The sequence below is a fragment of the Clostridium sp. CTA-6 genome, assembly GCF_054768115.1.
Genome location: NZ_BAAAAU010000014.1, coordinates 57,672 through 101,738, shown reverse-complemented (window position 1 = coordinate 101,738; position 44,067 = coordinate 57,672). Strand labels below are relative to the sequence as shown.

Sequence of the window (44,067 nt, the reverse complement as noted above, 5' to 3'; positions counted from 1 at the left end):
TACTGGCTGTTACAAGAATGTTTCTTGTTAATTCTCTGTTTAATTTTCAAAGACCACATCGCCTCAGCGACTTTTATATCTTATCAAATTTGTTGTTCTTTGTCAAGAACTTTTTTCAAATTTGTTTTTGAAAGTTTTTGTTACTTTCGTGTCCTTCAAACCGTTGTCTTAAGGACGAGATTTATTCTATCACATTTCTTACTGTCTTCTTCTTGTAAAAATGTAATTTTCATAAATTAAATTTGTTATTCTACATTTTTTTATAATTTTTAGCTTTTTTCGTGTATTGATACACCAGGACAGGTTAATACCTAATATTTGTTTTATTGCTTATCAAACCATAAACAAAGATCCTATTAACCTTAAAATTTAAAAGTTAATAGGATTTTCATTACATATATTTATAGACTATTTACCATATTTTTAAATTCATTTCCTCTTATTTCAAAGTTGGGATACATATCAAAGCTAGCACAAGCTGGTGATAAAGTTATTATATCTCCTTTTTCTGATATATCATCAGCTACTTTTACAGCTTCCTCCATACTATTTACCATAACTATTTCTATCTTACACTTTTTATCTAAAATTACTTTTTCAAAAGCTGATTTTATTTTGCTTTTAGTATCTCCCATTAATATCAAAGTTTTAATTTTATCATATCCTTCCTCTGCTAGAGGTTCAAAAGGTATTTTTTTATCATATCCACCAGCTATTAATATTACAGGCTTTTCAAAAGCATTCAACCCTGCTAAAGTTCTACTAGGACTTGATGCTATTGAATCATTATAATATTTAACACCATTAACTTCTCTTATAAATTCACATCTATGTTCTACACCTGAAAAATTTGTAGCTACATATTTCATACTATCTATTGATACATACTTATTTACCATACAAAAGGCAGCTAGTAAGTTAGCTATATTGTGCCTACCTTTAAGTTTTATATCTTTAGAATCACAAACTTCTTTTCCTAGTATAGTAAGCTTATTATTTGATAAACAAGCTCCATCATATACTTTTTCTACAAGACTAAACTTTAAAATATTTCCTAAAGCTTCTTTCTCCATTCTATTAGTTAATTCATCATCTTTGTTCAATACTAGTAAATCATTATTTTCTTGATATTTAAATATATTTTTTTTAGCCTCTACATACTCCTCAAAATCTTTATGCACATCTAAATGATTAGGACTTAAATTAGTTATTAAAGAAATCTCTGGTGATACATCCATTGTCATAAGCTGAAAACTTGATAGTTCTAATACAACCATATGATCTTCCTTCATTTCTTCAATATTGGCAAATAAAGGTGTCCCTATATTTCCTCCTACCCAAGTTTTATAGCCTTCTTTTTTTAACATTTCATAAACTAATGTTGTAGTGGTTGTTTTACCATCACTTCCTGTTACACCAAAAATCTTAGCTGGACAATATTTTATAAATTCTTCCATCTCTGATGTGATATAAGCTCCAGCTTCTTTTGCCTTAACAAATTCTGATCTATCTATTCTCATAGATGGAGTTTTAAAAATAACATCATATCCATCTAATTTATCTAAATAATTTTCACCTAATACTAAATCTACACCCATCTCTTCTAATTCAGCACTTATACTGCCTAATTTTTCTCTATATTTTTTGTCAAAAGCAGTTACTTTTGCTCCTAACTTAACTAAAAATTTTATTAAAGGTCTATTGCTTACCCCTATACCTACCACTGCTACTTTTTTATATTTAATAAAATCCTTAAACTCAGAAAAATTGCTTTTCATTTATAAACCTCCAAACAAAGTATTAATCCACCTAATATTATATCACTTTAATTTATTTATAAAACATTTTAAATACTTTTATATTGTAATTATTATAAATAAAAAACATATTATTTTATAGAAAGAATTTTATTAGGAGTTATTATGTCATTGCTAATATCTATTTTAACAATACCATTAATATATATTTCAATATCAGAAATAAAAGACAAAGAAAAATTTTATAAATTCAAACTTATACTTTTATGGTTTTTATGTCACATTTATATAACTATAAATAAATTTTTTATCCTTCCTATTGGAATTTTTATCTCTTTTTATATAGTAATGAGGACAAAAAAAAATTTAAAGTCTAAATTTATATCTTTTCTTATAGGTATATTTAGTTTTTTATTAAGTATGTTATGCTATCAAATAAAATCATAGAGATTATTTTTAATATTCGACAGTAAATTTTTCCATATAAATTTTTTAATATTTTTTATCATATTATGTTGAAAAACATCGTTATACCTGTTATAATATTCTACGTGCCGTAAGAATCTAATATAATTCCCCAAGTTTTATTTAAACATATAACATATCCCCATGATTAAACCCTATTTCATTCTATCAGGTGATTCGGATTCACCTGATTTTTTTGCTTGTATATGAAAACGTTTATATATTATTTATTAAAAGTATAAAAAAATTTATATATATTTTTAATGAATAATTATAATTAAATTAAAGCTATGAATTATATAATATTATTCTATAATTCATAGCTTTTTAATTTAAATAGAAAATTTATATATTATTAAATTTTATAAAATTATATTATTACTAAGATTTATTTTAAAATTGTAATTTATCTTCTATAAATTTTTCTAGTTCATTTATATTAACTCTTATTTGATCCATAGTATCCCTGTCTCTTATGGTAACTGTATTATCTTCTAATGTATCAAAATCTACTGTTATGCAGTAAGGAGTTCCTATTTCATCTTCTCTTCTATATCTTTTTCCTATACTACCTGCTTCATCGTAATCTATATTAAACTTTTTACTTAACATACTATAAACTTCTTGTGATTCATCAGAAAGTTTTTTACTAAGTGGTAATACCGCAGCCTTAAATGGAGCTAAAGCTGGATGTAAATGCAATACATTTCTTACATCTCCACCTTCTAGTTCTTCTTCATCATAGGCGTCTACTAAAAATGCTAAAACAACCCTATCTGCTCCTAAAGATGGTTCTATGCAATATGGCACATATCTTTCTTTAGTTGTTGGATCTAAATAGTTTAGATCTTCTCCTGAATGTTCCATATGTTTTTTCAAGTCAAAATCTGTTCTGTCTGCAACGCCCCATAGCTCGCCCCAACCAAATGGGAATAAAAATTCTATATCTGATGTAGCATTACTATAGTGAGATAGTTCTTCTTGACTATGATCTCTAAATCTTATACTTTCTTTATTTATACCTAAATTTATTAAGAAATTCCAACAATAATCTTTCCAATAATTAAACCATTCTAAATCTGTTCCTGGTTTACAGAAAAACTCCAACTCCATTTGTTCAAATTCTCTAGTTCTAAAAGTAAAATTTCCTGGAGTTATTTCATTTCTAAAAGATTTTCCTATTTGTGCAATACCAAATGGCACTTTTTTTCTAGAGGTTCTTTGAACATTTTTAAAATTGACAAATATACCTTGAGCTGTTTCTGGTCTTAAATATATTTCTGACTTAGCATCTTCTGTAACTCCTTGGAATGTTTTAAACATTAAATTAAATTTTCTTATATCCGTAAAGCTTTTAGCTTTACATTTTGGACATTCTATACCATTATCATCTATATATTGTTTTAATTTTTCATTTGACCAACCATCTGCACTAGCTTTTTCAACACCTTGTTCTGTCATATGCTCTTCTACTAATTTATCAGCTCTAAATCTTGCTTTACATTCTTTACAGTCCATTAAAGGATCAGAAAATCCGCCTACATGTCCAGATGCTACCCAAACTTGGCTATTCATTAAAATAGCCGCATCTATTCCAACATTATATGGACTTTCTTGAACAAATTTTTTCCACCAAGCTTTCTTCACATTATTTTTTAACTCTACTCCTAGCGGACCATAATCCCATGAATTTGCTAATCCCCCATATATATCAGATCCTGGGAATACAAATCCCCTGTTTTTACTTAAAGCAACCACTTTATCCATAGTTTTTTTTAAAGCCATAAAAAGTACCTCCCTAATATTTTTTTTATAAAATTTTTAATATAAAAAAGGCTATAGCAACAAAGGGACGACTTAATCGCGGTTCCACCCTTTTTGGCTATAGCCCTACTTTCTAATTAAATACTCAAAAGCTCCCTTCATAATAAACATTGACTGTTTTCACCTACCACAGACTCTCTTCATAATATTTATTATTACTCTTCTTTATCATCGTATATTATTTACTTTTAATTTATTTTTATTATTATTTATAATGATTTACTATTTATCTATAAAATATTCATTTTTAAATGTAATCAATGTATTTATAAATTTTAAATTTATTGATTATTAGGTTGTGGTTTCATAGTTGGGAACAATATAACATCTCTTATAGAATGTGTATCTGTTAAGAACATTATTAATCTATCAATACCTATTCCTAATCCTCCTGTTGGTGGCATGCCCACTTCTAATGAAGTTATAAAATCATCATCCATCATATAAGCTTCATCATCACCTAATTCTCTTTCCTTTAATTGTTGCATGAATCTTTCTTTTTGAACTATAGAATCATTTAATTCAGAATATGCGTTACATACTTCTCTTCCAAATACAAATCCTTCAAATCTTTCAGTAAATGCTTCATTTCCTCTTTTCTTCTTTGTAAGAGGTGAGTTTTCTACTGGATAATCACAAATAAAAGTAGGTTGCATTAACTTATCTTCGCAGAATTCTTCAAATAATCCTATAAGTACATCACCTTTTGTACAATCCTTTAATTCTTTTTTAAACTCTACATGTTTTTCTTTTGCAATTGTTCTTGCCTCGATGTCATCTTTTATACTGTTAAAATCTACTCCTGCATATTCCTTTACAGCATCTACCATAGTTAATCTTCTCCATGGTGGTGTAAAATCTATTTCTGTTCCTTCATATTGAACTTTAGTTGTACCTAGAACTTTTTCACATATATACGCTACCATATTTTCTGTTATTTCCATCATATCATTATAATCTGCATAAGCTTCATATAATTCTATAGCTGTAAATTCTGGATTATGTCTTATATCTATTCCTTCATTTCTAAAGTTTTTACCAATTTCATATACTTTTTCAAAACCACCTACTATTAATCTTTTTAAATATAATTCAGTAGCTATTCTAAGATACATATCAATATCTAGAGCATTATGATGAGTAATAAATGGTTTAGCTGCCGCTCCTCCTGCTATTGGTGATAATATTGGTGTTTCTACTTCTAAAAATCCTCTATTATCCAAGAATTCTCTCATTGCTTTAATTATAGCTGTTCTTTTTATAAAAGTATCTCTAACATCTTGGTTTATTATTAAATCTACATATCTTTGTCTATATCTTAAATCTGGATCTTTTAATCCGTGCCATTTTTCTGGTAGTGGTCTTAAAGATTTACAAACTAACTGAAAATCTGTTATGTGTATTGATGTTTCTCCTGTTTTTGTTTTAAAAACTGTTCCTGTTACACTTATTATATCACCTATATCAAAAGTCTTATATTCTTTAAGTTTTTCTTCTCCTACATCATTTATCTTTATGTATAATTGAATTTTTCCATATCTATCATGTATATCTGAAAATCCAGCTTTTCCATGAACCCTTTTTGACATAAGTCTTCCTGCTACTGTAACTGTTTTTCCTTCTAGATCTTCATAGTTTTCCTTTACTTCTTTTGAAGTATGAGTTCTTTCAACCTTATAAACATCGAATGGATCTTTGCCATTAGCTTGAAGTTCCTTTAACTTTTGAAATCTTTCCTTCATTAATTCATTTGCCTGTTCTTCAAAACTGTTCATCACATTATCTTCCTTTGACACTATAAATTCCCTCCAATACTATGCTCTATTAACTTCTAATATTTCATATTTACTAACACCATCTGGAACTGTTACTTCTATTATATCTCCAACTTTTTTACCTATTAATCCATTCCCTACTGGTGATTCATTAGATATTTTATTATTCATAGGGTCAGCTTCAGCAGAGCCTACGATTATATATTCAACCTCTTCATCAAATTCATAATCTTTAACCTTTACTATAGAACCTACACTTACTACATCTTTAGGAACTTCATTTTCATCAACTATACTAGCATTTTTTAGCATGTTTTCTAATTGTATTATTCTTCCTTCTGCAAAAGCTTGTTCATTTTTAGCTTCATCATATTCTGAATTTTCGCTTAAATCGCCAAATGAAAGGGCTACCTTTATTTTTTCTGTTATTTCTTTTCTTTTTACCGTTTTTAGATATTCTAATTCTTCTTCTAATTTCTTTACCCCTTCATAAGTCATAACATATTTTTTTGCTTCGCTCATGCTATTCTCCCCTTTATTTTGTTACTATTTATATATTATGATACATTCTTAACATTATAACATAAAAGAAACATTTAAGTAATTATAAAACAGGTACTTTATCCTGTCAACATTTCAGTATTCCTTACTTTTATCTAGTTATTTTTACTATATCTTCATTAAACATTATTTTATCTAATACAATACCATTATATCTTATTGCTTCTTCCACATTCTTTTTATCCATTTGACAAAGTATTGCACCTAATAACTCTGGATTAAAATTTAAATTAGTTTTCCATGGAACTTTATAGGTTATATTATTTATATTACAATTGCCTTTATTTTTATAAATTTTACTATTATTAATATACCATACTGGTATTTCTTTTATAATTTCTAAATCTTTACTTGTTATTATAAAATCTGCTTTACTGAAAGAAGTTTTTATATCTTTAGTTATAATAGGCGTTATTCCATAATTAGCTATTATATAATCATTTAGTTTTGCTAATTTATTTAAATCCTCAGAAACTAATATTATATACTTTGCTTCTTTAGAAATATAATTTATAATATTAAAAACATATTCTTCTTTTGCATCAAATACTACTATGCAACTATTTCTTATGGATTTGCCTTTTAACCTTAATATAGTTTTTATACTTTCACATACGGATAAAGCAAATAATTCCTTTTGAAAACTATTTAACAAATAATAATCTAAGAATCTAAAGGTATTTGGTGCTAATACAAAATCTTTATGTCTTGAATATTTTATACTTCGTTTTATATTTTTATGATAAGCTTTTTCATTAAAATTTGGAGATATTTTCACTTTGGATATTACTAAGTTTAGTTCCTCTATGAAATAATTTCCTCTAAAGTGTGTTAAGAACTCATCTTTTATTTTAAATATAAAATTATTTTTATTATAGTCTTTTATTATATTAGAGTTTATATCTATTATAGGTATCATTATTTCACCATAAAAATTGATTACAATATATTTTTATGTAAATATTTATTTAAAATTCCCTTAATGTTCCCCTATATTTAATTAATTCTTCTAACACTTTATGAGAATCTTTTTCCATATTTACTTTATCCTTTATATCAGTACAATTTTTAAGACCTTTTACATATACTGCTACGTGTTTTCTCATCTCTCTTACTGCCTTATGTTCTTCAAAATATTCTAATGCTCTTTTATAATGATTGATACATATGTCTATTCTTTCTTGTGAAGTAGGATAATATACATGTTCTCCCTTAATTTTTTCATTTATTTGTTTAAATATCCACGGATTACCTTGAGCACCCCTGCCTACCATTACACCATCACAGTTCGTTTTATTTATCATTTCTATAGCATCTTCTGCCGAAAATACATCTCCATTACCTATTACAGGTATGCTTACAGCATTCTTTACTTTTGATATTATTGTCCAATCTGCCTTTCCTTCATACATTTGCTCTCTTGTTCTACCATGAATAGTTATAGCATCAGCTCCAGATTGTTCCATTATTTTGGCAAACTCTACTGCATTAATATTATTTTTATCAAAACCTTTTCTAAATTTAACTGTAATAGGTTTTTTAGCTACTTTTTTCATAGCTTTTATTATTTGCGATGCTAATTTAGGGTCTTTCATAAGGGCTGAACCATCACCATTTTTAACTATTTTAGGGGCTGGACATCCCATATTTACATCCAATATGCATACATCATTATTGTCATTGAAAATTTCTACTGCATTTGCCATTATATCTGGCTCGTGGCCAAATAATTGTAAGGCTACCGGTTTTTCTTTATTTGATATTACGCATAATTCCGTTGTATTATTACTTCCATAATATAATGCTTTAGCACTTACCATTTCAGTGTAAACCAAACCACATCCTAATTCTTTACATATTTCTCTAAAAGCTATATCTGTAAAGCCTGCCATAGGTGCTAAAAATACATTATTATGAAATATAAGATTTCCTATATTCATATAATCACCTTATTTATTTTTTTCATATATTACTCTTAATCCTTCTAATGTTAAAATAGCATTTATTTCATCAATACTTTTTGCTTCTTCACTAATCAGTTTAGCAAATCCTCCTGTAGCAACTACAAAAGGTTCCTCTTCCCCTAAAGCCATCATTTCCTTTTTCATTTTTGACACTATATAATCTACTTGCCCAGCATAACCATAAATTATTCCAGCTTGTATACTAGCTACAGTATTTTTACATATAACCCCAGGAGTTTTTACAAGTTCTACCCTTGGTAATTTAGCTGCTTTATCAAATAAAGCATCTGAAGAAATTTTTATTCCTGGACATATAGTTCCTCCTAAATAATTAGCTTCTTTTGTTACAGAACAAAATGTAGTAGCTGTTCCAAAATCAATAATTATTAATGGTTTTTCATAAATTTCATGCGCTGCTACTGCATTAACAATTCTATCTGCTCCAACTTCCTTTGGATTATCATATTTTATGTTTATACCTGTTTTTACTCCAGGACCTACTATTATAGGTTTTATATTAAAATATTTTGATATCATATGTTCTAAAGAATACATTATATTAGGAACTACAGAGGATATAATTACCCCTTCTATATCAGAAAAACTTAAATTATTATGTGAAAATAATTCTATTACTTGTATTCCATATTCATCTGCTGTTCTTTTATTATCTGTAGCCAATCTCCAGTTTGCTATTAATTCTTTATTTTTATATATACCTAAAACTATATTAGTATTTCCTACATCTAAAACTAAAATCATATAAAGCACCACCTTAATAAGCAAAATAGGGTCTTAAATACAATGAAAGAGCAGCCTTGCCGCTGCCCTTTATGCTTGATTTAATGTCAATTTAATAATTTTATTTTATCAGTTCCAATTATTTTGTCAAGTTAATACTTCTGTTATATTAATGTTAGAATAGTCCAACTATATTGCCATCTGATAATACATCCATATTGTTAGCTGCAGGTTTCTTAGGTAAACCTGGCATAGTCATAACATTTCCTGTTAACACAACTATAAATCCAGCCCCATTGGATATTCTAACTTCTTTAACATTAATTCTAAATCCACAAGGTCTCCCTAATAGTTTAGCATCATCTGATAAAGAATACTGAGTTTTTGCCATACATACAGGCTTTTTATCTAAATCTAATTTTTCTATTTCTGTTATTTGCTTTTCTGCCTCTTTAGAATAATCTACCCCTTCTGCTCCATATATTTCCTGGGCAATTGTTTCTATTTTTTCTTTTATATTAAGAGTTTCCTCATATATAGGATTAAATTTACTCTCTTTCTTTTCTATAGTATCTAAAACTTTATCAGCTAATTCTAAGCCACCATTTCCTCCTTTTTCCCATACCTCTGCTATGGATACTTCTGCACCTAGTTCTTTACAATATTTTTTTATGAACTCTATTTCCTCTTCTGTATCTGATATAAATTTATTTATAGCAACTACTGCTGGTACGCCAAACTTATTAACATTCTCTATATGTTTTCCTAGATTTTCTATTCCCATAGATAATGCTTCTATATTTTGTTCCTTTAGATTTTCCTTAGGAATTCCACCATTATATTTTAAAGCTCTTACTGTAGCTACTATAACTACACAATTTGGTTTTAAATTAGCTTTTCTACACTTAATATCAAAAAACTTTTCTGCTCCCAAATCCGCTCCAAAGCCTGCTTCTGTTATTACATAATCTCCTAATTTCAAGGCCATTTTTGTTCCTAATATGCTATTACATCCATGAGCTATATTAGCGAAAGGTCCACCATGTATAATAGCAGGAGTGTTTTCTAAAGTTTGAACTAAATTAGGTTTTATAGCATCTTTCATTAATAATGCCATAGCTCCTTGAACCTCTAAATCCTTACAGTATATAGGATTACCCTCCGTACTATAAGCTACTAATATTTCTCCCATTTTATTTTTAAGATCCATAAGATTTTCTGCTAAACATAATATAGCCATAATCTCTGAAGCTACGGTTATCATAAATCCATCTTCTCTTGGAAATCCATTTATTTTTCCACCTAAGGCTACAATTACATTTCTTAAAGCTCTATCGTTCATATCCATAACTCTTTTAAAAAGAATTCTTCTTTGGTCAATCTTCAAAATATTCCCTTGATGAATATGATTATCTATAGCAGCTGCTAGTAAATTATTGGCTGAAGTAATAGCATGCATATCCCCTGTAAAATGAAGGTTTATATCTTCCATAGGTACAACCTGAGAGTATCCACCTCCAGCTGCACCTCCTTTTATACCAAATACAGGTCCTAAAGAAGGTTCTCTTAATGCTATAACTGCTTTTTTATTTTTCTTCCATAAAGCTTGCCCTAATCCCACTGTAACTGTAGATTTTCCTTCTCCTGCTGGAGTAGGATTTATAGCTGTAACTAAGATTAGTTTACCATCTTTTTTATCTTTATTACGCTTTAAAACATCTAAAGAAATTTTACATTTATATTTTCCATATAAATCTATATCTTCTTCTGTTAACCCTATCTTTTCAGCTATATTTTTTATATTTTCCATTTTAGATTCTTGTGCTATTTCTATATCGGATTTAACCATTTATATATTCCCCCTTACTTATAATGTGTACCCTATTAATTATTCCTGTGTAATTGAATAATTATTTATTCACTGTTTAATAATTTTTTTAACTTTACTATATCACCCATTTCATAGAAATTATTTTTATTATTAATTATATCATCTTATATTTATTTTGATATATAAAAAAGAGCAGATGATAAAACATCTACCCTTTTATTCTAACTATTTTTGAATATTTCTTCAAATTCATTTGCCTCTAATTTTTCTTTTTTAAGCAATTCTTGGGCTACAGCATGTAATTTAGATATATTTTCATTTAAAAGTCTTTCTGCTTCATTATATCCAGTATCTATTAATTTTTTTATTTCTTGATCTATCTTATAGGCTACATCTTCGCTGAAGTTTCTTCCCTTTCCAAGATCTCTTCCTAAGAAAACTTCATCATGCCCTGATCCAAAAGCTATTGGGCCTAATGTATTACTCATACCATAATCCATGACCATTTTTCTAGCTATTGTTGTAGCTCTATCTATATCATTTTTAGCTCCTGTACTTATGTCTCCTATAATTAACTTTTCTGCTACTCTTCCGCCTAATAAACCTACAATTTCATCTTCTAATTTAGATTTGGACATATATGAGCTATCCTTTTCTGGTAAATGCATAGTATATCCACCTGCCATACCTCTTGGAACTATACTTATTTGATGAACTGGGTCTGCATGGGGAAGAAGTTTCATAACAACAGCATGACCGGCTTCATGGTAAGCAGTTAATTTTCTATCTTCTTCATCTATTACTCTGCTCTTCTTTTCTGGTCCAGCTATTACTCTTGTAACTGCTTCTTCTAGATCTTCCATATCTATTAATTCTTTTCTCTTTCTTACTGCTAAAAGTGCAGATTCATTCATTAAATTTTCTAAGTCTGCCCCTGTAAATCCTGGTGTCCTTTTGGCCAGTATTTCTAACTTTATTTCTTCTGCTAAATGTTTATTTTTTGAGTGAACCTTTAATATAGCCTCTCTACCTTTTACATCTGGTGCTCCAACAACTATTTGTCTATCAAATCTTCCTGGTCTTAATAAGGCTGGATCTAATATATCTGGTCTATTTGTTGCTGCAATCATTATTATACCTTCATTAGCACCAAAACCATCCATTTCAACTAATAATTGATTCAAAGTTTGTTCTCTTTCATCATGACCACCGCCTAAACCAGCGCCTCTTTGTCTTCCTACAGCATCAATTTCATCTATAAAAACTATGCAAGGTGAATTCTTCTTAGCTTGCTCAAATAAGTCTCTAACTCTAGATGCTCCAACACCTACAAACATTTCAACAAAGTCTGAACCTGATATACTAAAAAAAGGTACTCCTGCTTCTCCTGCAATAGCCTTAGCTAAAAGAGTTTTACCTGTTCCTGGAGGTCCTACTAATAATACTCCTTTAGGTATTCTAGCTCCCATATCTATATATCTTTTAGGAGACTTAAGAAAATCTACTATTTCTGCTAACTCTTCCTTTTCCTCATCAGCTCCTGCAACATCATCAAAAGTTACTTTTTTCTTATCTGGTGTGGCCATTTTGGCTTTACTCTTTCCAAAGTTCATAACATTTCTATTTCCGCCACCACCCTGTGCTTGTTGCATAAACATAAACCAAAATCCTAAAAGCATTAAAACTATTAGTATCATAGGTAAATATTGTACCCATATAGGTACTGATGCTGGTTTAACATAAACTTCTTTCACTTCTCCATTTTTAGGATGCTCATTTATAAATTGAAACAATCTTTCTGAAGGAACTACTGTTTCATATTGTGTGCCATTTTTTAATGTTCCAACTACTGTCATTTTATCATCTTTAACTTGAAAACTTTTAATGTCGTTTTGTATCCAACTTTTTTGGAATTCACTAAAATTAATAGCTGTAGAGTTAGTTCCAGTTCTAACAAGCATTAAAGATGAGAATATAACTAATATAAGAACAACAATCCAGGCCGTTGCACTTGAAAATTTTTTCATATTTGGCCACCCTCACTTTCTAGTTTTATACTGTAAAATTGTATCATAACAAAAATTTGTTTACAATAAATTGAATATTAATTATTTATAAACTTCCTCTTTTAATATTCCAATATAAGGTAGATTTCTATATTTTTCTGCAAAATCTAATCCATATCCTACAAGAAAATAATCAGGAACATTAAAACCTAAATAATGAACATCAATTTCTGCTTTTCTTCTTTCTTCCTTATTAAGCAAACAAGCTATGTTTATACTAGCAGGTTTTCTAGCACGTAAATTTTCTAATAAATATTTTAATGTTATACCAGAGTCTATTATATCTTCTACTATAAGAATATCTTTACCTTCTATTTCAAAATCTAAATCCTTTAATATTCTAACTACTCCTGAGGATGTAGTGGAGTTTCCATAGCTAGACACTGCCATAAAATCCATAGTACAAGGTATAGTTATTCTTTTTAGTAAATCTGCCATAAAAGGTACAGACCCCTTTAATATACCTATTAGCATTAAATCTTTACCATCATAATCCTTACTAATTTGCTCTCCTAATTCATTTATTTTGTTTTGTATTTTTTCTTCAGATATAAGTATTTTTTCTATATCCCTACTTATTAGATCCATTTGGTTCCCCTCTTTCAACAGTTATTTCTAATACATTTTTTGTATTCTTATCTACTTTAAAATTATTACTTGTTCTGTAGGCTATAATCCAAGCTATTTCATCCCCAAAACATAGAAGTTCTAGCCTATCTCTTTCTTCCCTTGGAATTTTTAGGTCTATAAAGAAATCTTTTAATTTCTTGCTACCTTTCATTCCTAATGGAGTAAATTTATCTCCATGTTTTCTATTTCTTAAATAAATTTTTTCATTACTTATTTTATCATAATCAAAATATTGTACATATTTATTATCATTTATATTGTGATTATGATCTTTTATAGAATATATTTTTAAATTAATATTTAAATCTTCTATTTTATTACGTCCTATTTTAAGTTCACAATGAATATCATTTATCTCATTTATATCATTGCATTCTTTATATAAATGTATATCTCCATAAATGTTTTCGGCTCTTATATTGTTAGGTAAGTTTATAAATTTACCCGTTGTATTTAAACTTAATTCTAAGATATCATATATATTCTTCATTTCAAGATTATATAAGTTTTTATTTATATAAAGTATAGCCTCTCTTAATATTCGAGTTGAAATACTTTCATGCTCTAAAAAAGCTCTCTTATCTATTATTACCCTTTGTGTTTTTTTAGTACAGTATATTTGAAATTTATCTTTCGATACTTCCTCTAAATAGCTATTGTCTTTAGAAACTATATTAGAAAATCTACATAAAGTATTTACTATATCTTCATTAAAATTATCTTTTATATAAGGTATTAATTCTAATCTAATTTTATTTCTTGTATATATACTTTGTAAATTAGTTTTATCTATCCTAGGATTTAGTTTATATTTTTCACAATAATATTCTATGTTTTCTCTTAATACATTTATTAAAGGCCTTATATATACACCATCTCTTATCGGATTTATACCTATTAATCCCTGTAATCCTGTTCCCCTCATTATTCTCATAAGCACAGTTTCTGCTTGGTCATTTGCATTATGAGCTGTTGCTATTTTTTGAGCTCCCAGCTCTTTTCTTAAATAATTAAAAAAATCATACCTTGCTTCTCTTCCTGCGCTTTCACTAGATATTCCCTTTTCTTTAGCCATTTTGTTCATATCTATTGTTTTAGAAAAAAAGCCTAAATTATTCATATAACAAAAATTCTCTACATATTTTTCATCAGCATCTGATTCTGCTCCCCTAACACCATGATTTATATGAGCCACATATATATCCTTTATTCTTAGTTCATCTTTTAATAAACATAACATATGTAAAAGACACATAGAATCTGGTCCACCAGATACACCTACTATTATTTTGTCATTGTCTTCAATCATATTATATTTCTTTATAGTATTTATAACCACATCTTTCATAAAAACACACCTTATACCTTTATATTAAAACATTATACCATAAAAATACTCTAATCATTATACTTTTAGCGGGGTTTTATATAAAAAAAAGAGAATATTTAAACAAATTAAGTATTTACTACCTAACTTTATATTCTCTTTCTATATTTTAATATAAACTATACACTTTTTGTACTATTGCGGTCATATCATCCTTTACCTTACCTTTACTTAATTTTTTAGCATTTTCTATTAACTCTTCACTTATTTCTTTAGGATTATTTAATGTGGTGTTTTTTAAAAATTCTACTACCCATTCTACCTTACCTGCAGAGCTACTTTCATAATCTAGAACCCCATCACTTACCATTACTATTATATCTCCATTTTTTAAATCCCTTGTTTCAATATCAATATCTACTTTGTCCAAAACCCCTATTGGCAATGTTTTAGACTTAATAGTATATACATCTGTTCCTCGTTTTATAAAACTAGCTACTGCCCCTACTTTCATAAAATCTACTTTTCCTTCATATAAATCTATATTTGATAAATCTACTGTTGAAAACTTTTCATCCTGAGAAAATTTTATGCTCATTATAGAATTTATTGTATTTATAGCTATAAGTTTACTAAATCCTGATTGAGCAAACCTTTCAATAAGTTCAACTACTGCACTGCTTTCTTGAACTGCTTGAGGTCCGGATCCCATGCCATCACTTATTATAGTCATATAACTACCACTTTTTAATTTTCCAAAAGAATAACTATCCCCATTACATTGTTCCCCATCTTTTGCTGTCTTATTAACATAAGAAGCTACATGATATTTAGGTGTTTCCTCAAAAATTATATTACAGTCATTATTTTTTAAATCTAAGTTACAGCTTTCATTAGCCACGCACATTAATTTACCTGTAACCTTATTTATTAGGGGCAATATTTCTTTTACACATTTCTGCTTTCCTGTACAAGCATCTATTTTTAAATTTATTATAAGTCTCCCATTTTCATTATTATAACAAAATATATCTTTATATTTTATATTATTCTTATTCAACATTCTTCTAATATCTTTTTCTGTTAAATTACTAAATCTAATACTTTGTCCAAATTCTTTTGTAATCTCCTCAACAGAATAAGCCATTGTATTTATTTGATTCGCTAACACTTCCCTACATTCACTAAGTCTTTTTTTCCACATTTCGTTTATTATATAATTATTTACTATATCTTCTGTATTATTAATAAGTTGAGTTCTCTTTACACATTTTCTTTCTATTTCATAAGGAAGTTCTTTCCTATTCTCTTGATAATTTTGTATTAACTCCCCTAGGGCATTATAAGTATAATATCCTTCTCTCTTCCAGCATATATGATTCATGTTACAGTTGCTACAAACTCTATCTGCTAAATTTTCTATTAATGCACCACTTTTATTTTTCATAGCTAATTTTTCATTATCTACTAATTTTTCCAACACATTTCCCATATTATATAATACATCGGAAAAATTGCCCAATTTATCCGTAAGAATACCTTTGATCTTGTCCATATAGTTTTCTTGCAAATTTTCTTGTTTCTTTTGATAATCTAATTCATACTCCATTTTCATATATAATTTATTAGGTATTATATAAAATAGAGTTAAAGATATTAACACTTCTATTATCTTAAAATCATAGTTAATATTAGAATAAAATTTTAATATTAAAAAACTAACCAAATAAGATATGCCAGTCATCAACTTACCTGTTTCTTTGAAAACTCCAGATATAAGCCCACATAATCCATATATAGAAATATAAATCATCATGTTGTTAGAACTTAATCCTACTATAGCCCCCATAGCCACACCAATAGCTGAAGCACTAGTACTTCCCTTTACATATCCTATAATTAATATCATAGTAATAGATATTAAATTCATTAAATTTATTCCTGCTATATTAGCTCCCCAAGTTCCTGAAACCACAAGAGATAATGTAATAGCCATACTTACTATTTCTTCATTGGAATATAAATGACTAGTATTTATATTCTTAAAACATAAAATTGAATAATTAATAATATAGTATATTGGGAAAATACAACCTATTTCAAAAGTAGCTCCCAACATAGCCATAGTTGTTGAAATTTTAGTAACAAAAATTTTATATGCGAATATCTCTAAGTATATGATCATATATATAATTATGGTATTTTTTTTATCCTCTACATTTTTAAATATATAAGATGAAAGTGTTATGGTTGCTACTTCTAATATATTTAAAGATATATACCCTATATTATTTTTTAAAGATATATATCCTATAACAGAACCAACAGCTGATATAAATAAATATTTGTTATATTCTTTTTGTCTAGATATAGATAATAAAAAAGCTATCCCAAAAGGAGCCATGTTATTAATAAAAATTACTCTACTTACTAAAAAAGAGCTCATAAAGAAAATTATCATATTTACAATAGACTTGAAATTAATAGATTTTTTATACTTTTGCTTTTCTATTTTTTTTAATCTTTGGTATGGTAAAAGTTCTGCGCCATATTGCATAATAATTAATCACCCCCATTAAGTTACTTCTCAATTATATCAAGGGCTTCTGGAAATAATTGTCATAAGTTGAAGTCGCATCTAATTTTTTTTAGGACATTTCTTTCTAATATTTTTTATAATTATTTTTTTTAGACATTTATAGGAAAAATAATACAGTAAACAAAATAATTTAATATTTAATAAGAAATATAAATAGAAAAAATTCATATTTTTATGCTTATAGTATTAATATGTATTTAATAAAAAGTTTAGTGTATTTTTTATAGGAAATATAACACATTATAAAAAAAGAGAGATTCTATCTAAATAGAATCTCTCTTTTTATGTGGTAGCGGAAATAGGACTTGAACCTACGACACTTCGGGTATGAACCGAATGCTCTAGCCAGCTGAGCTATTCCGCCAAAAAATAATTGGTTGCGGAGGCAGGACTCGAACCTACGACCTTCGGGTTATGAGCCCGACGAGCTGCCAACTGCTCCACTCCGCGACATTAGTACTAAATACAAAAATCAAAGCTAATTTATTTTGCCAAAAAATAATTGGTTGCGGGGACAGGACTTGAACCTGCGACCTTCGGGTTATGAGCCCGACGAGCTACCAACTGCTCCACCCCGCGATATTTGGTGCTGAAGACCGGAATCGAACCGGTACGGGCTGTTAGGCCCGCAGGATTTTAAGTCCTGTGCGTCTGCCAGTTCCGCCACTCCAGCACATTGTGTGTTATATAATATTTTAAGTAAATGGTAGCGGAAATAGGACTTGAACCTACGACACTTCGGGTATGAACCGAATGCTCTAGCCAGCTGAGCTATTCCGCCACAATGGTTGCGGGGGCAGGACTTGAACCTACGACCTTCGGGTTATGAGCCCGACGAGCTACCAACTGCTCCACCCCGCGATATTGGTGCTGAAGACCGGAATCGAACCGGTACGGGCTGTTAGGCCCGCAGGATTTTAAGTCCTGTGCGTCTGCCAGTTCCGCCACTCCAGCACGTTATTTTATTTTGTGTTTTTGTCTCATCGCTGACGACATAAATAATTATATCCCACAAACTATACTATGTCAACACTTTATTTTATTTTTTTTAAAATAAATAAAAAGGCCCTTAAGGCCTTTTGTTTTAATAGCTTTTCTTACTTCCTCTACCTCTAGAATCTTGATGCTTTTTCAAATCTTGGAATCTTTCTTCACTGTCTTTTAAGAATTTAGATAATCTATCTTCAAAATTTACTTCATTCTTTTTAGACTTTTCTCTTGACCAATCAATTTCCGCTGGCTTACAAGATTTTTTCTGTTGCATAGCTTGCTTAATAGATAAACTTATTTTTCCTTTATCATCTATTGAAATAACTTTAACCTTTACTTTATCCTGTTCTTTTAAATATTCTCTAATGTCTTTTACATAACTATCTGATACTTCAGATATGTGCACTAAACCTGTTTTACCTTCAATTTCAACAAAGGCTCCAAAATTTGTAATGTTAACTACTGTACCTTCAAGTATACTACCTGCATTCAAAGTCATATTAATAAGACTCCTCCTTAATAAATAATGTATATATAATTTAAATTTAAAAACAATTTTATTGTGTGTTGTTTATTACAGGAGTCTCCCCTTTCTTTATAAGTCTTAATCTTTCTCTAGCTAACTTTTCTATGTAATCTTTTGATTTAGATAATTTGACTTCATCCTGTAATTTTTGATTTTTTTCTTTAACTTCTTTTAACTCAATTTTCTTTTCACTTATTTGGTCCTTGATTTTATGCATAGTTATTTGCTGATTTATAAAAATAACTGCAATATAAACTATAGCTAAGAAAAGTATTAACTTCTTTACATTAATTTTTTTCATAATATAACTTCCCTTTATAAAATATAAACCTTATAGTTATATTTTATTATATTTAAAATTTTCTTCAAGTTATTTTTGAAAATTATATTAAAAATTAATGCATTTTATTAGATTTTATTTTATATATGAGTATTTTAAAGGGATACACTATTATATTAATTGCTATCCTAAAAAATTTATTTATATTTTCAACCATACAAATAAATATAGGATTTAAATATTTGCTTATAAAAAATATATATATGTATAAACCTATAGCAATCCATAGGTATACATATATCCCTATAAAGGCACAATTATTATATAACAAAAATATGAATATTGCTATAGCAGCTAAACACCAAAATAATATATCTTCAATAATTTTTATAATAGGGCTTAAATTTTTATCCATCCTTATACTTCTATAAATGTCAAAAAAAACACCCGTTATTAAACCAGATAAAAAACTAAAAATTAATAATCCCAATTGTTTACTTATAGATATAACCATACTATACAAATCTCCTACTTAAATAGTTTTGAAAATATATTGCTCCTGTTAGCTTTAGATTGATCATTAAGATAAGCACAAGAATTTATAGTACCTACTATTACAACATCTCCATTTTGTACATCTAATTTATTCATTTTTAAATTTGATCCTTTTATATCCAAATCTCCTAGGGTTGTCTTTAACATAATTTCTTCTTCATTAAAGCTTATAACTTCATTAATGCCGCTTAAAATTAACTTTTTTCTGCTCTCTAAATTTAAATTACTTATTTTATCATCATTCTTAAACTCTTTCTTTTCCATAAATATCCCCCTCTACTTATAAATAATATATGCTCATTCATTATTGTATATTACAATAAAATAAAAGGTTCTAAAAAATCATATTTTGAAAACTTTTAGAACCTTTTATTTTGAAACTTATATAATTTTATACATATTTTCAGCATCTTCTTTTTTTACATGCTCTAAAACAGATATTATTTCATACTTCATAGTTTTATTAGCATATTGTATTTCTAAGAGATCTCCCTCTTTAACTTCAGTACCAGGTTTAGCTATCTTAGAATTAACAAGAACCCTTTCGTTTTCACAAGCCTCTTTAGCTACAGTTCTTCTTTTTATTATTCTTGAAACTTTAAGAAATTTATCTAAACGCAAATCCTTTCCCCCTTAACTTTATATAAATAAACAAAAAACCCAGATTAAAACCTAGGTTTTTTATATTTATTATTTATTTTTTGTTTACTTTTTCTTTTAGTTCTTTTCCTGCTTTGAAAACAGGTGCTATTGATGCAGGTATAGTTATTTCTTCTTTAGTTCTTGGATTTCTACCTACTCTTTCAGCTCTTTCCCTAGTTTCAAAAGTACCAAAGCCAACTAATTGAACTTTTTCGCCACCTTCTAATGCTTCTTCAACACTTTCTATAAATGATTTTAAAGCTGCTTCTGCGTCCTTTTTAGTTAATTTTGATTTTTCTGCCATGCTTGTAATTAATTCTGATTTATTCACTTTTGTTACCTCCTTAAAATTAAGTAGTTTACTACTTAAAGTTTTATACATTATTCGCATATTAGCTTATTCTTCACTTATTATAAAAATCCTTCTTTAAATATGGTTTTTATTTAAATAAGTGAGTTTATTTATTTTTCGCTTCCTTCCATAATTCATCCATTTCTTCTAAAGACATATTATCTAAATTTCTGCCCATAGAGATTGCTTCATCTTCTATGTATTGAAAGCGATTTATAAATTTATCTATACTATAATTTAAAGCATTTTCAGGGTCAATGTCAAGAAATCTTGCTACATTTACCACTGAAAATAATAAATCACCTATTTCTTCTAATATTTTTACCTTATTTTTGCTTTTATATACATCTTCTATCTCTTTATATTCCTCTGTAATTTTTTTCATGGCATCTTCTATATTATCCCAATCAAATCCCACTTTTGCTGCTTTCTTTTGAACCTTATCTGCTCTCATTAAAGCTGGTAGTGTTTTAGCAATGTGTCTTATACTATCTGTGTAAGTTTTATTTCCCTGTTCCATACTTTTTATCTTATCCCAATTTTCCAAAACTTCATTTGAATTATTTATCTCTAAGTCACTAAAAACATGAGGATGTCTATTAATCATTTTATCACATATAGACTGTATTACATCTTTTATTTCAAAAAAGCCATCTTCTTTTCCAATTTGAGAATGAAAAACTACTTGTAGGAGCACATCTCCTAATTCTTCGATTAACATATCCACATCTTTATTATCTATAGCCTCTATAACTTCATAACTTTCTTCTATTAAGTATTTTTTTAATGAAGTATGAGTTTGTTCCTTATCCCAAGGACATCCATCCTCTCCTCTTAGCTTATCCATTATATCTAATAAATCCATAAAATCATAGTTATTATTTGAAACCTTTGGTATATATACTGATGTTAAATGATCTATGTTATGTTGTCTATCTAATTCATATAAAGGTATCTTTCTTATCTCCTCAAGTCCCTCTATTCCCGCTGCTCTTACAAAAAATATTTCTGTATCATCTTTATAATAGTTCATAAGATTTAATTTAACCTCTGAAGCTATAAATTTATCATATACTTGTGTAATTATAGTACCTATTCTCTTATCCATTACTTGATTTTTTATATCAAAAGCGTCTATTATTTTTAATCCTTCCACTGGATCTAAAAGTAAACTTTCCATTAAGGCGTCTACAAAACTTACTGCTGGTAATATTTTAAATTTTATATTGTTTTGCCTGCAAAGCTTTATAAGTATATCCACAGACTTTTCTGCAACTAATGGATGCCCCGGTACTGCATATATTATATCTGAATAATTTTTACTAGCTTCTATTAGTGATTTTGCTATAGAGTTATATACATCATCAAAACTTTCTCCTACTTCATATTCTCCATCAAAAGTTTCGTAAGTTATTCCTAATTTATTTATATATTCTACTGTAGGATGTTTTTCTGTCCTTAAAAAAACTTTATCAACAGTTTTTAAACTATCTATAGTTCCTAAAGTAATTGATTCTTTGGATCCTGGACCTAATCCTATAATGTTTATCATGTAATAATTCACCCTTATCTTTTTATGATTTTTCTCTTTATATAAGTATAATCAAGTATACCAATTAATCCTATTATAATAAAATAGATTATCATTCCTAAAAATACAGCTATTAAACAAGCTATTTTACTACTTATGGTATAATTATAGGCATAGAAGTAAATAAATACAACTGCAATTATCATTATTGTAGATGCAATAAGAGGTTTTATCATAATTTCATAATAATTGATACTTATATTTAAGCTCTTTTTTAGAGCCATCATATTTAATACAGCTGATATTACATAACCAGCTATTGTACCTATAACTGCACCATATATATTTATATTGCTCATAGGAACTAAAATCAATGTAATTACTATTTTAAATATACATCCTATACATAAGTTAACTATAGGTCTTATATACCTTCCTACGCCCTGTAATATAGCTGTACTAGTTTGACACAAAACTATAAATGGTATACTTAGTGCTAAATACTTTAATATTTCATATCCTGCTTCTTGCCCAGGAAATATTAAGTTTAATATAGGTTTAGCCATAAAGTTAAGTCCTAAACAGGAAGGTATGGCTATAACCATAGAAATTTTAATAGCTAATTCTACTTTTTTTAAAACTTCCATTTTTCTATTTAATATATAATCTTCTGCAATTATAGGTACCAACGCTGCACACAAAGATACAGATAATGTTAAAGGCACGTTAACTAAAGTAAATGCTTTCCCTGTTAATTGGCCATATAATATAGTCGATTGTTTGTATGTAAATCCCGCTTCTAATAGTTTCTGTGGCACTAATGCAGAATCTATTAAACTCATGATAGTCCCTACTGCAGATCCTATAGATATAGGAATTGCCATATAAAGTATAGTATTCATTATTTTAAAATTTCTTTTTACCTTTTTTACCCTAAATTCTTTTTTCACACTTAAGTATCTAAAAAAAAGATAAATTCCGCCTAAAAAACCTCCTGCAGCTGCGCCTATAGCTGCTCCTCCCGCTGAATATTCTATCCCCATTGGTAATAGTATATAGGCAAGTCCAACTCCAAATATTACTCTCCCTAACTGCTCTATAACTTGTGATATAGCAGTATAATTCATATTTTGCATTCCTTGAAAAAATCCTCTAAACACACTCATTATAGAAATAAAAAAAGGTGCTAAGGATATTCCTATCAAAGAGTAATAGGATCTTGTATCCCATTTTAAAAATCTTATTATATCTTTTGAAAATAATAAAAGTATAATTGTAAATCCCATCCCCATTATAAGCATAAATATCATAGCCTCTTTTAAAACTGATATTATCCCACCTTCATCTCTTACTGCATTTCTTTCTGATACTAACTTAGAAACTGCTACAGGTATTCCAGATGCAGCTGCTATAAAAAACATATATAGTGGATAGGACATTTGATAGTATCCAATACCTTCATCTCCTATGAGCATTTGTAAGGGCCATCTAAAAAATAATCCTAAAAATTTAGCAATTATTCCTGCACTTCCTAATATAAAAGTTCCCTTTATTAAAGATTGTTTTTTCATAATAATACCTCCGTAATACTACTATCCTATTAGTATTTTAAAAACTGAGTTATTATTACTTTTATTTTTATAATTTTATAGTTTATTAATAAAACCTGTGCCTAAGCACAGGTTCATATTAAGTATATTAAATTATTCTTCCATTTGTTTTCCTAAAAATGATGAAGCAGTTTCTGCAAGTTTCATCTCTAATTCATTAAATTTCTTTCCACCTTCTTTTGATACTATTATTACAGCTCCAACAGTATCTCCTTCAGCTATTATAGGTGATATAACTTGTGCTGAATACTTTTCATCTATATCTTCATCATCATATATAGAAACTGCTTTATTATCATCACCAAAATAAACAGTTTTTCTTTCTTCTATTATTTTTTCTAGATCATAACTTATTTTTTTCTCTAAATATTCTTTTTTAGGGGCTCCACTAATTGATATTATAGTATCTTTATCACAAATCATAACTATATTACCTATGGTTTGCTGAAGGGAATCAGTATACCCTTTTGAAAATTCGCTTAAATCACCTATTGGTGAATATTTTTTTAATATTACTCCACCTTCCCTATCAGTAAATATTTCAAGAGGATCCCCTTCTCTTATTCTCAAAGTTCTTCTTATTTCTTTCGGTATAACAACTCTGCCCAAATCGTCTATTCGTCTAACAATTCCTGTTGCCTTCATTATTTTATTCCTCCTCTAACTAAAAATTAAATATATTAGTATTATTATGTAGTAATATTATCTTTCTATTTATGAAATTTTATGCATAATTGTTATTTACATTTTATATTTTTTCATTTAACTGTAAAATAAACTAGCTTTTTAGAATTTTATTCCAAATAAAAATCATGTGTAATTTATACACATGATTTTTATTTATTATAATAGATTTTTTTCGTAAGTTTTTATCTTAGAAGCTTTTTTCCATTCTTCTATTTTTTTAGTATAAGCTTCCTTTTGCTTTTCCATTTTTAATTCTTTTTTAATATCTTCTTTTACAGCATCATATTTTTTAACTGGATATTCTTTTTTACTATTAATTTTTATAATATGATATCCAAATTGAGTATGAACTGCATTAGAAACCGCGCCTTGTTTAAGTGCTATGGCTGCTTTCATAAATGTAGGATCAAAATTAGCATCATTATAATTTATATCTCCTAATAATCCACCCTTATCTTTAGAACCTGGATCCTGTGATACTTCCTTTGCTACCTTTGCAAAATCTTCTTTTGAATCTAATCTCTTTTTAACTTTTTTAGCTTCATCTTCTGTTTTAACTAATATATGTGATACATTCATAGTATTTGGCTTTTCTGTGAACATACTTTGATTTTCATTATAATACTTCTTGGCATCTTTATCTTCAACTTTTACATCCTTTGTAGCTTCATTTATAACTTTTTCTATTATTATTTGGCTTTTTAAGTATTCTTTTAAAGTTTCTTTAGTAAATCCTGTAGATTTTAAAGTTTCTTCAAATTTCTTTTCATCATTATTATATACTGCCTTTATTTCATTAAATTTTTTATCTACTTCTTTGTTTAATTCCTCATCCTTTGGAATAACTTTTAATTCTTTACCTTTTTGTAATAAAACTTTTTCTGTTATAAGCTCATCCAAGATTTGTGACTTTTGTTCCTTTAGAACCTCTTTTCCTTGTTCACTTTTTTCAAATTCTTCACCATACTGCATTTTCATTTGATTAACTACTTGTTTAAGTCTAGGATTTTCCTCTAAATCTTTTCTCTGAATCTTTTCTCCATTTACTTTAGCTATAGTACTTTTAGCTTTTGCTTCTGGTGTTTTTTCTACCATATCACAAGCTGTGAATGTTAAAATAAATATTCCTAAACACAATACGCTTAATAATTTTTTTGCATTTTTCACCCTATATTCCTCCACTCTTAACATTTTATTTTGCACAATTAAAGTAATTTTACCACATAAATAACAATACTACAAAATCTTCATTTATTCATTGTTCTCCACTATATATTCTAAAAAATCTTTTATAACTGAAAGGACCTGTTCTTTCTTTATATTCTTTATACTATAACCTATAGCAGGCTTTTCACTTAATTTAAATGCTACTTGCTTTGAATACTTATCCATTATAATCTTCACAATTTTTTCTTTTAAGCTACTCTTGTCTTCAAATTGAAAAACAACTTCATTTGAAATTTCTTTTATTTCTTCTACATCAAGTTTTTTACCTAAGCTTCTTATATAAGATATATTCATTAAATTATAAACAGATATTGGAATATCTGAAAATCTATCCTCTAATTCCTCTTCTATATCCATAAACTCTTCTTTAGAATCTATAGATGCAATCTTTTTATACACTTCTATCTTTTGTGTTTCATCTTTTATATAAGTATTTGGGATATAAGCATCTATTTTTAACTCTACTGAAGTTTCTACTGGCTCTTTATCTATATCACCTCTAACTAACTTTATAGTATCCTCAAGCATTCTGCAATAAAGATCATAGCCTATAGAAGCCATATGTCCATGTTGAGCAGAGCCCATCATATTACCTGCTCCTCTTATTTCTAAATCCTTTAAGGCTATCTTAAAGCCTGAACCTAATTCTGTGAAATCCTTTATGGCTTTTAATCGTTTTTCTGCTACTTCTGTAAGTATCTTATCTCTTTTATAAGTTAAGTAGCAATATGCCATTCTATTTGTTCTACCTACTCTTCCTCTTAATTGATATAGCTGAGATAGTCCCATTTTATCTGCATCATATATAATCATAGTGTTAACATTTTTTATATCCATGCCTGTTTCTATTATTGTTGTAGCTACTAATATATCAAATTTATTTTCTGTGAAGTCTAATACTACGTTCTCTAACTCTTTTTCTTTCATTTGTCCATGGGCTATCTGAACTCTTCCTTCTGGTACTAGTTTTGATATATATGACGCCATCTCATGGATACTCTCAACTCTATTATATACAAAATAAATTTGTCCACCTCTACTAATTTCCCTTAATATGGAATCTCTTATCAATTGATCATTATACTCTACTACATAAGTTTGAACAGGATATCTTTCCTCTGGAGGAGTTTCTATAACACTTATATCTCTAACACCTACTAATGACATATGTAAAGTCCTAGGTATAGGGGTAGCACTTAGAGTCAAGACATCCACATTTTTCTTTAAATTCTTCATTTTTTCTTTATGCTTTACTCCAAATCTTTGTTCCTCATCTATTATTAATAATCCTAAATCCTTAAATTTTATATCCTTTTGAAGAATTCTATGAGTTCCTATTAATATATCTACATTTCCTTCTTTAATGGACTTTATAGTAGCCTTTTGCTCGGATAAAGTTCTAAATCTACTTATAACATCAACTGTTACAGGGAAATCCGAAAATCTTTGTTTGAAATTATTATAATGTTGTTGAGCTAATATGGTAGTAGGAACTAAAAATGCTACCTGTTTCCCATCCATAACTGCCTTAAAGGCCGCCCTTATAGCAACTTCAGTTTTACCATAACCTACGTCTCCGCATAAGAGTCTATCCATAGGTTTTGGTGATTCCATATCCCTTTTTATATCCTCTATAGCCAACACTTGATCCGGTGTTTCTTCATAAGGAAATTCTTCTTCAAATTGCTTTTGCCATACTGTATCATCAGAATATTTATAACCTTTTAGGGTAGCTCTTATAGCATATAATTTTACTAAATCCTCTGCAATTTCTTCTATGGACTTTTTAACCTTATTTTTAGTTTTAGTCCATTCTGAACTTCCTAGCTTATTTACTTTAGGTTTTTTACCCTCACTGCCTATATATCTTTGCACCATATCCAACTGTTCTACTGGTACATAAAGCTTATCATCTGAATGATATATTAACTCTAAATAATCCTTTTTGTTCCCTTGTAATTCTAATTGCTTTATACCTTTAAATACCCCAATACCATGGTTAGCATGAACTACAAAATCTCCCGGTTTAAGCTCAGTAAAACTTTTAATTTTCCCTGTTCCTTTTTTATTCTGTTTCTTTTTCCCCTTCTTTTTAAATTGTCCGAATATATCCTTGTCAGATATAACACTTAATTTTATATCATAATACTGAAATCCGTTTGTTTGATTTCCAAAAGTTATAACCACTTCTCCGGGTTTAATTTCTCTTACTATATCCTTATATGAACTCTCTACTCCCATGTCTCTAAGATGATTTACTAATCTTTCTCCTCTACTCCTAGTTCCCGATAAAATTAGTATTTTATATTTCTCTTTTTTCTTTTCTTTTATATCCTCTATCAAAAATTCAATTTTACCATTATAACCTTGTAGAGTTGTTTGATTAAATGTTACAACAGACTTAGGCTTTAATTTATCTATAGTTTTTTTTATGTTTTCTATAGTAATTATTTTTTTGTATTCTAACTGTTCGATTATTCTTTCCTTATCATAAACAATTTCAGCCTGTTTAGGTAATATATATCCTTTTTCTAAAAATTTATCATAATCTTCATTAAACTCTAAATAAGTACTATCTAACTTACCTAAGCATCGTTTAACATCATCTATAACAATAAAAGAATCTTCTATATAATCTAATAAGCTGTTAGTTTTTGTGTAGAAATAAGGAAGAAAAGTATCTATATTTTCAAAAGACCAGCTTTCATTTAACTGCTCTAAATTACTGTTTATTATACTTTGTATCTTCTCTTTGTCCTCCTTTTTACTTAAATTACCAACCAATTTATCTAAATCAGCTTTTATATTTTTTAGTCCTAAGTTTATATTTTCTTCTTCAAGTATAATTTCTTTAGCTGGGAATATACTTATACTATTAACTTTTTCAATACTTCTTTGAGAGTTTACATTAAAGTTTCTTATAGAATCTACCTCATCACCAAAAAATTCCAATCTATAGGGTTCTGATGAAATAGGAGGATATATATCTATTATCCCTCCTCTTACAGAGAACTCTCCTTTATTCTCTACTATATCTACTCTTTCATATCCGCTTTTTACTAATTTTTCTTCCAATGACTTGGTTTCTATAATATCTCCAACAGACATTTTGAATGTATACTTTATATATAACTCTTTAGGTATATATGTAGCACCTAAAGATTCTATACACGTAACTATTATTTTCTTTTTAGTACTTAGAACCTCATTTATAACTTTAAGTCTTTCCCATCTTAAATCTCCTGATATGGCATAAATATTATAAAATACAACTTCTTTAGTAGGTAAATAATATACCTCCGTTGTATATAAACTTAAATCTTCATATATTCTCCTAGCTTCCACATCACTATGAGTAAAAATTACTAAAGATTTATCTACATTAGCAAATATACTACTAATAAAATAATTTTTGCCAGAATCCGCTAATCCATATGTGCCTATAGGAAATTTATTTAAATTTATATTGTTTAATAAATTTTTAAAATCTTCATTTGAACTCAAAGGTGATACTAAACCTTCTAGCCTCATATTAACAACCACCCTATAATTATTGTTTTATACTTCTATTTTTACTCCATTGTACTTATTCATAGCCTCTGTCACTCCATCTTCTACTATACTTATACATGCTTTGACTGACATAGCTAGTGTTTTTTCTATAATTTCTCTTTGTTCTTTTGAAAATTTTCCCAAAACATAGTTTACTACATTTCCATCAGGCTGTCCAATGCCTACTCTAACCCTTGGAAAAATATCTGAATTTAAATGTTGTATAATATTTTTTATACCATTATGTCCACCTGCACTTCCCTTGCCTCTAATTCTTAATTTTCCTATATCTATACTCATATCATCATATATTACTATTATATTTTCTTTATTTATTTTATAAAAATTAGCTGCTTCTATAACGCTTTCTCCACTTAAATTCATATATGTACTAGGTTTTAATAATATTACCTTTTCATTGCCTATTCTTCCTTCCCCATAACTCCCTTTAAATTTTTGCCTATTTATTTCAATATTATACTCCTCAGCTATAATGTCAATTGCATCAAAACCTATATTATGCCTAGTCTTTTTATATTCTTCTCCTATATTTCCTAATCCAACTACTAAATACATACCTTCACTCCTAATTATAATATTAATATCACCAAAGAATATTATACTACAATAAATAATAAAGAGACTTATCAGGTCTCTTTATTATTTATTGTATATTACATTTTACCTATTACTTTCTTTCATTTCAGATAATATTATATTAATTTCTTTATATTTACTATTTCTTAATATTTTAGCCTTTACCGTATCTCCAACTTTATGAGTATCTAGTATGTCTGCTAAATCTTCAAATTTAGTAACTTTTTTACCATCTAACTCTACTATTATGTCTGTAGGCTTAATCCCTGCTGCAGCTGCTCCAGAACCTTGAACTACCTCTGCCACATATGCCCCAGATACTCCAGTTTGTTCTGAAGATATGGTTTTACCAGCTACGCCTAAATAAGGCCTTGATACTTTACCATAATCCATTAGAGATTTTATTATATCTTTAGCTTCATTTATAGAAATAGCAAATCCTATTCCCTCTGCTTTTTCTTTTAAACTATTAATTCCTATAATCTCCCCTGCATCATTACACAAAGCACCACCACTATTCCCTGGATTTATAGCTGCATCGGTTTGTATCAATTTATACACAGCTCCTGCATATTGAATTTTTCTATTTGTAGCGCTAACTATACCTGCTGTAACTGTTCCTGCAAATTCTTCTCCTAGCGGATTCCCAATTGCTATAGCCACATCTCCTACTTTAACTTTTGATGAATCACCAAATTTGGCTACTGGTAAATTTTTAGCATCAACTTTTATAACAGCTAAATCAGATCTACGATCTGTTCCTACTAAAGAAGCATTTAAAACTTTTCCTGTAGATAATTTTATTGTTATCTTTTGTGCTCCATCTATTACATGATTATTGGTTACAATGTATCCATTAGGATCAAATATTATCCCTGAACCTGACCCCTGATCTTCTTGACCAAAATATCCCTCTGTTTTATTACTAATACCTACTACTGCTGGACCTACACTTTCAGCAACTTTGGTTATAGAATTCTTAGGCAATTGTTCATTTTTATTTTCTTTTTCATTTTTTTCACTTTTTTGTTCGAATAAGGACTGATTAGTGGGATTGTATGGATTCTTTTCTAATTTTTTATCTATAATATAGGAAGCTGTTACTCCACCACATAAAGCTGATACTATAATTATAAGCATAATAAATAGTATGTTTTTCATCCTTCTTCTTTTTCTACTTTTTTTAAAATTTATTTCACCATATGGTTCAGCATTTAAACCATTCTCTCCAACATTATTTAAATTATCTCTATCCATATTTAACCTCCGCTCTTTAGTTTAAATTTAACAATTATGCTCTCTTTATGGTAAAATTAAAAGTTACCCCTCCTTCTGGACTATTATTAACCCAAATATCTTCCCCGTGTTGTGTTAAAATACTTCTTACAATAGATAACCCTAGTCCAGTACTAACTTTAGATGATCGAGCTTTATCTGCTTTATAAAATCTGTCCCATATATGTTTTATATCTTCATCAGATATAACCGGGCCATCATTAAATATAGAAACTATAACTTTGCTTCCCTTGATTTTTGTATTTAATTTTACATTTCCACCCTCATTAGCATATTTGATTGCATTATCTAATACATTTATTACAACCTGTGTTAACCTGTCTTTATCAGCAATAACATATACTTTGTCATCTTCTAAACTTACATTGACTTTTAATTTTTTATCTCTTATTTTTGTCTCAAATTTTATTACACTAGTTCTTATAATCTCATTTAAGTCTATTTCTTCTAAATTTAATTTTAAATGCCCTTCTTCAATGGCAGATAGATCTAATAAATCATTTATAAGTCTTGTAAGCCTTTGAGTTTCTTCATAGGTTAATTTCAGATAATAATCTTGCTTTTCCGCTGGAACTATTCCGTCTAATATTCCACCAATAAATCCTTTTATTGATGTAATGGGTGATCTTATTTCATGAGAAACATTTGAAATAAACAATCTTCTATTGATTTCCACCTGTTCTATAGCCTCTGCCATAGAGTTAAAGGAAGAGGCTAGATCCCCTATTTCATCATCTGACTCTATATATACCCTTTTTCCTACTTCTCCTTTAGATATTTTATCAGCTACATAATTAATCTGTGCAAGTGGTCTTATAATTATCCTTTGAGAAAAATAATATATTACTATGCAGGATATTATTATGGCAAAAATAGCTGATATCCAGATTATATTATAAACTTTTTTTAATGGATCTTTTATTTCATCTATAGATGTATGCATTATTATAGCTCCACTAAATACTCCTTTATAAAAGATAGGCACTTCAAAAGTGTGTACAGGGGTTGAAAAAGCTGATTTATACTGGCCTTTATTTTCTAAATTATTTCCTCTCCTTAACTCTTCTAATTCATCAGTTAAAACCTGTACGCCTACTAAATTTTTATGCTTGGGGTTAGATACAGCATAAACATATCCATACTTATCAGTAATCCATATGTTTACAGATAAATAATTACTAATATAATTTATTACTTCATTAATTTTTTCAGATGGTATACTTCCTTCTACATACCTAACTGCTGCATTTCCTATAAACTGAGATTCTGTAATAAGCTGATTCTTCCTTTGATCAAAATAGTAACTCTCAAACCAATAGGATAAAAACGCTGCTATAATTATAAAACTTACAGATATTATTATGGTAAATGTAGCTACAAGTTTAGCAAATAAGCCTTTTTTCATTTATTTCACCTCAAATTTGTAACCTACACCCCAAACAGTTTCTATTTCCCAATTAGGTCCTCCCTCTAGTTTTTCTCTTAGCCTTTTTATGTGAACATCTACTGTTCTTGAATCTCCTGGATAATCATATCCCCATACTTCACACAATAATTGCTCCCTAGTAAATACCCTGTTTTTATTTTTTGCTAAATAATATAAAAGTTCAAATTCTTTTGGTGGCATTTTTATTTCCTTATTTTTATAAACCACTGTATAAGAATTAACATCTACTGTTAACTGTTCAAAATTTAATGCTTCCTTATTTTCATTATCCACATTATATCTTCTCAGTACAGCTTTAACTCTTGCTAATAATTCTTTAGGCTCAAAAGGTTTTACTATATAATCATCTGCCCCTAGTTCTAAAGCTAATACCTTGTCAAAAGTGTCTCCCTTTGCTGTTAACATTATTATAGGTATTGTACTGTCTTTTCTTATCCATTTAAGTACATCAACTCCATCTATATGTGGAAGCATTATATCTAATAAAACTAAATCTGGTTTATACTCTAAAAATCCTTCTTGAGCTTCTTTCCCATCATAACAAACTCTTGTATCATATCCTGAATTCTCCAAATACATCTTTATTACTTCGGCTATATTTTCATCATCATCTACAACAAGAACTTTTCCTATTTTCCCTTCCATTGGTATATCCTCCTTTTAACTTTATATATTATATATTATCTCTATATAATACATATTTAATTTATCATATTATTTAAAATAAAAATAAATAATTCTTCAAAATTTACAAATAGTTAACTATATAAATAAAGTACCCATAGAAAATAAATTCTATGGGTACTTTATTTATATGTATTGATTAATCTTCAAATATTTTACTTACAGATGTATCTTCATATATTCTCTTAATTGCTTCTGCAAATACAGGCGCAACTGATAAAACTTTAAATTTATCTAAAGTTTTTTCTTCTGGTAAATCTATAGTGTTTAACATAACTAATTCTTTTATTACTGAATTTTCTATTCTTTCTATAGCTGGTCCAGATAAAACAGCATGAGTGCAACAAGCATAAACTTCTTTAGCTCCCATTTCTATTAAAGCATTAGCTCCATTAGTTATAGTTCCCGCTGTATCTATCATATCATCAACTAATATAACAGTCTTATCTTTTATATCTCCTATTATATTCATTACTTCTGATACATTTGCTTTAGGTCTTCTCTTATCTATAATAGCTATTGGACAATGTAGCTTATCAGCAAATTTTCTAGCTCTAGTTACACTTCCTAAATCTGGAGATACTACAACTATATCATCCCTATCTTCAAATCCTTTTTGTACAAAATACTTTGCAAGTATTGGTGAGCCTAGTAAATGATCTAATGGAATGTTAAAATATCCTTGAATTTGAGAAGCATGTAAATCCATTGTTAGTACTCTATCTGCTCCTGCTGCTGTTAAAAGATCTGCAACTAATTTAGCTGTTATTGGATCTCTAGCCTTAGCTTTTCTGTCTTGTCTTGCATATCCATAGTAAGGAACAACTGCTGTTATTCTTCCTGCTGAAGCCCTCTTAAATGCATCAATCATTATTAAAAGTTCCATTAAGTTATCATTAACTGGTTCATTAGTTGATTGTACAATAAATAGATCTGTTCCTCTAACTGTTTCATTAATATTAACAGATATTTCCCCATCACTAAATGTTCCTACTTGTGACTCACCTACAGTAGTTCCTAAAATATTAGCGATATCTTGAGCTAATTTTGGGTGAGAATTACCTGAAAAAATTTTAATACCTTTTCCATGGGTTATCATTATATAGTCCTCCTTAAATTTTATTTCTTTAATAATCCTTTTTTATCTAACCAGCCTTCTTTATTGATCTGCTTTGATCTAGCAATTGCTAAAGCTCCTTCTGGTACTTCCCTAGTAATTGTAGATCCTGCTGCAATATATGTATTGTCATTAACTTTAACTGGAGAAATCAAATTTGTGTTACATCCTATAAAAGAATTGTTGCCAATAATAGTTTTTTGTTTCTTTTGTCCATCATAATTTACTACTACAGTTCCACATCCAAAATTGCACTTACTTCCTACTTCTGCATCTCCTATATAAGTAAGGTGTGATACCTTTGTGTTGTCTCCAATAGTTGATTTTTTTATTTCTACAAAATCCCCTATTCTTGCAGATTTACCTATTTTAGTTTCTGGCCTTATATAAGCAAACGGTCCTACAGTAGTACCTTCTCCTACATGACTTTCTAATATAACAGAGTTTTCAACTGTAACTCCTGATTCTATTACACTATTACATATTCTTGAATTAGAATATAACGTGCATTCTTCTTTTATTGTTGTGTTTCCCTGAATAACACATCCTGGATATATTATAGTATCATGTCCTATTTCTACATCAACATCTATATATGTACTTCCACAGTCTATAAATGTTACTCCATTTACCATATGTTTATAATTTATTCTTTTTCTCATAACTGTTTCTGCTTCTGAAAGTTGTACTCTTGAATTTACACCCATGATTTCTTCATAAGGTACAACTATAGCGCCAACTTTCTCTTCAGATTTTTTTATTATTTCTATAACATCTGTTAAATAATATTCTCCTTGAGAATTATCATTGTTAAGACTTTTTAAACTAGTTAATAAGACTTCTATATCAAAACAATACATTCCACTATTAATTTCATTTACATTAAGTTCCTCTTCATTACAATCTTTGTGTTCAACTATCTTCTTTACTTCTCCAGATGCTTCTCTTATAATTCGTCCATATCCTGTTGGATCTTGTACAGTAGAAGAAATTAAAGTAGCTGCAAATTCCCCATTATTATGAAATTTAAACAACTCCTGTATAGTCTCATTAGTAATTAAAGGGGCATCTCCTGTAAATATAGCCACTGTACCTTTTTTATCTGTTAAAAATTCTTCTGCACAAATAACAGCATGACCAGTTCCTAGTTGTTCTTCTTGCATAGAATAAGTAACATTTCTATCCTTTGTATGTTCTTTAACTGTTTCTGATCCTTTTCCTATTACCAAATTTACATCTTTTATATTAGCTTTTCTAACGTTATCAATGACGTGATTTACCATTTCTTTTCCACAAACCTTGTGTACGACTTTGGGCATAGAAGATTTCATTCTTTTTCCTTTGCCTGCAGCCAATATTATAGCACAATTATACATTATAGCACCTCTTTATGGTTTAATTATGATATATTTTTATTTTATTTAATAAAACATCTTATAATATTATATTTTATATAAAAATTATTTTCAACCTATTACCATATTTTTAGAATAATTCAAAAATAAAAAAGGAGCTTATAAGCTCCTTTTTTGGATATTTTATTCTTGAACTTTTTCAGAAGATTCTTCTTCCATTTTTGCTCTCTCGTATTCTTCGATTATAGACTTTTGAATTTTCTCTCTAGTTTCAGTATTAATTGGGTGTGCTATATCCTTATATTCACCATCTGGTGTTTTTCTACTAGGCATAGCAATAAAAAGTCCATTTTGACCCTCTATAACCTTTATATCATGAACTACAAACTCATTATCAAAGGTTACTGAAACTATAGCTTTCATTTTTCCTTCTGCTGCAATTTTTCTAACACGTACATCTGTAATTTGCATAATTCCACCTCCAAGATGCTATGTATATACATACATATTCTCTAAATTTTATGTTTTTCCTTCTGTATTTTCAAAAAAATATTAAATTTTTTGAAAATTACATTATCTGAATAATTTAGATGGCTTAACTACTATATTCCCATTATCATCAAACCCATTAAAATCTATTATAGAAAAATAATCATTTACTAATTTTTTAGTTATATCTGTATTATCTATCAATACGCCAATTCCTAATAATTCACTTTCAAACTCTTTAAGTAAATTAATTATTCCAAGTGCTGTTCCTCCAGCTTTCATAAAATCATCAATAAAAATGCATTTACTATTCCTTTTTATTGCATCTTTTGATACATACATATTTTGTACCCTTCCACTAGATCCTGATACATAATTTATACTTAATGTTGAACCTTCTGTAAGTTTATTTTCACGACGAACAACCACAAGTTGAACGCCTAATAAATTAGCTACTTCATAAGCTAATGGTATCCCCTTTGTTTCAACGGTAACAACATAGTCTATATGTTTTCCTGAAAAAAAAGAAGAAAGTATATTAGCTGCTTGTTTTATTATTTGAGGATTGCACATTATATCTGTAACATATAAAAAGTTTCCTGGTATTATTCTGTCCTTTTTGCTCAAATTTATACATAGTTTCTCAGCAAAGTCTTTACTTTTATCTTCTGATATGCCATTTATAAATTTTACTCCTCCAGCTGCCCCTGATATGGTTTCTACTTTTCCCATATTCATTTTGTTTAATATATCCTTTACTACAAATAAATCTTCACTTATGGTAGATTTTGCAGCATTAAAGAGTTCCGTAAAATTATTTAAATTTATAATTTTATTTGGATTCTCCGTTAATATTTTCATAATAATAGCTATTCGTTGATTTCTTGTAAATTTATCCATATTATCACCTATCTAAAATGTTATTTCACGAATTATTTTTAATTTATTATTCTTATTATTCTCATTTTAAGATAAATATGTAACAATATCAACAACTTAAATTAAAATTTAAAATAAAACATTCTACTTTAATGTGTTTTTTTGTTTTGTTTTTGTATATAATTATCTAATATAACTAATATTTGAGGAGTTGATCTGGGTGTCATTTGATTTTATAAAAGATAAAAATAAACATATACATTTTATAGGTATAGGTGGAATAAGTATGAGTGGGTTAGCAGAAATACTACTTTATCATAATTTTACTATATCTGGTTCAGATATGAATTCATCACCTATAACTGAAAAATTAAAAGAAAAAGGTGCAAATATATATATTGGTCATAAAAAAGAAAATATAAAGAATGCTGATTTAATAGTATATACTGCTGCTATTGCTTCTGATAACCCTGAAATAATAGAAGCCAAAGAAAAAAATATTAAATTAATGGATAGAGCAGACTTTTTAGGTGACTTAATGAAAGGCTACAAATATAATGTTGCCATATCTGGAACTCATGGTAAAACAACTACAACTTCTATGTTATCTCATGTAGCATTAAAAGCTAATGTTGACCCAACTATTTTAGTAGGTGGTAATTTAGATATAATAAATGGTAATGTAAGAGTAGGTAAAAGTGACTTCTTTATAACAGAAGCTTGTGAGTACAAATCCTCATTCCTTAAATTCTTCCCATATATTGGGGTCATTTTAAACATAGATGCAGATCATTTAGATTACTATAAAGATTTAGATGACATAAAAAATGCTTTTTCAAAATTTATTAAATTAATTCCTAAGGATGGTTATCTTATAGCTTATGGAGAAGATAAAAATATACAAAGCATTATAAAAGAAGCTAACTGTAACGTTATAACCTATGGTATAAACTCAGGAGATATACAAGCTCATAATATAGAATATGATGAAAAAGCTTGTGGAAGTTTTGATGTAGTTAAAAATAAACAAAAATTATTTTCAGTAAAGCTAAATGTTCCTGGAAAACATAATATACTAAATTCTCTAGCTAGTATATGTATTGGATTAGCTTCAAATATGAAAAATGAGGATATAATTGAAGGTATTGAAAGTTTTTTTGGGACTCATAGAAGATTTGAACTAAAAGGCTGTAAAAATAATATTACTGTAATAGATGATTATGCTCATCATCCTACAGAAATATCTGCTACATTAGATGCAGCTAAAAAATATCCTCACAATAAAATGTTCTGTGTTTTTCAGCCACATACTTATTCAAGAACATTAACCTTATTTGATGACTTTACTAAATGCTTTGACAATGCAGATGAAATTATTTTAGCTGATATATATGCTGCTAGAGAAAAGGACACTGGTATTATAAATTCAGATATGTTGGGAGATAAACTAAGAGAGCGCGGATTAAAATGTACTAACTTTCATAAATTTGATGATATAAAAAATTATCTTATAGAAAATGCTAAAACTGGTGACTTAATATTAACTGTTGGAGCTGGAGATATATATAAAGTAGGAGAAATGTATATTAATTTATAAAACTATGCTTAAAACATCTTCCTTTGGGAAATACTATTTTTAAAATCCATCGGGAGGTGTTTTTATGAAAAATTTTTTAATATCTTCTATAGTAAATTTAATATTAATCTTAGTCTCTTACTTCTTATTTAGAAGTATTATAAGTGGTCCCACTCGTCATAAAATATATGAAAAAATTTTCAGTTCTTTTGCTAAATTTATAATATACACTTTTATTTTTACTATAGCAATAACTGGAATAACTGCGTTAATAGTTTATAAAACACGTTTTGTAATATACCTAAATATAATAGCCCCTGCTTTAGTTTCAATTTTAATAGGATTTTTAATTTCAACTGTACCAACTAAAGGTGTAGAGGAAAATATATATTAATATATAAAATATTTTACGTGCCCTCCCTTGATTTATTTCGGTTTATATTATATAATTTGTTTGTTGGAAAATTTTTCGGGGTGTGGCGCAGATGGGAGCGCGCGTGGTTTGGGACCATGAGGTCGCAGGTTCGAGCCCTGTCACCCCGACCAAGAACTACTTTAAAAGTAGTTCTTTTTTTTATATTTTTTTATAAATAAGGATATCCTAAAGAAATAAAAGTATATTTTAGGAGCGTGATTATATGAAAAAAGAACATAGTGAATTATTTAAAACTATAGTAAATTCCTATGTTAATGGGACATTAGAATCGGATGTAGAAAATATCCTTTCAAAATATAATTACAATAAGGAAAATTTATGTAGAATAATTTCTTCTTTATGTGGTGTAGAAGTAATTTGTGATTCTAACAATTTTATAGAAAACCTAACTAATGCAATAAAATCTTATTCTTCTCAGCATAAAATAGTAAATAAAATTAAAGATTGTTCTATAGATTGTAAAAAAGAAAGGGGAAAAACCTTTTGTCAAAATTCTTGTCCCTTTGATGCTATATTGATAAATAAAGAAACTAACTCCACCTACATAGATACTGAAAAATGCACAGATTGTGGTTTCTGTGTAGAGGCTTGTCCTACTGGTAGTATACTGGATCGAATAGAATTTATACCTTTAGTTGATATTTTAAAAAGTAATGTTCCTGTAATAGCCACTGTAGCCCCTGCTATAACTGGTCAGTTTGGTGAGAATGTCTCAATACATCAATTAAGAAGCGCCTTAAAAAAAATAGGCTTTTCTGATATGATAGAAGTGGCATTTTTTGCAGATATGCTAACTTTAAAAGAAGCCATAGAGTTTGATCATCTTGTTAAAAATAAAGATGATCTAATGATAACCTCTTGTTGTTGTCCTATGTGGGTAGCTATGGTAAGAAGGGTTTATGAAGATCTCGTCAAGTATGTTTCTCCCTCTGTCTCTCCAATGATTGCATCCGGTAGAGTATTAAAAACTCTTAATCCCAATTGTAAAGTTGTGTTTATAGGTCCTTGTATAGCTAAAAAAGCTGAAGCTAAAGAAAAAGATTTACAAGGTGATATAGACTTTGTTCTTACCTTTGCAGAACTTAAGGATATATTTGATTCTTTAAACATAGATATATCAAAAATGCCAGAAGATTTCTCATCTGAATATGCTTCACGAGGTGGAAGATTATACGCAAGAACTGGTGGTGTTTCTATAGCTGTTGAAGATGTAGTAAAAAGACTCTTTCCTGAAAAAGAAAAGTTTTTAAAAGCTATACAGGGTAATGGTGTTGTAGAATGTAAAAAATTGCTTTCTAAAGCACAAGAGGGTAAGCTAGAGGCAAATTTTATTGAAGGAATGGGATGCATCGGTGGATGTGTTGGTGGCCCAAAATCAATAATTCCTAAAGAATTAGGGAAAGAAAGGGTGGACCAATTTGCAAATAACTCTCCCATAAAGGTTTCCATAGATAGTCCTTGCATGGACAATATATTAAAAAAACTAAATATAGATTCTGCAGAAGACTTTAAAACTCCTGAAAAAATAAAAATATTTGAAAGAAAATTTTAAAATAAAATATATAAATTTTGTTTTTTATAAACACCCTGTTATAATTTTATTAGCAATATTATGATGGGGTGATTTCTTTGAAAAGTATACAGGGCGCAATTTTTGATTTAGATGGAACATTAATAGATTCTATGACAATATGGGAAAAAATAGACTACGACTTTTTAAGTAAAAGAAACTTAAAGGTTCCTTCAGATTTAAAAAATAAAATAGAAACTCTTACCTTTGAAGAAGGGGCTAATTTTTTCAAAAAAAACTTTAAACTAAAAGAATCTCCAGAGGAAATTTTAAAAGAGTGGCATAACATGGTAGTTGAGGAATATTCTCATAACATAAAATTAAAAAATAATGTAAAAGATTTTCTTATAAAATTAAAAAATAAAGGAATAAAGTTAGCTGTTGCTACAAGTAATACTCCTGAACTAACTAAATTAGTACTAGAAAAAAATAGAATATTGGATTTATTTGATTCCATAACAACTATTAGTGAAGTTAATAGAAATAAGACCTTTCCTGACATATATATTCTATGTGCAAAAAAACTAAACTTATCTCCTGAAAAATGTGCTGTTTTTGAAGATATACTTCCTGCCATAAAAAGTGCTAAAGCGGCTAAAATGAAAACCATTGGAATTTATGATGATTCATCTAAAGATCAGGAAAATAAAATAAAGGAAATAGCAGATTATTATATTTATGACTATAAAGAATTAATAATATAAATTTATAACATTAATAACTATTGCTCATAATTAATATATTTACATATTATTAAAATTTTATAACTGCCTCTTAATAAAAATCCTTTAACAATCTTTATGCTATATTGAATATACTATAGTATAAAAATTAATAGGAGGATAATTTTGATAGTTTTTTTATTATTCATACTAATGTTAGGTGTCTGTTCATACTTTATCTATACTTTTTCTAATAAAATTAATCTTCAGCAAAAACAAATAGTTTTATTTAAAAAGCAAATAGATAAGCTTAAAAGCAAAGATAAAAATGACTTTAAAAATATTGATATAAAATTTATAAATTCTAGTATAGGAAATGGAACCATAATTAAAAATTCTTATATTTACTTATATCCTGACAACAGTTCTCCTTATATTTACAAGCTATATAAGGAGGATATTGTAGAGATACATTGCTCTGCAGAAAACTATGGTAATACTTGGTATGAAGTATCTTGCTTTTCTAAAGGTATGGTAAATACAAGAGGCTGGGTAAAAAAAGATTCTATAAATCTAAATTTATCCGATGACTACCCGCTCTAATACTCCCATCTTCTTCAAAGTGGTAGTAAAGAGCGGTTACGTCCCTGGATAACGATTTCTAAGCTTTAGAGGGAGTAAAAATTCCCTGTGAAGCCAAGAACTCTGTTTATAAAATTTCTCCTAGATTTCATCATATTTTTATGAAATCTAGGAGATTTAATTAATTTTAACTTAATTCTTATATATTTGACTTTATAATATATCCATCTTTATATTCTGGAACAACATCTATTATATCCTTTTGAAAGCAATATTCTAGATCCTTTTCTAAATTTAAAGATTTTAATCTATTATAATGAGTTGCTTTTTGTACAAAACTTTCTATGTCTTTATTATTAGTATAAATATAATAAGCTGTCTTAGCTATATCTGATAACTCTAAATCTTTTCTTATATTATATAAACAATCTATTAAATAACCACTACATATGAAATCATCTATGGAAAATTGTCCATTAGTGCCAGAATTAATTATAACTAAATCCTCGTTTAACTTATCTATTCCTTTAGCTGTAGCTTTAGAATTTATTAATGCAGAGATCAATATAGTTTTTGCATTAAAACTATTATTAATGGCCCTAGTTCCATTAGTAGTACTCAGTACAACAGTTTTTCCCTCTACATATTTTTTTGTGTATTCTAAAGGAGAATTAGAAAAATTAAATCCATCTATCTTTAAAGCATTCCTTTCTCCCCCTAAAATAATGTTATCTTTACTATTTTGGGCTATATCTTTAGCTTCTTCTATAGTTAAAACAGGTATTACTTTTTTACATCCATTATTTATTGCCGTAGTAATCACAGATGTAGCTCTTAATATATCTATAACTACTATAGTCTTATTAATCAATCTCTTCTCATCTATATGATCAGCTGAAATTACTATATCAATATTCATAAAAATCCCCCATCTTTTAATATTTTACATATATATGTAAATCTTATTCATTATTAAAATTTAAACCTTGATATAAATTATCTTCTTTCATTTTTTTATCTATAGCATTTAAAACTTCCCACTTCTTAAGGCTCCACATAGGTCCTATTAAAAGGTTTCTAGGTGCATCCCCTGTAAGCCTATGGACAACCATATTAGGTGGTAATAAAGTTATAGCTTTGCATATTAATTCTACATACTCCTCCATATCCAAGAATTTCAAATTACCACTTTCATATAATTTTACTAAAGGAGTATCCTTTAAAAGATGCAATAAATGAAATTTAACTCCTTGAATATCTAATTTAGATATATACTTAACTGTTCTTATCATATCCTCTTTTGTTTCTCCTGGTAATCCAAATATGGTATGTACAACTATATCTATATTTCTTTCCTTTAAATTTTTTACTGCCTTTTCAAAAACATTTAATTTATATCCTCTATTTATAATTTTAGCCGTTTCGTCATTTACAGTTTGAAGTCCTAATTCTACCCATATATATATTTTTTTACTTAATTCTTCTATTAAGTTTAAAACTTCTTCGTCTAGACAATCTGGCCTTGTTGCTATAGCTAAAGCAACTACACCTTTCTCATTCATAGCTTCCTCATACTTTTCTCTTAATATGTCTACAGGAGCATATGTATTAGTATAAGCTTGAAAGTAAGCAATATATTTACCGCTACTCCATTTTTCTTTCATTATTTTTTTTATATCTTCAAATTGTTTATATATCTTAAAATTCCTATCACCTGCAAAGTCTCCTGATCCTCTTTCACTACAATATATACACCCCCCTTTACTTACTTTCCCATCTCTGTTAGGACAGGAAAATCCAGCATCTAATGATATTTTAAAAACTTTACAGCCAAATTTATTTCTTAAAAAATAATTTAAACTATGATATGACTTATCGTACCATT

General features: G+C 28.1%; 38 protein-coding genes, 8 tRNA genes and 1 other annotated feature (1 of these 47 cut by a window edge). Of the genes, 6 read left to right on the top strand and 40 right to left on the bottom strand.

Annotated elements, in window-relative coordinates:
- Positions 1-401: 401 nt before the first annotated feature.
- The 38 genes from murD to purR all read right to left on the bottom strand — a co-directional run bounded on the left by murD (position 402) and on the right by purR (position 37,377).
- Complete coding sequence (murD, locus tag ACYUDJ_RS19625; protein ID WP_043032615.1) at positions 402-1,778, bottom strand: UDP-N-acetylmuramoyl-L-alanine--D-glutamate ligase; 1,377 nt, start codon at positions 1,776-1,778, stop codon at positions 402-404.
- Between the two features lie 837 nt (positions 1,779-2,615).
- On the bottom strand, positions 2,616-4,007 hold the full coding sequence (locus ACYUDJ_RS19620) for a glycine--tRNA ligase (RefSeq protein WP_003488259.1): 1,392 nt from the start codon (positions 4,005-4,007) through the stop codon (positions 2,616-2,618).
- Positions 4,008-4,067: 60 nt separating this feature from the next.
- Positions 4,068-4,227 (bottom strand) — a binding site (T-box leader).
- Between the two features lie 100 nt (positions 4,228-4,327).
- Positions 4,328-5,821 carry a lysine--tRNA ligase gene (gene lysS, locus ACYUDJ_RS19615; RefSeq protein ID WP_205604054.1) on the bottom strand — a complete coding sequence of 498 codons (1,494 nt, stop codon included), beginning with the start codon at positions 5,819-5,821 and terminating at the stop codon, positions 4,328-4,330.
- A gap of 39 nt (positions 5,822-5,860) precedes the next feature.
- Complete coding sequence (gene greA, locus ACYUDJ_RS19610) at positions 5,861-6,343, bottom strand: transcription elongation factor GreA (protein ID WP_003488254.1); 483 nt, start codon at positions 6,341-6,343, stop codon at positions 5,861-5,863.
- A 130-nt stretch (positions 6,344-6,473) separates the two neighbouring features.
- Positions 6,474-7,301 carry a hypothetical protein gene (locus ACYUDJ_RS19605; RefSeq protein WP_003488252.1) on the bottom strand — a complete coding sequence of 276 codons (828 nt, stop codon included), beginning with the start codon at positions 7,299-7,301 and terminating at the stop codon, positions 6,474-6,476.
- A 49-nt stretch (positions 7,302-7,350) separates the two neighbouring features.
- Positions 7,351-8,322 carry a tRNA dihydrouridine synthase DusB gene (gene dusB, locus ACYUDJ_RS19600; RefSeq protein WP_003488250.1) on the bottom strand — a complete coding sequence of 324 codons (972 nt, stop codon included), beginning with the start codon at positions 8,320-8,322 and terminating at the stop codon, positions 7,351-7,353.
- 9 nt (positions 8,323-8,331) lie between these two features.
- Positions 8,332-9,108, bottom strand: a complete 777-nt coding sequence (locus ACYUDJ_RS19595; RefSeq protein ID WP_003488247.1) for a type III pantothenate kinase — start codon at positions 9,106-9,108, stop codon at positions 8,332-8,334.
- A 154-nt stretch (positions 9,109-9,262) separates the two neighbouring features.
- Positions 9,263-10,936, bottom strand: coding sequence for a formate--tetrahydrofolate ligase (locus ACYUDJ_RS19590; RefSeq protein ID WP_003488245.1), 1,674 nt, complete (start codon positions 10,934-10,936; stop codon positions 9,263-9,265).
- 203 nt (positions 10,937-11,139) lie between these two features.
- On the bottom strand, positions 11,140-12,945 hold the full coding sequence (gene ftsH, locus ACYUDJ_RS19585; RefSeq protein WP_003488243.1) for an ATP-dependent zinc metalloprotease FtsH: 1,806 nt from the start codon (positions 12,943-12,945) through the stop codon (positions 11,140-11,142).
- An 81-nt stretch (positions 12,946-13,026) separates the two neighbouring features.
- Positions 13,027-13,572, bottom strand: coding sequence for a hypoxanthine phosphoribosyltransferase (hpt, locus tag ACYUDJ_RS19580; RefSeq protein ID WP_003488241.1), 546 nt, complete (start codon positions 13,570-13,572; stop codon positions 13,027-13,029).
- A complete protein-coding gene (tilS, locus tag ACYUDJ_RS19575) occupies positions 13,556-14,962 on the bottom strand; it encodes a tRNA lysidine(34) synthetase TilS (protein WP_043032616.1) in 1,407 nt (468 codons plus the stop codon). The genes hpt and tilS overlap by 17 nt, the downstream gene beginning before the upstream one ends.
- Positions 14,963-15,110: 148 nt before the next feature.
- Positions 15,111-17,498, bottom strand: coding sequence for a stage II sporulation protein E (gene spoIIE, locus ACYUDJ_RS19570; protein WP_003488237.1), 2,388 nt, complete (start codon positions 17,496-17,498; stop codon positions 15,111-15,113).
- Between the two features lie 329 nt (positions 17,499-17,827).
- Positions 17,828-17,904, bottom strand: a tRNA-Met gene (locus ACYUDJ_RS19565).
- Positions 17,905-17,914: 10 nt separating this feature from the next.
- Positions 17,915-17,990, bottom strand: a tRNA-Met gene (locus ACYUDJ_RS19560).
- A 53-nt stretch (positions 17,991-18,043) separates the two neighbouring features.
- Positions 18,044-18,119: transfer RNA gene (locus ACYUDJ_RS19555), tRNA-Met, on the bottom strand.
- A gap of 5 nt (positions 18,120-18,124) precedes the next feature.
- Positions 18,125-18,213: transfer RNA gene (locus ACYUDJ_RS19550), tRNA-Leu, on the bottom strand.
- Between the two features lie 31 nt (positions 18,214-18,244).
- A tRNA-Met gene (locus tag ACYUDJ_RS19545) sits at positions 18,245-18,321 on the bottom strand.
- Between the two features lie 4 nt (positions 18,322-18,325).
- A tRNA-Met gene (locus ACYUDJ_RS19540) sits at positions 18,326-18,401 on the bottom strand.
- 4 nt (positions 18,402-18,405) lie between these two features.
- A tRNA-Leu gene (locus ACYUDJ_RS19535) sits at positions 18,406-18,494 on the bottom strand.
- A 130-nt stretch (positions 18,495-18,624) separates the two neighbouring features.
- Positions 18,625-19,029 (bottom strand): S1 domain-containing RNA-binding protein, encoded by a 405-nt coding sequence (locus ACYUDJ_RS19530; RefSeq protein WP_003361716.1) that lies wholly within the window; start codon positions 19,027-19,029, stop codon positions 18,625-18,627.
- A 58-nt stretch (positions 19,030-19,087) separates the two neighbouring features.
- On the bottom strand, positions 19,088-19,357 hold the full coding sequence (locus tag ACYUDJ_RS19525; RefSeq protein ID WP_003488235.1) for an FtsB family cell division protein: 270 nt from the start codon (positions 19,355-19,357) through the stop codon (positions 19,088-19,090).
- A 94-nt stretch (positions 19,358-19,451) separates the two neighbouring features.
- Positions 19,452-19,850, bottom strand: a complete 399-nt coding sequence (gene yabQ / locus ACYUDJ_RS19520; RefSeq protein WP_003488233.1) for a spore cortex biosynthesis protein YabQ — start codon at positions 19,848-19,850, stop codon at positions 19,452-19,454.
- 14 nt (positions 19,851-19,864) lie between these two features.
- Positions 19,865-20,155 (bottom strand): sporulation protein YabP, encoded by a 291-nt coding sequence (yabP, locus tag ACYUDJ_RS19515; protein ID WP_003488231.1) that lies wholly within the window; start codon positions 20,153-20,155, stop codon positions 19,865-19,867.
- A gap of 117 nt (positions 20,156-20,272) precedes the next feature.
- The gene (locus ACYUDJ_RS19510) at positions 20,273-20,512 is read right to left on the bottom strand and encodes an RNA-binding S4 domain-containing protein (protein ID WP_003361721.1); all 240 of its coding nucleotides are present in this window, start codon (positions 20,510-20,512) and stop codon (positions 20,273-20,275) included.
- A 73-nt stretch (positions 20,513-20,585) separates the two neighbouring features.
- The gene (locus ACYUDJ_RS19505; RefSeq protein ID WP_042386062.1) at positions 20,586-20,864 is read right to left on the bottom strand and encodes an HU family DNA-binding protein; all 279 of its coding nucleotides are present in this window, start codon (positions 20,862-20,864) and stop codon (positions 20,586-20,588) included.
- A 127-nt stretch (positions 20,865-20,991) separates the two neighbouring features.
- Positions 20,992-22,437, bottom strand: coding sequence for a bifunctional methyltransferase/pyrophosphohydrolase YabN (gene yabN, locus ACYUDJ_RS19500; protein WP_003488228.1), 1,446 nt, complete (start codon positions 22,435-22,437; stop codon positions 20,992-20,994).
- Positions 22,438-22,451: 14 nt separating this feature from the next.
- Positions 22,452-23,987 carry a putative polysaccharide biosynthesis protein gene (locus tag ACYUDJ_RS19495; RefSeq protein WP_003488226.1) on the bottom strand — a complete coding sequence of 512 codons (1,536 nt, stop codon included), beginning with the start codon at positions 23,985-23,987 and terminating at the stop codon, positions 22,452-22,454.
- Positions 23,988-24,119: 132 nt separating this feature from the next.
- Positions 24,120-24,671 carry a stage V sporulation protein T gene (gene spoVT / locus ACYUDJ_RS19490; protein ID WP_003488225.1) on the bottom strand — a complete coding sequence of 184 codons (552 nt, stop codon included), beginning with the start codon at positions 24,669-24,671 and terminating at the stop codon, positions 24,120-24,122.
- Positions 24,672-24,869: 198 nt separating this feature from the next.
- Positions 24,870-25,880: a peptidylprolyl isomerase gene (locus ACYUDJ_RS19485; protein WP_042386058.1), complete on the bottom strand. Its 1,011-nt coding sequence runs from the start codon at positions 25,878-25,880 to the stop codon at positions 24,870-24,872.
- Positions 25,881-25,964: 84 nt separating this feature from the next.
- Positions 25,965-29,471 carry a transcription-repair coupling factor gene (gene mfd, locus ACYUDJ_RS19480; RefSeq protein ID WP_042386055.1) on the bottom strand — a complete coding sequence of 1,169 codons (3,507 nt, stop codon included), beginning with the start codon at positions 29,469-29,471 and terminating at the stop codon, positions 25,965-25,967.
- A gap of 27 nt (positions 29,472-29,498) precedes the next feature.
- Entirely contained in the window at positions 29,499-30,068 is a 570-nt protein-coding gene (pth, locus tag ACYUDJ_RS19475; RefSeq protein ID WP_003488220.1) for an aminoacyl-tRNA hydrolase, read from the bottom strand.
- Positions 30,069-30,173: 105 nt separating this feature from the next.
- Complete coding sequence (locus tag ACYUDJ_RS19470; RefSeq protein ID WP_003488218.1) at positions 30,174-31,346, bottom strand: S1C family serine protease; 1,173 nt, start codon at positions 31,344-31,346, stop codon at positions 30,174-30,176.
- Positions 31,347-31,380: 34 nt separating this feature from the next.
- Complete coding sequence (locus ACYUDJ_RS19465) at positions 31,381-32,790, bottom strand: sensor histidine kinase (RefSeq protein WP_460289933.1); 1,410 nt, start codon at positions 32,788-32,790, stop codon at positions 31,381-31,383.
- Positions 32,791-33,477: a response regulator transcription factor gene (locus ACYUDJ_RS19460; RefSeq protein ID WP_003488214.1), complete on the bottom strand. Its 687-nt coding sequence runs from the start codon at positions 33,475-33,477 to the stop codon at positions 32,791-32,793.
- A gap of 178 nt (positions 33,478-33,655) precedes the next feature.
- The gene (locus ACYUDJ_RS19455) at positions 33,656-34,615 is read right to left on the bottom strand and encodes a ribose-phosphate diphosphokinase (RefSeq protein ID WP_003488213.1); all 960 of its coding nucleotides are present in this window, start codon (positions 34,613-34,615) and stop codon (positions 33,656-33,658) included.
- Positions 34,616-34,635: 20 nt separating this feature from the next.
- A complete protein-coding gene (gene glmU / locus ACYUDJ_RS19450) occupies positions 34,636-36,009 on the bottom strand; it encodes a bifunctional UDP-N-acetylglucosamine diphosphorylase/glucosamine-1-phosphate N-acetyltransferase GlmU (protein ID WP_003488211.1) in 1,374 nt (457 codons plus the stop codon).
- Positions 36,010-36,171: 162 nt separating this feature from the next.
- A complete protein-coding gene (spoVG, locus tag ACYUDJ_RS19445; protein WP_003359319.1) occupies positions 36,172-36,459 on the bottom strand; it encodes a septation regulator SpoVG in 288 nt (95 codons plus the stop codon).
- Positions 36,460-36,561: 102 nt separating this feature from the next.
- Positions 36,562-37,377: a pur operon repressor gene (purR, locus tag ACYUDJ_RS19440; protein ID WP_003488209.1), complete on the bottom strand. Its 816-nt coding sequence runs from the start codon at positions 37,375-37,377 to the stop codon at positions 36,562-36,564.
- 199 nt (positions 37,378-37,576) lie between these two features.
- Between purR and murC the strand changes: the two genes are divergently transcribed.
- From murC to ACYUDJ_RS19410, 6 genes are all read left to right on the top strand, one after another.
- The gene (gene murC / locus ACYUDJ_RS19435; RefSeq protein WP_003488207.1) at positions 37,577-38,953 is read left to right on the top strand and encodes a UDP-N-acetylmuramate--L-alanine ligase; all 1,377 of its coding nucleotides are present in this window, start codon (positions 37,577-37,579) and stop codon (positions 38,951-38,953) included.
- A gap of 64 nt (positions 38,954-39,017) precedes the next feature.
- Positions 39,018-39,326 carry a hypothetical protein gene (locus ACYUDJ_RS19430; RefSeq protein WP_003488205.1) on the top strand — a complete coding sequence of 103 codons (309 nt, stop codon included), beginning with the start codon at positions 39,018-39,020 and terminating at the stop codon, positions 39,324-39,326.
- Between the two features lie 76 nt (positions 39,327-39,402).
- Positions 39,403-39,478, top strand: a tRNA-Pro gene (locus tag ACYUDJ_RS19425).
- 92 nt (positions 39,479-39,570) lie between these two features.
- Complete coding sequence (locus ACYUDJ_RS19420) at positions 39,571-40,920, top strand: [Fe-Fe] hydrogenase large subunit C-terminal domain-containing protein (protein WP_043032617.1); 1,350 nt, start codon at positions 39,571-39,573, stop codon at positions 40,918-40,920.
- Positions 40,921-40,997: 77 nt separating this feature from the next.
- Entirely contained in the window at positions 40,998-41,642 is a 645-nt protein-coding gene (locus ACYUDJ_RS19415) for an HAD family hydrolase (protein ID WP_080333670.1), read from the top strand.
- A gap of 144 nt (positions 41,643-41,786) precedes the next feature.
- A complete protein-coding gene (locus ACYUDJ_RS19410) occupies positions 41,787-42,203 on the top strand; it encodes a hypothetical protein (RefSeq protein ID WP_043032618.1) in 417 nt (138 codons plus the stop codon).
- 178 nt (positions 42,204-42,381) lie between these two features.
- On the opposite strand, the gene ACYUDJ_RS19405 is transcribed toward ACYUDJ_RS19410, so the two are convergent.
- Positions 42,382-43,101, bottom strand: a complete 720-nt coding sequence (locus ACYUDJ_RS19405) for a 2-phosphosulfolactate phosphatase family protein (RefSeq protein ID WP_003488197.1) — start codon at positions 43,099-43,101, stop codon at positions 42,382-42,384.
- A 43-nt stretch (positions 43,102-43,144) separates the two neighbouring features.
- Positions 43,145-44,067: the 3' portion of a tRNA modification radical SAM protein MnmL/YtqA gene (gene mnmL, locus ACYUDJ_RS19400; protein ID WP_003488195.1), read on the bottom strand. The gene runs 10 nt beyond the window's last position; 923 of the gene's 933 nt are visible here — the last part of the coding sequence; the start codon falls outside the window, past its right edge; the stop codon is at positions 43,145-43,147.

Coding starts and splice junctions, on each gene's coding strand:
- ACYUDJ_RS19495 (WP_003488226.1), bottom strand. CDS start 23,987: ATGAAAAAACAATCTTTAATAAAGGGAACTTTTATATTAGGAAGTGCA.
- glmU (WP_003488211.1), bottom strand. CDS start 36,009: ATGTATAATTGTGCTATAATATTGGCTGCAGGCAAAGGAAAAAGAATG.
- dusB (WP_003488250.1), bottom strand. CDS start 8,322: ATGAATATAGGAAATCTTATATTTCATAATAATGTATTTTTAGCACCT.
- ftsH (WP_003488243.1), bottom strand. CDS start 12,945: ATGAAAAAATTTTCAAGTGCAACGGCCTGGATTGTTGTTCTTATATTA.
- spoVT (WP_003488225.1), bottom strand. CDS start 24,671: ATGAAGGCAACAGGAATTGTTAGACGAATAGACGATTTGGGCAGAGTT.
- yabQ (WP_003488233.1), bottom strand. CDS start 19,850: ATGGTTATATCTATAAGTAAACAATTGGGATTATTAATTTTTAGTTTT.
- ACYUDJ_RS19455 (WP_003488213.1), bottom strand. CDS start 34,615: ATGATAACCCATGGAAAAGGTATTAAAATTTTTTCAGGTAATTCTCAC.
- spoIIE (WP_003488237.1), bottom strand. CDS start 17,498: ATGCAATATGGCGCAGAACTTTTACCATACCAAAGATTAAAAAAAATA.
- yabN (WP_003488228.1), bottom strand. CDS start 22,437: ATGATAAACATTATAGGATTAGGTCCAGGATCCAAAGAATCAATTACT.
- ACYUDJ_RS19595 (WP_003488247.1), bottom strand. CDS start 9,108: ATGATTTTAGTTTTAGATGTAGGAAATACTAATATAGTTTTAGGTATA.
- tilS (WP_043032616.1), bottom strand. CDS start 14,962: ATGAAAGATGTGGTTATAAATACTATAAAGAAATATAATATGATTGAA.
- ACYUDJ_RS19405 (WP_003488197.1), bottom strand. CDS start 43,101: ATGAATATTGATATAGTAATTTCAGCTGATCATATAGATGAGAAGAGA.
- lysS (WP_205604054.1), bottom strand. CDS start 5,821: ATGAACAGTTTTGAAGAACAGGCAAATGAATTAATGAAGGAAAGATTT.
- yabP (WP_003488231.1), bottom strand. CDS start 20,155: ATGGAAAAGAAAGAGTTTAAGAATGATGATAAAATAAGTAATTTAAAT.
- greA (WP_003488254.1), bottom strand. CDS start 6,343: ATGAGCGAAGCAAAAAAATATGTTATGACTTATGAAGGGGTAAAGAAA.
- ACYUDJ_RS19460 (WP_003488214.1), bottom strand. CDS start 33,477: ATGGAAGGGAAAATAGGAAAAGTTCTTGTTGTAGATGATGATGAAAAT.
- spoVG (WP_003359319.1), bottom strand. CDS start 36,459: ATGCAAATTACAGATGTACGTGTTAGAAAAATTGCAGCAGAAGGAAAA.
- ACYUDJ_RS19470 (WP_003488218.1), bottom strand. CDS start 31,346: ATGGATAGAGATAATTTAAATAATGTTGGAGAGAATGGTTTAAATGCT.
- murD (WP_043032615.1), bottom strand. CDS start 1,778: ATGAAAAGCAATTTTTCTGAGTTTAAGGATTTTATTAAATATAAAAAA.
- ACYUDJ_RS19420 (WP_043032617.1), top strand. CDS start 39,571: ATGAAAAAAGAACATAGTGAATTATTTAAAACTATAGTAAATTCCTAT.
- ACYUDJ_RS19590 (WP_003488245.1), bottom strand. CDS start 10,936: ATGGTTAAATCCGATATAGAAATAGCACAAGAATCTAAAATGGAAAAT.
- pth (WP_003488220.1), bottom strand. CDS start 30,068: ATGTATTTAGTAGTTGGATTAGGAAATATAGGAGAAGAATATAAAAAG.
- ACYUDJ_RS19530 (WP_003361716.1), bottom strand. CDS start 19,029: ATGACTTTGAATGCAGGTAGTATACTTGAAGGTACAGTAGTTAACATT.
- mfd (WP_042386055.1), bottom strand. CDS start 29,471: ATGAGGCTAGAAGGTTTAGTATCACCTTTGAGTTCAAATGAAGATTTT.
- ACYUDJ_RS19525 (WP_003488235.1), bottom strand. CDS start 19,357: ATGAAAAAAATTAATGTAAAGAAGTTAATACTTTTCTTAGCTATAGTT.
- ACYUDJ_RS19465 (WP_460289933.1), bottom strand. CDS start 32,790: ATGAAAAAAGGCTTATTTGCTAAACTTGTAGCTACATTTACCATAATA.
- ACYUDJ_RS19620 (WP_003488259.1), bottom strand. CDS start 4,007: ATGGCTTTAAAAAAAACTATGGATAAAGTGGTTGCTTTAAGTAAAAAC.
- ACYUDJ_RS19605 (WP_003488252.1), bottom strand. CDS start 7,301: ATGATACCTATAATAGATATAAACTCTAATATAATAAAAGACTATAAT.
- purR (WP_003488209.1), bottom strand. CDS start 37,377: ATGGATAAATTTACAAGAAATCAACGAATAGCTATTATTATGAAAATA.
- hpt (WP_003488241.1), bottom strand. CDS start 13,572: ATGGATCTAATAAGTAGGGATATAGAAAAAATACTTATATCTGAAGAA.
- ACYUDJ_RS19430 (WP_003488205.1), top strand. CDS start 39,018: ATGAAAAATTTTTTAATATCTTCTATAGTAAATTTAATATTAATCTTA.